General features: G+C 68.6%; 56 protein-coding genes and 1 pseudogene (2 of these 57 only partly in view). 37 read left to right on the forward strand and 20 right to left on the reverse strand.

Features of this window, described 5'->3' with window-relative positions:
• A protein-coding gene (locus tag MKK84_RS15835) for a DUF459 domain-containing protein (RefSeq protein ID WP_243921237.1) crosses the window boundary here: on the forward strand, positions 1–548 show its 3' portion. 877 nt of this gene lie to the left of the window's left edge; the window shows 548 of its 1,425 coding nt (coding positions 878–1,425); its start codon lies off the left edge, out of view; it ends in the stop codon at positions 546–548.
• A gap of 93 nt (positions 549–641) precedes the next feature.
• On the opposite strand, the gene MKK84_RS15840 is transcribed toward MKK84_RS15835, so the two are convergent.
• Together MKK84_RS15840 and gltB are read right to left on the reverse strand one after the other, a co-directional pair.
• Positions 642–2,075 carry a glutamate synthase subunit beta gene (locus MKK84_RS15840; RefSeq protein ID WP_243921238.1) on the reverse strand — a complete coding sequence of 478 codons (1,434 nt, stop codon included), beginning with the start codon at positions 2,073–2,075 and terminating at the stop codon, positions 642–644.
• Between the two features lie 101 nt (positions 2,076–2,176).
• Positions 2,177–6,892, reverse strand: coding sequence for a glutamate synthase large subunit (gene gltB / locus MKK84_RS15845; protein WP_409566505.1), 4,716 nt, complete (start codon positions 6,890–6,892; stop codon positions 2,177–2,179).
• A 586-nt stretch (positions 6,893–7,478) separates the two neighbouring features.
• On the opposite strand from gltB, the gene MKK84_RS15850 reads away from it, so the two are divergent.
• The gene (locus MKK84_RS15850) at positions 7,479–8,300 is read left to right on the forward strand and encodes a hypothetical protein (protein WP_243921240.1); all 822 of its coding nucleotides are present in this window, start codon (positions 7,479–7,481) and stop codon (positions 8,298–8,300) included.
• 4 nt (positions 8,301–8,304) lie between these two features.
• On the opposite strand, the gene fdhD is transcribed toward MKK84_RS15850, so the two are convergent.
• Complete coding sequence (gene fdhD, locus MKK84_RS15855) at positions 8,305–9,162, reverse strand: formate dehydrogenase accessory sulfurtransferase FdhD (RefSeq protein ID WP_409566506.1); 858 nt, start codon at positions 9,160–9,162, stop codon at positions 8,305–8,307.
• A 279-nt stretch (positions 9,163–9,441) separates the two neighbouring features.
• Between fdhD and coxB the strand changes: the two genes are divergently transcribed.
• The 10 genes from coxB (at position 9,442) to MKK84_RS15905 (ending at position 18,830) form a co-directional block, all read left to right on the forward strand.
• Positions 9,442–10,281, forward strand: a complete 840-nt coding sequence (coxB, locus tag MKK84_RS15860) for a cytochrome c oxidase subunit II (RefSeq protein WP_243921242.1) — start codon at positions 9,442–9,444, stop codon at positions 10,279–10,281.
• A 45-nt stretch (positions 10,282–10,326) separates the two neighbouring features.
• Positions 10,327–11,955, forward strand: coding sequence for a cytochrome c oxidase subunit I (ctaD, locus tag MKK84_RS15865; RefSeq protein WP_243921245.1), 1,629 nt, complete (start codon positions 10,327–10,329; stop codon positions 11,953–11,955).
• 214 nt (positions 11,956–12,169) lie between these two features.
• The gene (locus MKK84_RS15870) at positions 12,170–13,120 is read left to right on the forward strand and encodes a heme o synthase (RefSeq protein ID WP_243921247.1); all 951 of its coding nucleotides are present in this window, start codon (positions 12,170–12,172) and stop codon (positions 13,118–13,120) included.
• Positions 13,121–13,125: 5 nt separating this feature from the next.
• On the forward strand, positions 13,126–13,290 hold the full coding sequence (locus MKK84_RS15875) for a hypothetical protein (RefSeq protein WP_243921249.1): 165 nt from the start codon (positions 13,126–13,128) through the stop codon (positions 13,288–13,290).
• A gap of 11 nt (positions 13,291–13,301) precedes the next feature.
• Positions 13,302–13,913 carry a cytochrome c oxidase assembly protein gene (locus MKK84_RS15880; RefSeq protein ID WP_243921251.1) on the forward strand — a complete coding sequence of 204 codons (612 nt, stop codon included), beginning with the start codon at positions 13,302–13,304 and terminating at the stop codon, positions 13,911–13,913.
• 153 nt (positions 13,914–14,066) lie between these two features.
• A complete protein-coding gene (locus tag MKK84_RS15885) occupies positions 14,067–14,927 on the forward strand; it encodes a cytochrome c oxidase subunit 3 (protein ID WP_243921253.1) in 861 nt (286 codons plus the stop codon).
• Between the two features lie 146 nt (positions 14,928–15,073).
• The gene (locus tag MKK84_RS15890; protein ID WP_243921255.1) at positions 15,074–15,448 is read left to right on the forward strand and encodes a DUF983 domain-containing protein; all 375 of its coding nucleotides are present in this window, start codon (positions 15,074–15,076) and stop codon (positions 15,446–15,448) included.
• Positions 15,445–16,206: an SURF1 family protein gene (locus MKK84_RS15895; RefSeq protein WP_243921257.1), complete on the forward strand. Its 762-nt coding sequence runs from the start codon at positions 15,445–15,447 to the stop codon at positions 16,204–16,206. The genes MKK84_RS15890 and MKK84_RS15895 overlap by 4 nt, the downstream gene beginning before the upstream one ends.
• A gap of 211 nt (positions 16,207–16,417) precedes the next feature.
• Positions 16,418–17,533, forward strand: a complete 1,116-nt coding sequence (gene sfnG / locus MKK84_RS15900) for a dimethylsulfone monooxygenase SfnG (RefSeq protein WP_243921259.1) — start codon at positions 16,418–16,420, stop codon at positions 17,531–17,533.
• A 40-nt stretch (positions 17,534–17,573) separates the two neighbouring features.
• Positions 17,574–18,830: an SfnB family sulfur acquisition oxidoreductase gene (locus MKK84_RS15905; RefSeq protein WP_243921261.1), complete on the forward strand. Its 1,257-nt coding sequence runs from the start codon at positions 17,574–17,576 to the stop codon at positions 18,828–18,830.
• A gap of 8 nt (positions 18,831–18,838) precedes the next feature.
• Here MKK84_RS15905 and MKK84_RS15910 read toward each other — a convergent pair whose 3' ends face one another.
• From MKK84_RS15910 to MKK84_RS15920, 3 genes are all read right to left on the reverse strand, one after another.
• Positions 18,839–19,726: a cation diffusion facilitator family transporter gene (locus MKK84_RS15910; protein ID WP_243921263.1), complete on the reverse strand. Its 888-nt coding sequence runs from the start codon at positions 19,724–19,726 to the stop codon at positions 18,839–18,841.
• A 98-nt stretch (positions 19,727–19,824) separates the two neighbouring features.
• Positions 19,825–20,040, reverse strand: coding sequence for a hypothetical protein (locus MKK84_RS15915; protein WP_243921265.1), 216 nt, complete (start codon positions 20,038–20,040; stop codon positions 19,825–19,827).
• An 11-nt stretch (positions 20,041–20,051) separates the two neighbouring features.
• Positions 20,052–20,300 carry a hypothetical protein gene (locus MKK84_RS15920; protein WP_243921267.1) on the reverse strand — a complete coding sequence of 83 codons (249 nt, stop codon included), beginning with the start codon at positions 20,298–20,300 and terminating at the stop codon, positions 20,052–20,054.
• 97 nt (positions 20,301–20,397) lie between these two features.
• Between MKK84_RS15920 and queA the strand changes: the two genes are divergently transcribed.
• Positions 20,398–21,462 carry a tRNA preQ1(34) S-adenosylmethionine ribosyltransferase-isomerase QueA gene (queA, locus tag MKK84_RS15925; protein ID WP_243921268.1) on the forward strand — a complete coding sequence of 355 codons (1,065 nt, stop codon included), beginning with the start codon at positions 20,398–20,400 and terminating at the stop codon, positions 21,460–21,462.
• A complete protein-coding gene (gene tgt, locus MKK84_RS15930) occupies positions 21,459–22,595 on the forward strand; it encodes a tRNA guanosine(34) transglycosylase Tgt (protein WP_243921271.1) in 1,137 nt (378 codons plus the stop codon). Before queA ends, tgt begins: the two co-directional genes overlap by 4 nt.
• Before the next feature lie 7 nt (positions 22,596–22,602).
• Here the strand turns inward: tgt and MKK84_RS15935 are convergent, their stop codons facing one another.
• On the reverse strand, positions 22,603–23,601 hold the full coding sequence (locus MKK84_RS15935; RefSeq protein WP_243921273.1) for a hypothetical protein: 999 nt from the start codon (positions 23,599–23,601) through the stop codon (positions 22,603–22,605).
• Between the two features lie 582 nt (positions 23,602–24,183).
• Positions 24,184–24,456: a hypothetical protein gene (locus tag MKK84_RS15940; protein ID WP_243921275.1), complete on the reverse strand. Its 273-nt coding sequence runs from the start codon at positions 24,454–24,456 to the stop codon at positions 24,184–24,186.
• An 825-nt stretch (positions 24,457–25,281) separates the two neighbouring features.
• On the opposite strand from MKK84_RS15940, the gene MKK84_RS15945 reads away from it, so the two are divergent.
• Entirely contained in the window at positions 25,282–26,028 is a 747-nt protein-coding gene (locus MKK84_RS15945; RefSeq protein WP_243921277.1) for a hypothetical protein, read from the forward strand.
• Positions 26,018–26,284, forward strand: coding sequence for a hypothetical protein (locus MKK84_RS15950; RefSeq protein WP_243921279.1), 267 nt, complete (start codon positions 26,018–26,020; stop codon positions 26,282–26,284). The genes MKK84_RS15945 and MKK84_RS15950 overlap by 11 nt, the downstream gene beginning before the upstream one ends.
• Positions 26,285–26,298: 14 nt before the next feature.
• Here MKK84_RS15950 and MKK84_RS15955 read toward each other — a convergent pair whose 3' ends face one another.
• Genes MKK84_RS15955 through MKK84_RS15980 form a run of 6 tightly spaced genes read right to left on the reverse strand, consistent with a single transcriptional unit; the run spans position 26,299 to position 28,003 of the window.
• Positions 26,299–26,601 carry a hypothetical protein gene (locus tag MKK84_RS15955; protein ID WP_243921281.1) on the reverse strand — a complete coding sequence of 101 codons (303 nt, stop codon included), beginning with the start codon at positions 26,599–26,601 and terminating at the stop codon, positions 26,299–26,301.
• An 11-nt stretch (positions 26,602–26,612) separates the two neighbouring features.
• Entirely contained in the window at positions 26,613–27,032 is a 420-nt protein-coding gene (locus MKK84_RS15960; RefSeq protein WP_243921283.1) for a hypothetical protein, read from the reverse strand.
• Between the two features lie 11 nt (positions 27,033–27,043).
• Positions 27,044–27,310, reverse strand: a complete 267-nt coding sequence (locus MKK84_RS15965) for a hypothetical protein (RefSeq protein ID WP_243921285.1) — start codon at positions 27,308–27,310, stop codon at positions 27,044–27,046.
• 2 nt (positions 27,311–27,312) lie between these two features.
• Positions 27,313–27,465: a hypothetical protein gene (locus MKK84_RS15970; protein WP_243921287.1), complete on the reverse strand. Its 153-nt coding sequence runs from the start codon at positions 27,463–27,465 to the stop codon at positions 27,313–27,315.
• 2 nt (positions 27,466–27,467) lie between these two features.
• Complete coding sequence (locus tag MKK84_RS15975) at positions 27,468–27,707, reverse strand: hypothetical protein (protein ID WP_243921289.1); 240 nt, start codon at positions 27,705–27,707, stop codon at positions 27,468–27,470.
• Positions 27,704–28,003 (reverse strand): hypothetical protein, encoded by a 300-nt coding sequence (locus MKK84_RS15980; protein ID WP_243921291.1) that lies wholly within the window; start codon positions 28,001–28,003, stop codon positions 27,704–27,706. Before MKK84_RS15980 ends, MKK84_RS15975 begins: the two co-directional genes overlap by 4 nt.
• A gap of 343 nt (positions 28,004–28,346) precedes the next feature.
• Between MKK84_RS15980 and MKK84_RS15985 the strand changes: the two genes are divergently transcribed.
• From MKK84_RS15985 to MKK84_RS16010, 6 genes are read left to right on the forward strand one after another with little or no spacing between them, the layout of a single operon-like run.
• Positions 28,347–29,924: an AAA family ATPase gene (locus tag MKK84_RS15985; protein WP_243921292.1), complete on the forward strand. Its 1,578-nt coding sequence runs from the start codon at positions 28,347–28,349 to the stop codon at positions 29,922–29,924.
• A gap of 11 nt (positions 29,925–29,935) precedes the next feature.
• Positions 29,936–30,175, forward strand: a complete 240-nt coding sequence (locus MKK84_RS15990) for a hypothetical protein (protein ID WP_243921294.1) — start codon at positions 29,936–29,938, stop codon at positions 30,173–30,175.
• A complete protein-coding gene (locus tag MKK84_RS15995; protein ID WP_243921296.1) occupies positions 30,172–30,855 on the forward strand; it encodes a hypothetical protein in 684 nt (227 codons plus the stop codon). Before MKK84_RS15990 ends, MKK84_RS15995 begins: the two co-directional genes overlap by 4 nt.
• Complete coding sequence (locus MKK84_RS16000; RefSeq protein ID WP_243921379.1) at positions 30,848–31,183, forward strand: hypothetical protein; 336 nt, start codon at positions 30,848–30,850, stop codon at positions 31,181–31,183. The genes MKK84_RS15995 and MKK84_RS16000 overlap by 8 nt, the downstream gene beginning before the upstream one ends.
• Complete coding sequence (locus tag MKK84_RS16005; RefSeq protein ID WP_243921298.1) at positions 31,180–32,013, forward strand: metallophosphoesterase; 834 nt, start codon at positions 31,180–31,182, stop codon at positions 32,011–32,013. The genes MKK84_RS16000 and MKK84_RS16005 overlap by 4 nt, the downstream gene beginning before the upstream one ends.
• A 2-nt stretch (positions 32,014–32,015) precedes the next feature.
• A complete protein-coding gene (locus MKK84_RS16010) occupies positions 32,016–32,357 on the forward strand; it encodes a hypothetical protein (RefSeq protein WP_243921301.1) in 342 nt (113 codons plus the stop codon).
• A 516-nt stretch (positions 32,358–32,873) separates the two neighbouring features.
• Here the strand turns inward: MKK84_RS16010 and MKK84_RS35935 are convergent.
• The 3 genes from MKK84_RS35935 to MKK84_RS16025 all read right to left on the reverse strand — a co-directional run bounded on the left by MKK84_RS35935 (position 32,874) and on the right by MKK84_RS16025 (position 37,889).
• Positions 32,874–33,317 carry a phage antirepressor KilAC domain-containing protein gene (locus MKK84_RS35935; protein ID WP_409566510.1) on the reverse strand — a complete coding sequence of 148 codons (444 nt, stop codon included), beginning with the start codon at positions 33,315–33,317 and terminating at the stop codon, positions 32,874–32,876.
• 105 nt (positions 33,318–33,422) lie between these two features.
• Positions 33,423–35,528, reverse strand: a complete 2,106-nt coding sequence (locus MKK84_RS16020) for a hypothetical protein (protein WP_243921304.1) — start codon at positions 35,526–35,528, stop codon at positions 33,423–33,425.
• Positions 35,529–35,930: 402 nt separating this feature from the next.
• Positions 35,931–37,889 carry an AI-2E family transporter gene (locus MKK84_RS16025; RefSeq protein ID WP_243921306.1) on the reverse strand — a complete coding sequence of 653 codons (1,959 nt, stop codon included), beginning with the start codon at positions 37,887–37,889 and terminating at the stop codon, positions 35,931–35,933.
• 168 nt (positions 37,890–38,057) lie between these two features.
• On the opposite strand from MKK84_RS16025, the gene MKK84_RS16030 reads away from it, so the two are divergent.
• From MKK84_RS16030 to MKK84_RS16095, 14 genes are all read left to right on the forward strand, one after another.
• Positions 38,058–39,569: a PAS domain S-box protein gene (locus MKK84_RS16030; RefSeq protein WP_243921307.1), complete on the forward strand. Its 1,512-nt coding sequence runs from the start codon at positions 38,058–38,060 to the stop codon at positions 39,567–39,569.
• Positions 39,570–39,700: 131 nt separating this feature from the next.
• Positions 39,701–39,883: a hypothetical protein gene (locus tag MKK84_RS16035; protein WP_243921309.1), complete on the forward strand. Its 183-nt coding sequence runs from the start codon at positions 39,701–39,703 to the stop codon at positions 39,881–39,883.
• A 100-nt stretch (positions 39,884–39,983) separates the two neighbouring features.
• On the forward strand, positions 39,984–40,244 hold the full coding sequence (locus tag MKK84_RS16040; RefSeq protein WP_243921381.1) for a GlsB/YeaQ/YmgE family stress response membrane protein: 261 nt from the start codon (positions 39,984–39,986) through the stop codon (positions 40,242–40,244).
• A gap of 49 nt (positions 40,245–40,293) precedes the next feature.
• The gene (locus MKK84_RS16045; RefSeq protein ID WP_243921311.1) at positions 40,294–41,280 is read left to right on the forward strand and encodes a PhnA-like protein; all 987 of its coding nucleotides are present in this window, start codon (positions 40,294–40,296) and stop codon (positions 41,278–41,280) included.
• Positions 41,277–41,783: a YsnF/AvaK domain-containing protein gene (locus MKK84_RS16050; RefSeq protein ID WP_243921313.1), complete on the forward strand. Its 507-nt coding sequence runs from the start codon at positions 41,277–41,279 to the stop codon at positions 41,781–41,783. The genes MKK84_RS16045 and MKK84_RS16050 overlap by 4 nt, the downstream gene beginning before the upstream one ends.
• Entirely contained in the window at positions 41,780–42,703 is a 924-nt protein-coding gene (locus MKK84_RS16055) for a YsnF/AvaK domain-containing protein (protein WP_243921315.1), read from the forward strand. The genes MKK84_RS16050 and MKK84_RS16055 overlap by 4 nt, the downstream gene beginning before the upstream one ends.
• A 51-nt stretch (positions 42,704–42,754) precedes the next feature.
• Entirely contained in the window at positions 42,755–43,057 is a 303-nt protein-coding gene (locus MKK84_RS16060; RefSeq protein WP_243921317.1) for a hypothetical protein, read from the forward strand.
• A 51-nt stretch (positions 43,058–43,108) separates the two neighbouring features.
• Positions 43,109–43,408 (forward strand): hypothetical protein, encoded by a 300-nt coding sequence (locus MKK84_RS16065; RefSeq protein WP_243921319.1) that lies wholly within the window; start codon positions 43,109–43,111, stop codon positions 43,406–43,408.
• A gap of 40 nt (positions 43,409–43,448) precedes the next feature.
• Positions 43,449–43,937 (forward strand): YidB family protein, encoded by a 489-nt coding sequence (locus MKK84_RS16070; protein WP_243921321.1) that lies wholly within the window; start codon positions 43,449–43,451, stop codon positions 43,935–43,937.
• A 98-nt stretch (positions 43,938–44,035) separates the two neighbouring features.
• Entirely contained in the window at positions 44,036–44,233 is a 198-nt protein-coding gene (locus MKK84_RS16075) for a hypothetical protein (protein WP_243921323.1), read from the forward strand.
• Between the two features lie 73 nt (positions 44,234–44,306).
• Complete coding sequence (locus tag MKK84_RS16080) at positions 44,307–44,669, forward strand: CsbD family protein (RefSeq protein ID WP_243921325.1); 363 nt, start codon at positions 44,307–44,309, stop codon at positions 44,667–44,669.
• A 414-nt stretch (positions 44,670–45,083) separates the two neighbouring features.
• Positions 45,084–46,226, forward strand: coding sequence for a chromosome partitioning protein ParA (locus tag MKK84_RS16085; RefSeq protein WP_243921326.1), 1,143 nt, complete (start codon positions 45,084–45,086; stop codon positions 46,224–46,226).
• Between the two features lie 379 nt (positions 46,227–46,605).
• Entirely contained in the window at positions 46,606–47,604 is a 999-nt protein-coding gene (locus MKK84_RS16090; RefSeq protein WP_243921328.1) for an HWE histidine kinase domain-containing protein, read from the forward strand.
• A 220-nt stretch (positions 47,605–47,824) separates the two neighbouring features.
• A complete protein-coding gene (locus MKK84_RS16095) occupies positions 47,825–50,821 on the forward strand; it encodes a PAS domain S-box protein (protein ID WP_243921330.1) in 2,997 nt (998 codons plus the stop codon).
• Between the two features lie 89 nt (positions 50,822–50,910).
• On the opposite strand, the gene MKK84_RS16100 is transcribed toward MKK84_RS16095, so the two are convergent.
• From MKK84_RS16100 to MKK84_RS16110, 3 genes and pseudogenes are all read right to left on the reverse strand, one after another.
• Entirely contained in the window at positions 50,911–52,488 is a 1,578-nt protein-coding gene (locus tag MKK84_RS16100) for an ATP-binding protein (protein WP_243921383.1), read from the reverse strand.
• A pseudogene (locus tag MKK84_RS35940) lies at positions 52,489–52,947 on the reverse strand (GAF domain-containing protein); the annotation flags it as partial.
• A gap of 178 nt (positions 52,948–53,125) precedes the next feature.
• Complete coding sequence (locus MKK84_RS16110) at positions 53,126–55,507, reverse strand: PAS domain-containing protein (RefSeq protein ID WP_243921332.1); 2,382 nt, start codon at positions 55,505–55,507, stop codon at positions 53,126–53,128.
• Positions 55,508–55,828: 321 nt separating this feature from the next.
• Here MKK84_RS16110 and MKK84_RS16115 point away from each other — a divergent pair, with 321 nt between their 5' ends.
• On the forward strand, positions 55,829–56,178 hold the 5' portion of the coding sequence (locus MKK84_RS16115; RefSeq protein ID WP_243921334.1) for a histidine kinase dimerization/phosphoacceptor domain -containing protein. It continues 769 nt past the right edge of the window; 350 of the gene's 1,119 nt are visible here — the first part of the coding sequence; its start codon is at positions 55,829–55,831; its stop codon lies off the right edge, out of view.

Below are 56,178 nucleotides of genomic sequence, written 5' to 3' on the forward strand. Positions count from 1 at the left end.
CGGGCGCGACCTATGTCGATATCTGGCCGGGCTTCGTCGACGATCGGGACCGTTACGCGGCCTCCGGGCCCGACCCCGAAGGCCAGATCGCCAAGCTCCGCACCGCCGACGGCGTTCATTTCACGAAGGCCGGCGGCCGGAAGCTCGCGCATTTCGCCGATGTCGAGCTCAAGCGCCTGATGGGCACCGCGCCGGCGCCGGCCGATCAACCGTCCGCCACCGTGGCCCCGAGCGGGCTACCCGCGGTCGTCGCCCCGAGCCTCGACGGGACCGGGCAGTCCACCGACACGGCGGCAATTGATCGGCAGATCACCGCGATGCTGCCGAGCCTGCCGGAACCCCCCGGTGTCCCGGCGCTGCCGGTCAAGCCCGCGGCCGGGCCCGTCATTCCGCTGAGCCGGACGGAAGTCTCGCCCGGCGGCTCCCTGCTGACCGGGCGCCCGCGGGATGCGGACAATCTCGGGACGGTCGAGCGAACGCTGCTGCGCGGGAACGCGCCGATGCCGCAGCCCGGGCGGGCCGACGATTTTCGCTGGCCCCCAGGCTGAAGCCGTTACCGGCCTGAGATTCTTCGCTCTCACACCAGTAGCCTCAGCGAACAACGCTCCCCCCTCACGACAAGGGGGAGGAGCGGCGCAGTCCTACCGTGGCAGAACGCTCGAACCCATCAGCATCTCGTCAATGGCGCGGGCCGCCTGTCGACCCTCACGGATCGCCCAGACCACCAGCGACTGACCCCGGCGCATGTCGCCGGCCGCCCAGATCTTCGCGTCGGAGGTGCGATAATCCTCCTCGTTCGCCTCGACGTTGCCGCGCTTGTCGACGCCGATCCCGGACTGCTCCAGCAGCCCCTTCTGGACCGACCCGGCAAAGCCAATCGCCATGAAGACGAGGTCGGCCGGTAGGACGAATTCCGAACCCTCGATCGGCTGGCGCTTGGCATCGACCCGGGCGCAGACGACGCCCGTAAGCCGTCCCTTCTTGTTGCCTTCGAGCCGGAGCGTTGCCGCCTGGAACTCGCGCTCCGCGCCCTCGGCCTGGCTGGAGGAGGTGCGCATCTTGGTCGGCCAGTAGGGCCACACGGTCAGCTTGTCCTCGCGCTCCGGCGGCCGCGGGCGGATGTCGAGCTGCGTCACCGACAGGGCCCCCTGGCGGAACGCCGTGCCGACGCAATCGGAGGCGGTGTCGCCGCCACCGATCACCACCACGTTCTTGCCGCTGGCCAGAATCGGCTGCTCGCCGTTGCCGCGCATCGGTTCGTTGTTCACCCGCCGGTTGGACTGGACGAGGAAGGGCATCGCGTAGTGCACGCCCTCCAGCTCCTGGCCGGGCAGCTGCGGATTGCGCGGATCCTCGGCGCCACCGCAGAACATCACGGCGTCGAACTCGGCCTTCAACTCGTCCACCGGTTTCGTCACGCCGATATTCTGGTTGTAGTGGAAGACGACGCCTTCGGCCTCCATCTGGCGCACGCGCCGGTCGATGTGGCGCTTCTCCATCTTGAAGTCCGGGATGCCGTAGCGGAGCAAACCGCCGGCCTTCGGCTCACGTTCGAAGACGTGGACGTCGTGCCCGACCCGGGCGAGCTGCTGCGCCGCCGCCATGCCGGCCGGGCCCGAGCCCACCACCGCCACCCGCTTGCCGGTGCGGATCTGCGCCGGCTCCGGTTTCACCCAGCCCATGTTCCACGCCCGGTCGGCGATCGCCTGCTCGATCGTCTTGATAGCGACCGGCTGGTTCTCGAGGTTCAGCGTGCAGGCTTCCTCGCAGGGCGCGGGGCAGACGCGGCCAGTGAATTCCGGAAAGTTGTTGGTCGAGTGGAGGTTGCGCGAGGCCTCCTCCCAATCCGACTGGAACACGAGGTCGTTCCAGTCCGGGATCTGGTTGTGGACCGGGCAGCCGGTCGGGCCGTGACAGAACGGGATGCCGCAATCCATGCAGCGCGCCGCCTGTTTGGTCAGGTCATGCTCGTCGAGCGGGAGCGTGAACTCGCGAAAATGCCGGACCCGGTCGGCGGCGAGCTGATACTTCTGCTCCTGCCGGTCGAATTCGAGGAAGCCTGTGATCTTGCCCATTGATCCGCCCCTGGGCCGGCCAGTCTCTGACTGCGCTGCCCGCGTCGTCGCGTCTTTTGTGTGCGGGACCGGGTGGCGAACCACCCGGTCTAAAGCGGCGGCTACTCCGCCGCCACCGGCATCCGTGCCATCTCCATCTCGCGGAGCGCCCGGCGATACTCCACCGGCATCACCTTCACGAACTTGGTGCGATAGCTCGACCAATCGTCCAGGATCGCCTTGGCGCGCGGGCTGCCCGTATATTTGAGATGGTTCTTGATGAGCTGCGTCAGCCGCTCCTCGTCGTGGCCCGACATGTCCGCCAGGATATCGACCCGCCCCTTGGTCTCCAGGTCGCCATCCTGGTGGAAGCGACGCATGAGGTCGTCCTCCTCCTCGACGGGTTCCAGATCGACCATGGACAGGTTGCAGCGCGCCGAGAACGAGCCGTCCTCGTCGAGCACGTAGGCGATGCCACCCGACATGCCGGCCGCGAAGTTGCGCCCGGTCTCGCCGATCGACACGACCACGCCGCCGGTCATGTACTCGCAGCCATGGTCGCCCATGCCCTCGACCACCGTGATCGCGCCGGAGTTACGCACCGCGAAGCGCTCGCCCGCCGAACCACGGATGTAACACTCGCCCGCGACAGCTCCGTACAGCACCGTGTTGCCGACCATGATGGTCCGGTCGGCAGGCGAGCGCAGCGCGTCGCTCGGCCGGATGATCAGCTTGCCGCCCGACAGACCCTTGCCGACATAGTCGTTGCCGTGGCCGGTCAGCTCGATGGTCACACCGGCAGCCACCCAGGCGCCGAAACTCTGGCCAGCGGTGCCGGTGAGCTTCACCACGATGGTGTCGTCCGGCAGGCCCTCGTGGCCGTGCGCCTTGGCGACCATGCCGGATAGCATCGCCCCAGCGGCCCGGTCCGAGTTGCGGATCGTGTCGGTGAGGACCACCGGCTCGCCGGTCTCGATGGCAGCTTGAGCCCCCGCGATCAGGCGCCGGTCGAGGACGGTGTCGACCGGGTGATACTGCTTCTCGACATGGCGGATTGCCGTGCCCTCGGCGACCTTCGGCCGGTGGAACAGCTTGGTGAAGTCCAGCCCGCGCGCCTTCCAGTGGGCAATGGCCTCGACCTTATCGAGCAGGTCGGAGCGGCCGACCGCCTCTTCGAGCTTGGTGAAGCCGAGCGACGCCAGGATCTCCCGCACCTCCTCGGCCACAAAGAAGAAGTAATTGACCACGTGCTCGGGCGTACCCTTGAAGCGCTTGCGCAGCACCGGATCCTGGGTGGCGACGCCGACCGGGCAGGTATTCAGGTGGCACTTGCGCATCATGATGCAGCCGGCCGCGATCAGCGGCGCGGTCGAGAAGCCCATCTGATCGGCGCCGAGGAGCGCCGCGATGATCACATCCCGCCCGGTGCGGATGCCGCCATCCGCCTGGAGGGCGACGCGCCCGCGCAGACCGTTGAGCACCAGCGTCTGCTGGGTCTCAGCCAGCCCGGTCTCCCACGGACCGCCGGCGTGCTTGAGCGAGGTCAGCGGTGCCGCGCCGGTGCCGCCATCGTACCCAGAGATCGTGATGTGGTCGGCCCGCGCCTTGGCGACGCCGGCCGCCACGGTGCCGACGCCGACCTCGGAGACGAGCTTCACCGACACGTCCGCCGACGGGTTCACGTTCTTCAGGTCGAAGATCAGCTGGGCCAGATCCTCGATCGAGTAGATGTCGTGGTGCGGCGGCGGCGAGATCAGGCCGACGCCCGGGGTGGCGTAGCGGACCTTGGCGATCTTGGCGTCGACCTTGTGGCCGGGCAGCTGGCCGCCCTCGCCGGGCTTGGCACCCTGCGCGACCTTGATCTGCATCATGTCGGAATTGACGAGGTATTCCGTCGTGACGCCGAACCGGCCGGAGGCCACCTGCTTGATCGCCGACCGGCGCGAGCGCCCGTCCGGCAACGGCTTGAACCGCTCGACCTCCTCGCCGCCCTCACCGGAATTCGAGCGGCCGCCGAAGGAGTTCAGCGCAATGGCCAGCGTCTCGTGCGCCTCCTTGGAGATGGAGCCGTACGACATGGCGCCGGTGGCGAAGCGCTTCACGATCTCGGAGGCCGGTTCGACCGATTCGAGTGGGACCGGCTCGCGGCCGATCTCGGAGGCCGACTTGAGGCGGAACAGCCCGCGCAGGGTCTTGAGCTGGTTCTCCTGCCGGTTCACCAGCTGCGCGTATTCCCGGTAGCGCTCCGGCACGTTGAGGCGCACCGCGTGCTGCAGCGTCGCCACCGTGTCGGGCGTCCAGGTGTGGGCCTCGCCGCGCAGGCGGTAAGCGTACTCGCCACCGACATCCAGGGCGTTGCGATAGACCGGCGCGTCGCCGAAGGCATCGCGGTGACGGCGGACCGTCTCCTCGGCCACCTCGGCCATGCCAACGCCCTCAATGGTCGTCGCCGTGCCGAAGAAGTCCCGTCCCACGAAGGTCGAGTTCAGGCCGATCGCGTCGAAGATCTGCGCGCCGCAATAGGATTGGTAGGTCGAGATGCCCATCTTGGACATCACCTTCAGCAGGCCCTTATCGATCGCCTTGATGTAGCGATAGATGATCTCGTCGTCGGCGAGATCTGGCGGGAACTCGTCCTTCATATCGAGCAGCGTCTCGAAGGCGAGGTACGGGTTGATCGCCTCGGCGCCGTAGCCCGCCAGGCACGCGAAGTGATGCACCTCGCGCGGCTCGCCCGATTCGACCACGAGGCCGACCGAGGTCCGCAGTCCCTTGCGGATGAGGTAGTTGTGCACGGATGCCGTCGCGAGCAGGGCCGGGATCGGGATCCGGTCCGGCCCCACCGCCCGGTCGGTGAGCACGATGATGTTGTAGCCGCCACGCACCGCCGCCTCGGCCCGGTCGCAGAGCCGATCGAGGGCACCGTCCATGGCCTGCGCGCCCATCTCGGCCGGGTAGGTCACGTCCAGAGTCTTGGTGTCGAACCGGTCCTCGAAATGGCCGATCGAGCGGATCTTCTCCAGGTCGCCGTTTGTGAGGATCGGCTGGCGGACCTCCAAGCGCTTGCGCCGGGACGCGCCCTCCATGTCGAGCAGGTTCGGCCGCGGCCCGATAAACGAGACGAGGCTCATCACGGCCTCCTCGCGGATCGGATCGATCGGCGGGTTGGTGACCTGCGCGAAGTTCTGCTTGAAGTAGGTGTAGAGCAGCTTGGACTTCTCGGAGAGCGCCGAGAGCGGCGTATCCGTGCCCATCGAGCCGACCGCCTCCTGACCTGTGACGGCCATGGGCTGCATCAGCAGCTTGAGATCTTCCTGGGTGTAGCCGAAGGCCTGCTGGCGATCGAGCAGGTTCACGTCGCCACGCGACTCGCGCGGCTGCACCGGGCGTAGATCCTCCAGAACGATCTGGGTGTTCTTCACCCAGTCGGCATAGGGATGCGCCGCGGCGAGCTCGCCCTTGATCTCTTCGTCGGAGACGATGCGGCCCTTCTGGAGGTCGATCAGCAGCATCCGGCCCGGCTGGAGGCGCCACGACTGCACGATCTTCTCGTCCGGGATCGGCAGGGTGCCCATTTCCGAGGCGAGTACCACCAGCCCGTCATCGGTGACGATGTAGCGGGCCGGGCGCAGGCCGTTGCGGTCCAGCGTCGCGCCGATCTGACGCCCGTCGGTGAACGCCACGGCCGCCGGGCCGTCCCACGGCTCCATCAGTGCGGCGTGGTACTCGTAGAAGGCGCGCCGCTCCTCGCTCATCAGCGGATTGCCGGCCCAGGCCTCCGGAATCAGCATCATCATCGCGTGGGCGAGCGGGTAGCCGCCCTGCACGAGGAACTCGAGGGCGTTGTCGAAGCAGGCGGTGTCGGACTGGCCCTCGTACGAGATCGGCCAAAGCTTCGAGATGTCGTTGCCGAACAGATCGGAATCGACACTCGCCTGACGGGCCGCCATCCAGTTGACGTTGCCGCGCAGCGTATTGATCTCGCCGTTATGGGCGACCATCCGGTAGGGGTGCGACAGCCGCCAGGTCGGGAACGTGTTGGTGGCGAAGCGTTGGTGCACGAGCGCGATGGCCGAGACGAAGCGCTCGTCCTTCAAGTCGAGGAAGTAGCCGCCGAGCTGCGTGACCAGCACCATGCCCTTGTAGACGATGGTCCGGGTGGAGACCGAAACGGGGTAGAACTCCTTCACCCGCGGATCGTCGAGGGCGTAGACCCTGTTGGAGATCCCCTTGCGCGCGACGTAGACCCGGCGCTCGAACGCGTCCTGATCGGTCACTGAGGCGGGCCGGCCGATGAAGACCTGCCGGTGATGGGGCTCGGTGGCCTTCACGGCGACGCCGAGATCCTCCGGATCGACCGGCACGTCGCGCCAGCCGAGCAGCGGCAGGCCTTCGGACGCGAGGACCGATTCGACGATCTCCTGAATGATCGCCCGCGGCTCCTCGGCCTTGGGCATGAAGAACTGACCGATCGCGTAGGCGCCGGCCGGCGGCAGCTCGAAGCCGAGGCGCGAGCATTCGTCGGAAAAGAAGCCGTGCGGGATCTGCGTGAGGATGCCGCAACCGTCGCCCATCTTCGGGTCGGCACCGACAGCACCCCGGTGATCGAGGTTCTCGAGGATGTTCAGACCCTGCTGGACGATCGCGTGCGTGCGGCGATCGTGCATGTCGGCGATGAAGCCGACGCCGCAGGCGTCGCGCTCGTGGGCCGGATCGTAGGCGCCCTGAGCTTTCGGCAGCGCGGGATCGCGCACGATGAGCGGCATCGTGCCACCGCGCGGGGCGGCAGCCTGGAGCGTGGAAGCGGCAAACGCGTCGGCGGGCCTGCGCTGTGACATGCTTCGATTCGTCCTTCCCTCGACACCGTCCGCCCATGAGCGCCCGCTCATGAACCTGCGAGCATGTTTCGTGCCCGCGTGCCGTTGGCGCCAGCCACTCCGACCACATGCCGCAGGCCGTCCGGCCGGTCCGCAGGGACACGTCCTTCGGCTTGCGTTCATCGAGGACCCGGACCGCTCGGGGAGCGGTGCGCTGGCGCGCCCGTATCCGTCTGCCGGAATGTCTCGCCCGCACGCGAGACGGCGACGGCCGGTGCACGGCCAATGGGACAGTTGTGCTGTCCTATGTCGCGAAATTGCCAGATTGAAATGCTTTCAGCAAGTGACTGACGCCGAGCCCTCCAACGGGCATTCGGTCGCCTGGCGAAGAGTCGCGTCCAGCTTCCGCAATCTCGCCCGAATCGGGTTGTCTACCCCAGGTGCCGAGCACAAGCGGCATGCGGGGCAACGACCCTGCCGGCATGGTCGAGGTCCGGGTCCTACCGGCCCGGACCATGCCGGAACCGGATACTCTGCCGGGTCTCCAGCACGGGAACGCACCAGAGTGACAATAACGAACAGGACGTCCGCGCGCCTTCGGACCACGATGAGCCGGGCGCTCTGCGCCACACTCCTGTGCGGCGGCGCGCTGCTGGGCCTCTGCGACGGGGCCAGCGCCCAGTTCGCCTTCGAGGAAGAGGTCGTGCCCCCGCGGGTGGTGGCGTGGCGCCTCGCCGACCAGGGTTTCACCGGCCTGAGCCGTCCGCGCTTCAATGGGCGCGTCTATGTGGTCGAGGCCGTGAGCCCGGCGGGCATGCCGATACGGCTGTTCGTGGATCCGGGATCGGGCGGGATCGTCGGGCGCCAGCGCCTCGGTGCACCCGACGCGTATGCGCGGCTGGAGCGGCCCGCCCCCGGTTTCGGCTGGACCGAGGAGGATGCCGGACCCCGGCGAGCGCTACGTGCCGTGCCGGGAGCGGATGCTCCGGCCCTGCGCCTCGATCGACGCACGACGGCGCGGCCCGAAGGCAACCCCGACGGCCTCAATCCCGACAGCGCCGGCCAAAGCCCGACGCGGCGCAAGCTTGCGCGCACCGCACCGGCACGGAATCCCGAGCTGCGTGCCACGAATCGGACCTCGCCCGAGGCGCCGGCCCCCAAGATCGCTCCGGCCGAGGCGTCCAAGGCCGAACCGAAGGTCGAACCGGCACCCGAGACCAAGTCGGCGGCGATCGACCGGGCACCGTCCGCCACTCCTGCACCGCGGCCGGACGACGCGGCCAAGCCCGCCGCCCCCACCGTGGCGGAGGCGGCCAAGCCGGTCGCCAAGGACTGGAAGGATCCGCCGACCGAGAAGAAGCCCGTCCGGGTGATCGGTGGCGCAACCATCGTTCCCGGCCCATCCGAGAAGGAGCCGGCGGCTCAGTAACGTCCTATGCCGTTACGAGCCGTTCCGCCCCGGTGAACACCGTCACCGTGTCGGCGCGCGCGATGGCGCAGAGCGTGATCCCGTGTACCCGGGCCCGTTCGAGCGCCAGGGACGTCGGCGCCGAGATCGCCACGATCACGGCCGCACCGAGACGCGCGGCCTTCTCGACCATCTCGAACGAGCAGCGGCTGGTGATCACCAGAAAACCTTGATCCGCCCGAGTTCCGGCCCGCATCAGGGCGCCGATCAGTTTGTCCAGCGCGTTGTGGCGCCCGACATCCTCCCGCACGGCCAGCAGCTCACCGTCGAGACCCGCCCAGGCGGCTGCATGGACCGCCCGGGTCTCCGCCCCGAGACGCTGTGCAGCGTCGAGGCCCGCAAGCGCCCGGGCGATCGCCGGGAGCCGGATCTGCAGAGATGGAACGGCCCGCATCTCCGCCCGCGGCAACTCCGCCAGATCCTCGATGCCGCAAACGCCGCATCCGGTGCGTCCACTGATCGCGCGCTTGCGGGCGAGATGCTCGCGCAACCGCCCCGGGGCCAGATCGATGTGGAGCCGCACGCCGTCCGACCCGGCCTCGACCCGCGTTCCGCGGATCTCTTCGGCACTCTCCACGATCCCTTCGGTGAGACTGAAGCCGTAGGCGAAATCGTCGAGATCGGACGGTGTCGCCATCATGACCGCGTGCGGCACGCTGCCGTACACCAAGTTGACTGGTGTCTCGACAGCGAGCGCCCGATTGCCGGACAAAGCCCGGTCGCCGGACCGCGTCGCATCGCCTGTGTAAGCAACGACCAGCATCGGGACGTTCACCGAGCAGGGCGGCAGGCTGGTGAGTTGAGTCCCGGTGTCGGTCGACATACAGCGCTCCAATAGCGAGTCTCCTACGTATCGATCACCGTTCGCGACACAATGGTGCGGCGGCAAACCTGCGCGCGACCGAGGTGGGACCCTCGCAAACCGCTGGAAAGCGCGCGATGCGACGCTTGTGCGGTTGCGCCATGGCGGCCCTTGTGGTCTGAAGCCCCGGTCGGATAATGCCGGGTGACACAACCGGCACTCCGTCACGTTGGCACAATCTCACTCTCAGTCGAGTGGGGGCCGGCGGGACCCAGCAGCCAGGGGAGCCACGAGAGGCAGATGCGGACGGTGCGGACGATCAACCGGTCACTCTGGAGCCTCGCCACGTTCGGCGCCCTGCTCTTCCCGACAGCGCATGCTCAGGCCGGCGGCTTCGGCCAGCCGATCCCGTGGGAGATGAGCCGGCAGATCCCGGTCACTGAGAACGCCCGGGACATCCTGAACTTCGAGATCGGCCTCCACTGGTTGTCGATTGCAATCTCGGTCTTCGTCCTGGGCTTGATCCTGTGGTGCGTGTTCCGCTTCGGCGAGAAGCGCAACCCGACACCCTCGCGTACGACCCACAACACCGCCATCGAGGTCGCCTGGACGATCGTTCCGGTGCTGATCCTAGTCGCTGTGGCGATCCCGTCCTTCCGCCTGCTGCGCACGCAGCTCTCCGATCCGAAAGCCGACATGATCGTGAAGGTCATCGGCCACGCATGGTACTGGTCCTACGAGTACCCGCAGACCGAGGCTGGCGGCGGCTTCACCTTCGATGCCAACATCGACGAGGACAAGCAGCCACGCCTGCTGCAGACCGACAACGAGATGGTGGTCCCGGTCGGCAAGATCGTGAAGATCCAGGTCACCGCCGCGGACGTCCTGCATTCCTGGGCGATGCCGTCCTTCGGCTTCAAGATCGACGCCGTGCCCGGCCGCCTGAACCAGATGTGGTTCAAGGCCGACAAGGAAGGCACCTTCCACGGCCAGTGCTCGGAGCTCTGCGGCCAGCGCCACGCCTATATGCCGATCGTCGTCCGCGTGGTCAGCGAGCAGGCCTATGCCGAATGGCTGACGGAGGCGAAGACCAAATACGCCCGCATCGATAACGGCACGAGCCTCGCCGAGGCGCGCTGAGCCCCGGCTGACCGAACCCTTCCGATTCACAAGGCACCCGAATCCATGGCTACAGCCGCAGCCCATGCCGAGGCCCACGAGGTCCACGACCACAAGCCCTCGTTCTTTGCCCGGTGGTTCCTGTCGACGAACCACAAGGACATCGGCACCCTCTATCTGCTCTTCGCCTTCTGCGCCGGCATGATCGGCGCCTTCCTCTCCTTCGGCATCCGGATGGAGATGGAGCAGCCCGGACTGCAGTACTTCTCGAACCCGGCGACCTACAACGTGTTCGTCACGGGTCACGGCCTCATCATGGTGTTCTTCATGGTGATGCCGGCGCTGATCGGCGGCTTCGGCAACTGGTTCGTGCCGCTCATGATCGGTGCGCCCGATATGGCGTTCCCGCGCATGAACAACATCTCGTTCTGGCTGACGGTGGCGGGCTTCTGCTCGCTGCTGTGCTCGCTCTTCGTCGAGGGTGCACCGGGAGCCTCGGGCGCCGGCACCGGCTGGACCGTCTACCCGCCGCTTTCGACCGCCGGCCATCCCGGCCCGGCCGTCGACTTCGCGATCTTCGCCCTGCACCTCTCCGGCGCTGGCTCGATCCTCGGCGCGATCAACTTCATCACCACCATCCTGAACATGCGCGCCCCGGGCATGACGCTGCACAAGATGCCGCTCTTCGCCTGGGCCGAGCTGGTCACCGCCTTCCTGCTGCTGCTCTCGCTACCGGTTCTGGCGGGCGCCATCACGATGCTGCTGACCGATCGGAACTTCGGCACGACCTTCTTCGATCCGGCCGGCGGCGGTGACCCGATCCTGTACCAGCACCTGTTCTGGTTCTTCGGTCACCCCGAAGTCTACATCATGATCCTGCCGGCCTTCGGCATCGTCTCCCACATCATCGCCACCTTCTCGCGCAAGCCCGTCTTCGGCTACCTCGCGATGGCCTACGCCATGGTGGCGATCGGCGTGGTCGGCTTCGTCGTGTGGGCCCACCACATGTACACGGTCGGCCTGTCGCTGCAGACGCAGTCCTACTTCGTGTTCGCCACCATGGTGATCGCGGTGCCGACCGGCGTGAAGATCTTCTCGTGGATCGCCACCATGTGGGGTGGCTCCATCCGCTTCACCGCAGCGATGCACTGGGCGGTGGGCTTCATCTTCCTGTTCACGGTCGGCGGAGTCACCGGCGTCGTGCTCGCCAACTCGGCGGTCGATAAGTACCTGCACGACACCTACTACGTGGTCGCCCACTTCCACTACGTGCTGTCCCTGGGCGCGGTATTCGTCATCTTCGCCGGTGTCTACTACTGGTTCCCGAAGATGACCGGCCGCATCATCCCGGAATGGGCTGGCAAGCTGCACTTCTGGCTGGCCTTCATCGGTGCGAACGTCCTGTTCTTCCCGATGCACTTCCTCGGCCTCGCCGGCATGCCGCGACGCTACGCCGACTATCCGGAGGCCTTCGCGGGCTGGCATAAGGTCTCGACCTACGGCGGCCACATCTTCGGCCTCGGCATGTTCGTGTTCGTCATCGGCGTGGTCATGGCCTTCCGCTCGAAGGAGCGCGCCGCGGACAATCCGTGGGGCGAAGGCGCCACCACGTTGGAGTGGACGCTCACGTCCCCGCCGCCCTTCCACCAGTTCGAGACGCTGCCCCGCATCGTCGACGAGCCGGGCGCACACTGATAGAAACAAGCGAGGGCCGCGTATGCGGCCCTCGCCCTTCCCCGGAGGCCGGTTCACCGACCTCCCGGCAAGGGTGAGCGTTGAGGGCGATCCGCATGGGCCGTGGGACAAATCCCGGGCCCCGCTCACGTAACCCCTTGGAATACGTCGAATTCGAAACTCGACTCGGCCGTGACGCGCGTGGCCGGGCGCCGGCACAGCAGCGGCAGACGCGATGACGAGCCTGACGAACACCATTGGACGGGACGGCCCGGCCCCAGCCCTTTCGACGGCTGGCGGAGATGTCCCGGACTATTTCGCGCTTCTGAAGCCGCGGGTGATGGTCCTCGTGATCTTCACAGCCCTCGTCGGCATGGTCGTGTCGCAGGGTCACGTGCAACCGGCGATCGGTGCGATCTCGCTGCTCGCCATTGCAGTCGGTGCCGGCGCCTCCGGCTGTCTCAACATGTGGTGGGATGCGGACATCGACGCCGTGATGAGCCGCACCGCCACGCGGCCGATTCCGGCCGGTCGCATTACGTCCGAGGAGGCCCTCGGCTTCGGGCTGTTTCTGTCGGTCGCCTCGGTGCTGGTGCTGGGCCTCGCCGCCAACCTTCTGGCTGCGGCCCTGCTCGCCTTCACGATCGTGTTCTACGCGGTGGTCTATTCGATGTGGCTGAAGCGGGCGACCGCGCAGAACATCGTGATCGGCGGCGCCGCGGGCGCCCTGCCCCCGGTCATCGGCCAAGCCGTGGTGTCCGGTTCGGTCGGGATCGAGTCGCTGGTCCTGTTCGCCATCATCTTTATCTGGACGCCGCCGCATTTCTGGGCGCTGGCCCTGATCAAGGCGGACGAGTACGCCAAGGCCGGCATTCCGATGATGCCGAACGTGGCCGGTCCCGCGTCCACCCGCCGCCAGATCGTCGGGTATTCCTTGTTGCTGGCGCCCCTCAGTCTCGCACCCGTCGCCCTGGGCTTCGGCGGCCTGCTCTACGCCGTGATCGGTCTCGTGGGCGGTCTCGGCATGGTCGCCTTCAGCGTCCGCGTGCTGCGCAATCGCGAGGGTGAGGCGGAGCGGCGTGCGGCCCTCGGCATGTTCGGCTTCTCGATCCTCTATCTCTTCGCGTTGTTCTCCGCGTTGCTGGCCGAGCAGAGCTTCGGCCTGTTCCGGCCGGTCCTGGGCTGAGCGCGATGCTAGAGCCGAAGGGCCAGTACCGTCCGCTCACCCCCGAGGAGGAAGCCCGCCGCCGGAAGCGCTCGGTGGCGATCGCCCTGGCGCTCGGAGCCTGGGTCCTGCTGTTCTTCGTGCTGACGATCGTCAAGCTCGGGCCGCAGATCCTCAGCCGGCCGCTCTGAGAGGACTCGTCATGGCCGCACCGCATCAGAACCCGAGCCGCGGCGCCAACCGCACGGCGCTGGCCTGCGCGGGCCTCGCGGTTGGCATGATCGGCCTCGCCTTCGCGTCCGTCCCGCTCTACGACGCCTTCTGCAAGGCCACCGGCTATGACGGGACGCCCCGTCAGGGTCCGGCGCTCGCGGCATCCGCGGCCCGGGCCGACGACAGCATGGTGGTCCATTTCGACACCAACGTCGCGCCGGGTCTGCCCTGGAAGTTTGCTGCCGAGACGAACAGCGTCGAGGCCAAGCTCGGCGAAACCAAAACGGTGTTCTTTCGCGTGCAGAACACCGGGACGAAGCCTTCGACCGGGGTCGCGACCTTCAACGTCCAGCCCGGCCTGATGGGCGGCTACTTCGTGAAGATCGCCTGCTTCTGCTTCAACGCCCAGACACTGCAGCCGGGCGAGACCCTCGACGTGCCGGTGGTCTTCTACGTCGATCCGGCGGTGCGCGACGACTCGAACACTGCGCATCTCAGCGAGATGACGCTGTCCTACACCTACTTCGCCAGCAAGAATGGTGAGCCGGTGACCGCCGCGGCGGCCATCGCGGCCCCATCCGGGACGAAGCGGGAATTCTGATCGCGGACGCGTGACAACACTGGTCCGCACCGACTAAACGTGCAGACAAGCTTGGGTGTGGTTTGTGCCGCGTCCGGCCAAGAGCAAACAGCAAGCAGCGTCAGGCCGGATGCCGAAAACGGCGCAGGGCGGCGGGTGAGGAGCGACGGGATAATGGCCGAGGCGCACGCCAAGAATCACGACTTTCACATCCTGAGCCCGAGTCCGTGGCCGCTGATCGGCGCCTTCTCGGGCTTCCTGATGGCGTTCGGCGCCGTCTTCTGGATGAAGAGCCTGCAGATCGGCACCCTGACGCCGGGCCCCTACATCTTCGGTGCCGGCACGATCGGCGTCCTCTACACCATGTACTCGTGGTGGAAGGACGTGGCCCACGAGGCGAATTCCGGCGACCACACCCGGGTCGTCCAGCTTCACCACCGCTACGGCATGATGATGTTCATCGCCTCCGAGGTGATGTTCTTCGTGGCTTGGTTCTGGGCCTACTTCGAAGCGGCGCTCTACACCGCCGACCCGATCCAGGTGTCGCGCGTGGAGTTCACCGGCGGTGTCTGGCCGCCGAAGGGGATCGAGGCGTTCGACCCCTGGCACCTACCGCTGCTCAACACCCTGATCCTGCTGACTTCGGGCACCACCGTGACCTGGGCCCACCACGCGCTGCTCGAGGGTGATCGCAAGGGCCTGAAGTACGGCCTGTGGTTGACCATCATCCTGGGCGTGCTGTTCACCGCATGTCAGGCCTACGAGTACAGCCACGCCGAGTTCGCCTTCTCGGGCAGCATCTACTCGTCGACCTTCTTCATGGCGACGGGTTTCCACGGCGCCCACGTGATCATCGGCACGATCTTCCTCGCCGTCTGCCTGTTCCGTGCCTATGCGGGCCAGTTCACGACGCGCCAGCATCTCGGTTTCGAGTTCGCCGCCTGGTACTGGCACTTCGTCGACGTGGTGTGGCTGTTCCTCTTCGCCGCGATCTACGTGTGGGGCTCGGGCGTCTTCCACGGCGCCGCTCACTGAGATCCATCCCGCCACCGCATGGCGGACCTGTGAAGGGCGGCTTTGGCCGCCCTTTTTCGTGTCCGGACCCCGCGAATCCCCATATCGTTGCGGACACCTCGGATGCGGCATGGTCGTCGACATACGGGTGAGTCTGGAGTCTGCCCGTGGATCACCGCATTTACGCGCCGTTGCCGCCGGTCCCCACGGGTTTACGCGGCCGGTGTCCGCGCTGCGGCGAGGGTCACCTGTTCAAGGGTTACTTGGCCCTGCGGCCCGCCTGCGAGTCTTGCGGGCTCGATTATTCGCATTTCGACTCGGCCGACGGCCCAGCCTTCTTCGTCATGTCGATCGTCGGCTTGATCGTGGTCGGTCTCGCCCTGTGGCTTGAGATTACCTACGAGCCGCCGATCTGGGTCCACGCGCTGGTCGCCGTCACGATGTCGGTCGGCCTCAGCCTGATCCTCGTCCGGCCGCTCAAGGGCATGCTGATCGCCCTCCAGTACAGCAACAAGGCCGAGCAAGGGCGTTTCGAACCGTGACGGCCGTTGTCGCCAGAGGCGCCTGGCGCGATCTCGTCGCGCCCGGCATCGCCGCCCTGATTGCGCTGGCGATCCTCATCGGCCTCGGGACGTGGCAGATCGAACGCAAGTCCTGGAAAGAGGAGCTGATCAACCGCATCGTCCGGCAGACCCAGGCGGCGCCGGTGGCACCACCGTTGGCCGCGGATTGGGATCCGGCCCGGGACGAATTCCGCCACGTGCGCGTCAGCGGCCGCTTCCTCAACGACAAGGAGACGCTGGTGCACGGGCTCGCCGCCGGCGAGACGCCGGGCCGGGCTCTGCAGGGCTATTATGTGCTGACGCCTTTCGTGCGCGACGACGGCGGCATGGTGCTGATCAATCGCGGCTTCGTCCCGACCGAGCTCAAGGCCCAATCGGATCGGCGGGACGGTCTGATCGACGGGTCCACCACGGTGACCGGCATCCTGCGCGCCAGCGAGCCGCGCGGCCTGTTCGTGCCGGAGCCGGACCCGGCACGAGGTGAATGGTTCAACCGGGACATCGCTGGTATCGCGTCCGCCCGCGGTCTCTCGGACGTCGCGCCCTATCTGATCGAGGCCGATGCGGCCCCCGGCCCGACCACTTGGCCCCGCGGTGGCCAGCTCCGGGTGGATCTGCCCAACAACCACCTGCAATACGCGTTCACGTGGTTCAGCCTCGCGGCCTGCCTGATTGCGGTCTTTTCCGTGTTCGCTTGGCGCCGCCTTCACGAGCCGGACACGCGGCAAGAGGCCTAGCACAAACCCGCTCCGCTGAGCCACTTTCGAAGAAGAGCCTCATCTAGGCAGCGTTCAAAAGGGCAACCCGTTCCTTTGACCTGCGGCCGTTCCGCCGGAATACTTCCGCTCGACTTGATCGATCGGCCGCTCTCTGGATCTTGTATTCAGTTTGCGGCGATCCCTCGAAATGGACACGGCGCAGGGCGCCGCTCGGTCCAGGGAGCGCCGAATGACCAGCCTTCACATTGCGGAAGCGGAGCCTGCGCCGATCCGTTTCGCCTACTGGGTGCCCAACGTCTCGGGCGGCCTCGTGATCAGCAAGATCCCGCAACGAACAAGCTGGGACGCTGACTACAACCGGAAGCTGGCACAGATCGCCGAGGAAGCCGGCTTCGACTATGCGCTGACGCAGATCCGGTTCACCGCCGGCTATGGCGCCGAATACCAGCACGAGTCGGTGGCGTTCAGCCATGCGCTGCTGGCAGCCACCACGAAGCTCAAGGTGATCGCCGCGATCCTACCCGGCCCCTGGAACCCGACGCTCGCCGCGAAGCAGATCGCCACGATCGCACAGCTCACCGACAATCGCGTTGCGGTGAACATCGTGTCGGGCTGGTTCTCGGGCGAGTTCCGGGCGATCGGCGAGCCGTGGCTCGACCATGACGAGCGCTACCGCCGCTCGGAGGAATTCATTCGCAGCCTGCGCGGGATCTGGACCCAGGACAACTTCACCTTCCGCGGGGATTTCTATCGGTACAGCGACTACACGTTGAAGCCGAAGCCGGGTCAGCCGCTGCCGGAGATCTTCCAGGGCGGCTCCTCGCGGGCAGCGCGCGACATGGCGGCCCGGGTGTCCGATTGGTACTTCACCAACGGCAACACGCCCGACAACATCCGCGCCCAGGTCGACGATATTCGCGCCAAGGCGGCGCAGAGCGGCAACAACCCGCGGATCGGCGTCAACGCCTTCGTGATCGCCCGCGAGACCGAGAAAGAGGCCCGCGCCGTTCTTCAGGAGATCATCGACCACGCCGACGCCGATGCCGTAAAGGCCTTCGGCCACGAGGCGAAGAATGCCGGCAAGGCCTCGCCGGAGGGCGAGGGCAACTGGGCAAAATCCAGCTTCGAGGATCTGGTCCAGTACAACGACGGTTTTCGGACCAACCTGATCGGTACACCCGATCAGATCGCCGAGCGGATCCTCGCTCTCAAGGATGCCGGTGCGGATCTCGCGCTTCTGGCCTTCCTGCATTTCCAGGAGGAGGTCGCGTATTTCGGTACGCACGTGATCCCGCGGGTGCGCGCCCTGGAGGCCGCCCGCGCCCAGCGCGCCGAAGCGGCCTGACCGTCCAGCGTTTCCCTTCGCCATCCATCAGGAGCGTGCCATGAACATCGCTGTCGATGCACGGACCCTCGAACCACAGGGCGCGCGGGGCGCATCCGGTCCGGAACGCCCCCCGACCCAGGCCCACGTCATCGGCGGCGACTCGGAGGCGCTCGACATCGCCCGCCGGCTGGCAGCCGATTTCCGCACCGGCGCCTCGGAGCGGGATCGCGCCGCCGTGCGTCCGCTCGCCGAGCTCGACGCCTTCTCGCAGAGCGGCCTGTGGTCGATCAACGTGCCGCGGGCCTATGGCGGGCCTGAGGTGTCCTACCGGACCCTGGCGCAGGTGATCGCCATCATCGCGGCAGCCGATCCCGCGATCGCGCAGATCGCGCAGAACCATCTCGGCATCATCGCGGCGATCCGGACCGTGTCGGACGACGCGCAGAAACGGCTGCTGTTCGGGGAGGTGCTGCGCGGCACGCGGTTCGGCAACGCCTTCTCGGAGCGGGGCACCAAGCGGGCGGCCGAGTTCGACACGCGCGTCATCGATAACGGCGACCATGTCGTGGTGCGCGGCCAGAAGTTCTACGCGACCGGCGCGCTGCTCGCACATCTCGTTCCGATCGTCGCCCTCGATGACGAGGGCCGGGCTTGGTACGCCATCGCCGAGCGCGATGCGCCGGGCCTGACGATCATCGACGATTGGTCGAGCTTCGGCCAGCGCGGCACCGCGAGCGGAACCGTGCTGATCGAGGATGTCCGGGTACCCAAAACGCATCTGGTCCCGGCCTGGAAGGGTTACGAGGCGCCAACCGCGGACGGCGCCGTATTCCAGATCATCCAGGCGGCAATCGATGCCGGGATCGGCCGGGAGGCGCTGGACGACACGATCCGGTTTGTCCGCGAGAAGGCCAGGCCGTGGATCGACAGCGGGCTGGAGCGCGCAAGTGACGATCCCTACACGATCCAGGCGATCGGTGACCTGACGATTCGCCAGCACGCCGCGGAAGCCCTGCTCGATCGGGCGGGGCTCCTCCTCGACGAGGCCGTGGCCAAGCCGGATGCGCAGCGCGTGGCGGCCGCGCAACTGGCGGTGGCCGAGGCGAAGGTGCTGACCACCGAGGTCGCCCTGGCCGCCTCCAACAAGCTGTTCGAGCTGTCGGGTACCCGCTCGACCCTGGCGGCGGAGAACCTCGACCGCCACTGGCGGAACGCGCGGACCCACACGCTCCACGACCCGGTTCGGTGGAAATACGCCATCATCGGCAACCACGCGCTGAACGGCGTCGCCCCGCCGCTCCACGCCTGGAGCTGATTGCCGGATCAGAGCACCGGCACGCCGCGGGCCTTGGCCAGCTCGCCGGGCTCGACATGGATCGTCACCACCGCCCCAGGGATGGTCGTCTCCAGGGCGTTCTCCAGCCGGTCGCAGATCGCGTGCGAGGCCTCGACGCTCATGGCGCCGGGGACCACGAGGTGGAAATCGATGAACGTGGCCTGCCCGGCCGCGCGCGTGCGCACGTCGTGCGCCTCCAGCGCGCCTTCGCCGTGCTCCGAGATCAGCGTCCGGATCTGGTTCACCATCTCGTGCGGGGCCGCGCGATCCATCAGACCGTCGACCGATTCGCGCACCATGCGGAAGCCAGACCAGAGGATGTTCAGCGCCACCAGCCCGGCCACGATCGGATCGAGGATGGGATATCCGGTGACCAGCACGGCTCCGACACCGATCAGGACGCCGCAGGACGTGACGACATCAGCGAAGATGTGGCGCGCGTCGGCGATCAGGGCCGGCGAGCGCCACCGCTGACCCCAGCGCATCAGCGCCATGGCCCAGACCGCGTTGATGATGCCGGCCCCGACATTGATCGCTACGCCGAGGGCCGGGGCGTCGAGGGGCTTGGGCGCGAGCACGCCGTAATACGATTCGCGCAGGATCAGGAGCGCCGCCACGATGATGAGCGCGCCCTCGATCACCGCCGAGAAGAACTCGGCCTTGTGGTGCCCGTAGGGATGATCCTCGTCGGCCGGACGCGCCGCAACCCGCAACGCCACGAAGGCGCCGATCGCGGCCACCACGTTGATGATGCTCTCGAGGGCATCCGAATACAGCGCAAGGCTGCCGGTGAGCCAAGCGGCGTAGAACTTCAGGGCCGTGACGGCGAGGCCGATGCCCGCGCTGAAGAGAGCGGCTTTCTGGGTACGATCCATGGGTCGGCGCCGAGTTGGGGTGGCCGCGCCCATACGGCATGAACCTTGTCCCAGGCCACGGCAAAGGTTCGACGCTTCCGAAAAGGTCTTAGCCTTGGCTAAGTCTCGATCGATCCGGGCGCGTTCCCGCGGGCGGCCTCGCGCTCGCGACTCGTCGCTGCCTTCGCACGGGCAGTCTCCGCTTTCCGCGCCAATCGGCGGCGCTGCCATGCGAAGCGTGCGGCAGCGGCCAGGGAGTCGAGGCGGGCCGCTTCACGCTCCCAATAGCCGAGCAGCTGACCGTCCAGGGTCACGCGCCGGTTCCGGCTGGGCATCGCCACGGCGCCTAACCGCGCTGGGCGGGCGGCTCGCCCGTCTCGGTCACGACCAGCGCGTCCGGTTCCCCGCGGAAACTGCCCAGGCCGGCATCCGGCACGGGCACCGTCGGGCTTCCGAAGGGCTGGCTCGGATAGGCATCCTCGAATTTCGACCGTGCCTCGTCGGGGCTCTGGGCCTTCAGCACGATCTCGGGCTTACCCGGCACCGGCCATCGCGGGTCGGCTTCGTCACGGGGGCGAACGGCGTACCAGGGCATCGATGGTCATCTCGCGTCTCGGTGACGCGGAAAACGGGCGCGATCCCCAGGGGTTCCGCGGTTGAAACCGCCTGCGGTTCGGTGCACGCAGCCCGCGATGCGCGTGGACCTGTTCGATTTCGACCTGCCGGAGACCAGCATCGCCCTGCGCCCGGCCGAGCCGCGGGATGCCGGGCGGCTGCTCGTCGTGCGGCCGAAGACGGCTTTGGCCGACCGGACCGTGCGCGATCTGCCCGGTGCCCTGCGGACCGGCGATGCTTTGGTGTTCAACGACACCCGGGTGATCCCCGCCCGCCTCCACGGCGTACGCACGCGGCCAGGCGCGCCCGGTCAGCGTACGGAGGCAATGCTGCACCTGCGCGAGGGACCCGCGCGCTGGCGTGCCTTCGGCCGTCCGGCCAAGCGGCTCGCCCCCGGCGACATGCTCCGCTTCGGCGATCTGACCGCCACCGTGGCTGAGAAGGGCGAGGCCGGCGAGATCGTGCTCGATTTTGACAGGTCGGGGCCTGAGCTCGACATGGCTATCGCGGCAGAGGGTGTCCTGCCGCTGCCCCCCTACATCGCCGGCAAGCGCGCCGCCGACGCGCGGGACACCACCGACTACCAGACGATCTACGCCCGGAACCCCGGCGCCGTCGCGGCCCCAACGGCGGGCCTGCATTTCTCGGAAGGCCTGCTCGCGGATCTCGACGCGGCCGGTCTTCGGCGCCACCACGTCACGCTGCATGTCGGAGCGGGCACGTTCCTGCCGGTGAAGGCCGAGGATACCGAGGCCCATCGGATGCATGCGGAAATCGGTATCCTCGACGCGGACACCGCCGCGGCGCTCAACGCGACCCGAGCCGCGGGGGGCCGGATCGTCGCGATTGGGACTACCGCCCTACGCCTGCTGGAAAGCGCAGCGCGCCCGGACGGGACCCTCGCACCCTTCTCGGGGCCGACCGACATCTTCATCACGCCGGGTTACCGCTTCCGGGCGGTGGACGCGCTCGTGACGAACTTCCATCTGCCGCGCTCGACACTGTTCATGCTGGTCTCGGCCTTCTCGGGCCTCGACACGATGCGCGCCGCCTACGCGCACGCGATCCAGGCCGGCTACCGGTTCTACTCCTACGGCGACGCCAGCCTGCTCTTCCCGGGCCCGCGCGCGGACCAACCATGACCGATCCCCTCCCCTTCGGCTTCAGCCTGCACGCGCAGGACGGCACCGCCCGCACCGGCGCGATCACGACGCATCGCGGCGCGATCCGGACGCCGGCCTTCATGCCGGTCGGCACGGCCGCCACCGTCAAGGCGATGTATCCCGGACAGGTCCGCGACCTCGGGGCGGACGTCGTGCTCGGCAACACCTACCACCTGATGCTGCGCCCCGGCCCCGAGCGGATGGCGCGCCTCGGCGGGCTGCACCGCTTCATGAACTGGGACCGGCCGATCCTGACCGATTCCGGCGGCTTCCAGGTGATGTCGCTTTCCGCCCTGCGGAAGATCGACGAGCAGGGTGTGACCTTCCGCTCGCATATCGACGGCACGGCGCACCACATGAGCCCGGAGCGCTCCATCGAGATCCAGGGGCTGCTCGGCTCCGACATCCAGATGCAGCTCGACGAATGCGTGCGCCTGCCGGCCGACCATGCGGCGATCGAGAAGGCGATGCACCTGTCCCTGCGCTGGGCCGAGCGCTGCCGAATCGCCTTCGGCGACCAGCCCGAGCGGGCCCTGTTCGGCATCGTGCAAGGGGGCGACATCCCGGCCCTCCGGATCGAGAGCGCCCGCGAACTGAGCGGCCTCGACCTGAAGGGCTACGCGGTCGGCGGCCTCGCGGTCGGCGAGCCGCAGGCGGTGATGTTTTCGATGATCGAGACCGTGGAGCCGCACCTGCCGACCACCAAGCCCCGCTACCTGATGGGTGTCGGCACGCCCGACGACATCCTCGGCGCAGTGGCCCGCGGCATCGACATGTTCGACTGCGTGATGCCGACCCGCGCCGGCCGCCACGGCCTCGCCTATACGCGCCATGGCCGGGTCAACCTGCGCAACGCCCGCCACGCCGAGGACACGGCCCCCCTGGACGAGGCCTCGACCTGCCCGGCGACGCGGGACTATTCGCGCGCCTATCTGCATCATCTGGTCCGGTCGAACGAGATCCTGGGGATGATGCTGCTGACCTGGAACAACCTCGCCTACTATCAGGACCTGATGGCCGGCGCCCGGGACGCGATCCGGGATGGTCGATACGCCGAATATTGCAGCGAGACTCGCGCGGGCTGGGCGCGGTCCGAGCGCGCCGCCGCGTGAGGCCGGATCAGGGGTGGGCCAGCACCCGGTAGGTGCCAGCGGGGTCGTCGGCGCCGGTCGCCACCGCATCCTTCAGATCGGCGACGATCCGCGCCGCCACCGGCAAGCGGTAATGCAGCGCGTCCCAGTAATTCGCGTCCTGGCTGGTGAGCGGCGACGGGAAACGGAAATCCACCACCGTGGCGCCGTGGCCGGCGCCGATCGCGGCGACCTGGCGCTTGCAAGCCGCCTCGCGCCGACCCGCCGCCGTCCCGGGCGCGCCCTGTGCGGCGGCGTGGACCGGCATGAAGACGAGGAGCTTGACCGCATCGGCGGCCACGCGGTCCAGGAGATGATCGAGGCGGCCGAGCGCCGGCATGGGCGCATCGACTGGATCGACAATGGCACTCGGATCGGCAGCACCCGCGCGGATATGGGCGCGCGCGCGCTCCGGATCGTAGCGATCCTCCGGCGGTGTGAAGACGGCGTAACCGTCCTGCCGGATCCGCGGACGGGCCAAATCGGTACGCGCGAGCCCGACCTGCGCCGCCACGGTGACCGCACGCAGGTTCACCTGGCGCAGCACGCCCCACGGCGTGCCCTCCGCATAGAGCCAGTCCGGGAAGGCGTTGGCCGTACGGGCGGGGGGATCGGCCGAACACCACGTCCCATCGAGCCCGAACAGGACCGCACGCACCGCATGGTGCGCGATGAAAAGTTCGGCGAGGCGGATCTGCTCGTCCGGCGTCGCGGCGTTCACGGCAAGATTCGCGAATTGGGCGCCGAAGGCTTCGTCGAGGGCGTTCGGATCGAGCAGGCGGGACGTCGAGGTGCCGAAGACCGCGGCGTCGAACCGGCCGCCGCGGGCGATCTGCGGGTATGAGAGCCGCTGGTTGGTGTCCATGATCGGACCCGGCGGATGCCCGGGCGCTGCGCGCAGGCCGTAGGGATCCATCGCAGCGACGAAAACCAGCGCCGCCGCGCCGACCAGGATCGTGCCGGCAAGGAAGTCCCGCGTGAACGCCATCCAGGCGACAGGCGCTGGACTGGGACAGTCGGGCGCTGAGGGTGTCGAGGCCATGGCAGCGAACATATCCGCTTCGCGCCGCGCTGTCGCAGACCGTTAGCCGAGATCCGAGCAATTCGCCGGCGTGCCTTCAGCGTTCCTCGACTTCAGCTCTTCCCGGCTTCGAAGGTGGCCGACATCGTCGCCGCAGTAATGCACATCATCCCGCGTTGGAGTGCCGACGGCTCCATCCTTCGGGGAACAAGGCTTTTGTCGCGATGTGCTTCGCGGCCTTCGTGACGCTCTCCATCGTAACGCTCGCGGCACGCTCAAACCCGCCGCCGCTGATCGACATGATGCCGGCGTGGACCCACGATGAGTTCCGTGTTGGCGCGCTCCGTGCTGCCGAGGGGCCGACCGATTGATGCTCGGGACCCACTCAGGAGAGGCGATGACCCTGATCGGGATCGGCAACTTCACTGGCCCTACTTCGGCAGAGGGGTGGCGGCCGCCATAGCGAGCCCGCCGCTTGCGAGAGCCCATTTCCCTCCCTCAGCCTCCACTGCTCAGCCGCGCAGCGTATTTTATATAACCTAAGCGATACTAACCGCCCGGCATGCTCTGGATTGGCCATCGGATCCTGGCGCCCATAACTTCAACCTGATCTCGACAGATAAGTTTATATTCTGGTCCATCGCTGAGCCAACCACCCGAAGATAGAGTAACACCAGTCTCGTCCGCGATGAAATCTTGAACTGACTTTCCAGAATTATAATCGTCGAACTCTATGAAAAATCGGTCGCTCAGCCCGTTCGATCGAAAAATTTCCTTCAGGGATTTGATAGCCTCGATTATTGCTTTCGCGCCGTTGGTCATATCTACCTCCCAGCAACAGGTAACACAACCTATGGTGGGCGTCTGTGGCTCGGCCGCTACAGTCAGGCCACGTCTCCCCGACCAACCGCTGGCATCCGCACGGCAGCGTTTTCGCTTCAGTTCTATGCTGGCGGCTTTCCGGTCCACGAGTTCCACGCCTCCGCGCAACTCGACGCAGCGGCTGGAGCTTTGATCACTTCATCTCGGATCGCAGCGTCATCGTTGAGGCAGGCGCACGCCCTGGGCCTGTTGGCCACGCTGCCATCCGGTGCGGGCCTAGGACCGGATCCGATCCGACGCGGGCTGACGTCGCTGTGCCGGGTACGGCCAAGGTATTGGCCAGCCTCCACGGTCACGAAACCAGGGTGATTGGTGGGGAAAGTCAGCACTATATAGAGGTCACCGATCCAGCTTGCGCAGCGCAAAGATGGTAAGGTCGGCCGCTAAAATCAGAGACAATTTCTTGTCGGAATAACTGTCGGGTCAGCTATACCAGTCTCTGCTAAGTATTGGTCGGAGTGGCAGGATTTGAACCTGCGACCCCCACGTCCCGAACGGGGGAACGCACGGTGTCGCCGCGCTCTCGTATGTCCATTTCCCCTGCGGAGCAACATCGTCGGCCGTAGTCCCCGGTGGTCCGCCGTCGTCAGCAATCCGTGGCCCACAGACCCCAACCTGTGGCCGACCTGTGGCCGGGGAACGTGTCCGGAACGCCGTCACGCGTTCCAGGCCACGGCCTTCGCATTTACCACGGACCCTCTCGGCCATGGACTCTCGGCGTCCGAAGGCGAACCTCGTGTGCGACGCAGCAACGAGGACCGACACATGCCCACCCCACCCCATGACATCGGCGGCGCCGTATATGCGGCGCTCACGGCCGACGAGCGGGCCGAGCTCTCCCGGTCCATCCGGATAGCCAGGGCCTCCTACGACAGCGAGCAGTCGGACGACTGGCTGTGCTGCCTCCTCCAGAACCGGGTCGACCTGCCCGGCCTCGGAGAGCGGGACGAGGAGGTCACGGACGACGACCTGCGCGAGACGTGCAGGGCCCTTGTCCCCCTGATGTATCACCCCGACTGTGGGCGTGCGCTGATGGCGTTCGGATCATTCCACCGCGAACGCGTGTCGGGCCTCTACCTCGACGCCGTCGACGCGCTGTTCGGGCCGTCCGACTACGAGGCCATCGGCCGGTGGGTCTACGGGCACCTGACGAGCGAGGATCGCACGTACATGAGGAAGGCCCTGGCGATCGTTAGGACCCAGCGCGACGATCCCATTGACCCCATGCGCCCCACCTGGCACCGGGAGCTGGCGAGATTCGGCCATGGCGAGCCGATCGAACAGGGCGTGCGCATCACGAACGCGCACGTGCTGGCGATGTGTACGCTGCTGGCCCGGCTGCATGACGCCAGCCGCCGTTCCCTCAGCTATCCCCACTACATCATGTGGCACGAGCTCGTCGCCGGCGCGGTCGGCTACAGGCACGCCGAGCGCGTCCAGTGCCTGTTCACCGAGGCGAGGAAGCCTCTGATCCAGACCCGCACGAAGAAACGCCCGATCCATGTGGCCTGACACCTACCTGGAACTCCGCGCCGTCTACGGAGAGGCGGAGCGCCTGTCCGGCGAGATCCGCTGCGCCCTCGGGCTCCGGTCCGAGCGTGCCGTCGCGTTGGCCGCCGAGGAGGCCGAGCTGGCCGGGCGCTACCGCCGCGTCGTTCCGCACGAATCCCGAGGCGTCACCGATCTCACCGCCGACTGCAAGGCGCGGATCGCCCGGCTCCAGGCCAACCCGGACCTTCCGCCGGAGATGCGCCCGGGCGGGAGGTGAGCCGACGGCGGCCGTCAGCCCGGCCGCTTGTTTACGTGAGCCTGGAGGCGGTCGATTCCCGTGCCGATCCAACGGCCGAGATCGAGGAAGGTGAGCGCAACGGCGGCCCCCATCGCCGCCCCCTGCTGCGCCGCGCGCTCGGCCGGGATGTCCGCCCCGGGCGGGCCCGACCGGCGGCCGACGAAGGCCTGCAGCGAGGCGAGGGTTGCGTCGACCTCGGCCTGGGCGGCCAGGCGCCGGGCCGTCCGGCGGCAGGCGTGGATCGGTATGCCCGACCGCCGGAGCTCCCGGCGGATGGTGCGCTCGTTACCGGTCATCGCCCTCTCCCTCAGCTACCAAACTCGACGCGGCACCCGAGCTCGATCCGATCGACGTCGGAGTTGCCGATGGCCGTCTTCGAGCCGATTGGACTGAACGTCATGCCCGCCACGATCCCGTCTGCCGTGACGTTCTCCGGCGGGATCCAGAGGCCATCGTCGATGGCGGCCTGTACGTACTGCCTGAGGCACTCGCCGAACCACGAAGTCGGCTCGACCTTCAGGACGGGAGCGGCCGCGAGCTTCACGTCGGCGAGCGTGACGGACCAGGACCCGTCCTCAGCATCCTCGTATCCGGCCACCGTCGCCTGCTGGGTTCGGCAGGTCATCGCCACGCTCAGCGCAGGGAGGGACACCCGGTTAAGGTGCAGCTTGCCGGTGGACAGGGCGAACGTGCCGTCCCCGTTCGGTATCAGTGTGCCCTTGGCCATAGTGCCCTCCCTCAGCTGTAGGCCGACCAGACGGCGGGCAGCCCGCCGCACCGGATCCGGGCGTCCTGTTCGGTGAAGCGCTCCAGGACGAGCTCGGTGTGCCCACCCCGCGGGGGCGCCGGATCCGCGTCAGGGTTCTCCAGCACGTAACGCGTTACGTGCTCGGGATCGGCCGGGCTTGCCGCGACCCGGGCGCGCCAGGCGGCATGCCCTGGGGCGTCCCCGAACCGCCGGGCGAGCCGATGGAGTAGGGCGGCCGAGGGGGCGGGGCGGGTCATGATCAGGCTTTCCTGCGGGGGGAGAGCGCCTCGCGCAGCCGGGCGACGTCGCTGGTATCCGTGCGCTCGATCGTCGTGACGATCGCCACGATGAGCACCATGAGTATCAGGACGGCTGACATGAGCGAGCAGACGAGGACGGTGAGCTCGCCCATCGTCAGACCTCCTCGCGCGGCAGGAAGCCGTGGCTCTGCAGGACGACCTGGATCCCGCCGGCGAGCTGCCTGTCGTTGAGGCCGTCAGCGCGCCCGCGGGCGAGGACCTCCCCGACCAGCGACGAGGTCGTGGGCCGAGCCGGCTCGGGCGCGCTCGGTGTTGGGTTGCCCCAGCCGATGATGCGGCCGATCTCCATGCCCGCCAGCACGGACAGCAGTAGCCAGATCCCGAGCCAGATCATGCGCAGGCCCCCTTCGTCGCGACGGCGGCCTCGGTCGGGAGGACCTGCCCGCACAGGGCGAGCCCGGCTGCGGCGCGATCTTCCTCGTCGAGGGAGGCGAGCCCGGCCGCTGCGAGGTCGAACATGTCGAGCGTGTGCCGGAGCAGATCGGTGATCCCCACCGCCGCAAATGCGGCGAGGGGTTCCTTGCGCCCCCACCGCGCGCTGGCGACGGTTCGCCGGAACGTGCTCCTCGCCTCGTTCGGCAGCGCGTAGAACGCCCGCCCGTCCCGTGTCGCCTCGATCCCGTTCGCCATCGCCCGCACCCCGCCGCCGCCGTTGTCCACAGCATATCACTGGCAACGATTCGCGACTGGCCGATGCCGCCAAGGACCGGGATGACGCATATAGAAGTCATTCGGCCCACCGAGGGCCGTGATGCATCATATACGAGGCATCCGGTCTACGATCCGGCCAGGGATTGCGTAACCAATCTGGGAACGCCCCAGTAGACGCCGCCCCCCGTCCAGGCTTTTATGGAGACTTGTCCCCGGAGATCTCCCCGTGACCCTCGCTCTCTCGTTGAAACGGACCGCCGCCACCGCCTGAGCCCTGCTCGGCGCCCGCCTGCGCGTCCCCGTTTCTAGAGTGAGCCCCCCGATGTCCGACGACCACCAGCGCCGCGCCCGGCGCCTCGCCAGAATTGCGACCTACGCGGAATCGGAGGACCGCCACCGGAAGGCGATCACGCTCCCGCCGGGAGAAATCCCCACTATCGAGCAGCTGCTGGCCGGTGCCGCACTGGCCGGGGGCAGCGTCGCCGTCGACGCGACGCGGTGGGCCGGGCGGCTGCTCGGATCCCCAGAGGGCGGCCGTCTTGCCGAGGACGTGCGGGCAGCCCTCGATCGACTGCTCTCGGACGTGTCGCCCAACTCGTGCGAGGACGCCGAGATCCACGCGCTCGGGGCGATCCGGCGGTTCGAGCCCGACATCACGATCGAGGACCTCTACGGGGACATTGCCGATCGCTGCGCGGTGTACGGCGCCCTGCTCGGCTGCCAGGACGCCGCCGGCCGGGCCGTCGCGATCGCGCACGATGCCATCGGCTCGTACCTCCACGTCGCCGGCGGGGATCCCGTGCCGCTGCGCGAGGTCGTCGTCTCGCTGCTCGCGTTCGCAGGGCTCTGCCGCCGGGACATGCCGTCGGATGCCGCGGACCCGGCGCTGGTGGCGTCGTGGCCGGTCGTGCGCGGCAATGCCCGTGCCCTGATGGGCACGATCGCCCAGGTCGCGCAGCCGCCGGAGGAACTGCCGGTGGGGACCGGTCGGGCCGTGCCGGCGGGGCGGATCGACGAGCCAGCGGACGTCGCGGCGCTGGCCGGCGCGGTCGCGCCCGGCCTTGTCGTTATCCCGGCGCCGCCGGCAGGCAAGAAGGTCCCCGGGCAGGCCGGCACGCTCGTCGGCCGCCGGCTGCCGCTGCGCCCGCTCCCGGATCTGGAGGCCCTAGGCCGGGAACTGACGGCCCGACGGCCTTGGGCGGCTCCGGCGATCGCAAGGATCGTCGGCCTGCTTCTTGGTCGGTCCCACACGGCGATCCCCAACATCGTGCTGGTCGGCCCGCCCGGTACCGGCAAGAGCGAGCTGGCCAGGGACCTCGCCACCGCGCTCGGCGTGCCGTCCCTCGTCTACGCCTGTGCCGGCGCACATGACGGTTCGATCGGCGGGACGTCGAAGCAGTGGAGCAGCGCGCGGCCGGCCGTTTGGACGCAGATCTGCATTGAGAACGAGACCGCCAGCGGAATGCTCATCCTCGACGAGCTCGACAAGGCGGCCGGGCCCGGCGGCCAAAATGGATCCGTCCGGGAAGCCCTCCTCGGGATCGCGGAGCCGAGCCAACGCCGAGATTTCTGGGACGTCGGGCTGGAGACGCGATGTGATCTGAGCGGGATCTCACTCGTCGCGACCGCGAACTCGACGGAGCCTCTCCGCGGCCCGCTCCTCGACCGGTTCGTGACGATCCCCGTCGGCGCCCCCCGCCGGGAGGACCTGCCGGTGATCGTGCAGTCCGTCCTGCAAGGGCTCCGGGCCGAGCATGCGGATCCGCGGTGGATCCAGGATCTCGACGGGACCGAATACGAAGCCCTCCGCAAGGCATGGCGGGGCGGCTCGCTGCGACCCGTCAAGCGGGCGGTCGAACACATCGTCGGGCTCCGGTCCAGCAACCGTTTCGCGCACTGAGGGGGGGCGCCATGTCCGTGTCAGCCCTCCGCTCCATGCGGGACGACATCGAGGCCGCGGTCCTCGACCAACGCGTCGAGCCGTCCCTCGCCGGCGGCGTCTACAGCTACATCGCCGCCCTCCTTCGGCTTGCCGAGGACGGCGATCGCGACCCCGATCTGGCCGCCGGAGAAGGCCGCGCGGCGGTCGGATTCCTGCGCGCCGTCCCCCGCCTCCCGCCCGCCCGCGCCCGCACATGGAGCCCGTCGTGAGCATTCGCAGCCGCCGCGCACACCGGGAGCTCCACGGGTATCTGGAGGGGCTTTACGGCCCGCAGCCCACCCTCATCATCAGGGAGATCCCGCACGAGGGCGCCGTGCGGATCTCGCTGACCGTGTCGGGCACGACGGCGATCCGGCCCGATCCGGAGGACGGCCAGACCTATTCGTCCGCCTCGATCGACCGGTATGCTCCGGAGTTCGTCTCCCTGGTCGAGCAGATCGCCGCCCGCCTCGTCGCGATCCGGTCGGAGCGGTACACGCCCGGGGGCGGGCTGGAGCCGCAGGATCAGAGCGACGCCGAGTACGACCTCCACGCCGACTACTACCACCTGATCCCCCTCGCGAGCCTGGAGATCGGCGTCCCATGGATTGAGGTCGTACGCGCGGTCGCGGAAGTCCTGCGCCGGGAAGATCTCCTGGACGGCGTGGTCTCATCTCAGATCAAGCAAAAGTTCGCGAGCCTAAGATGGTATTTCGACAGCAAGCCCAGGGATTTTCGGGATCAGATTAACGTCATCATCAGCGCTGCGGAGCATCTTTCTACTGTCGTCTGCGAGACCTGCGGCGCCCCGGGAAGGCATCGGCGCGGCGGCTGGCACGTGATCGCATGCGATCCCTGCGACGAGGCGCGAGGCCGCAAGAGGACGAAGCGGGTCGGTGGCGATGGCTGATGTCTATCGGCACCGCGGCCGCCGGCTCTGGAGCGTGCGCGAGGGCGGCCGGGTCGTCGCGCACGTGCCGGCGATCGCGCTGCGCGACGTGGTCTTCCGGGCCTCGGAGGCGGCCCGGCTACGGTGCCTGCGGACCGGCGCCCGGGACGTCCATGCATGGGCGGCGGGCACCATCGTCAAGGCGCCCCGGCCGGCGGGTGCGATCCGGCTCCGGTACCGGGTCGCCGCGGAAGGTTTCAGGGCAGACGGGGCGGTCGTCATCAGCGCGGCCGCGGCCTGGTTCGAGGTGGATGGGACGGCTTGGGTCGAGGGATGGAGGGTGCGGTGACGAGTGTGTGGGTGCTGTCCGATCTCCACGTCGACGCGTCCGCCTGGACGCCGCCGCCGGGACCGCGCGTCGACCTCGCCATCGTCGCCGGCGACATCGCCGACGGGCTCTGCAGGCGGTCGATTCCTTGGCTCGCCGAACACGTCGTGCCCCGGGCGCGGCAAACGATCGACGTCGCCGGCAACCACGACTATTACGGCACCCGCATCCCCGATGAGATCGAGGCTGCACGGGCTGCCGCGGCCGCGGCCGGGATCACGCTGCTCGACGGCGGTCAGACGACGCACGTCGACCGCGTCCGCATTTGCGGAGCGACACTGTGGACGGACTACGCGCTCGGCGAGCCGAGGTGGCCCCGGGCATGGGCGCTGCGGGACTGCGGCGATCGCGAGCGGGGGATGAGAGACCACAACAGAATCCAAACGCGCGACAGGCTCGGGTCCCCGGCGCCCTTCAGGACGCTGGCCGCGCTGGAACTGCACAACGACCACCGTGCCCGGATCGAGCGCGTCCTCGCCGAGCCGCACGCGGGCCCGACGATCGTCGTCACGCATCATGCCCCGCACCCGCGCAGCCTGTCGTGGGAAGGCCCCGTCGAGCCGACATGCGCGGCGTACGCCAGCGACCTGTCGGCGATCATGGAAGGCCCGACGGCGCCGGCGCTCTGGATCCACGGGCACGTCCACGTGAGCCGGGACTACCGCCACGGCGGCACGCGGGTGCTGGCCAATCCGCGTGGCCACGACATGAGCTACGTCCGCCGGGACGGCACCCCGGTCGACGGCCGTGAGAACCCGCGGTTCGATCCTTCCCTCATCCTGGAGATCTGACGATGCGCACCCTCAATCTCGCGGCGGCCCTGGCCGTCCTCGCCGCGCCGGCCGCCGCGGAGGACACGACGTGGATGCTGCCCCCGGCCGGCCTGTACTGCCCGGTCGGGGCGGACGTCCTCCCCATCAGCATCCGCGAAGGCGGGCGCATGGGCATCGACGCGCTCGACTGCGCGGCCGTGAGGCTGGAGGGCGGCCGGGTGTGGTCGACGGCCTGCTACGCCAACGGGGGATCCACGGTGTCCTACGACACCGACTTTGAGGTCACGCCCTCCGGCGCACTGATGCATGACGGCGTCCGATTCCAGCGCCGCGTCGGGCCTGCCCCCTGCCCGGCGGGCTAGCCCCTCCCGGCCCGGGGCGCGGCCATGACAGCCTAGAGCGGGCTCTGATCTCGGCTGGATCCCGCTTGGGCTTGACCGGCTCGTCGAGGCGGTCGCCGACCAGGCGCACGATGTCCTCGGCGCGCTTCCGGGCGATCCAGCGGAGGTGCGCGACGTCGCCGGGGCTGACCTGCGCCTCGCCGGATTTCCACCGCCGCACGGTCCGCCCGTCCCCATGGCCGAGATCTCGCACGACGTCTGTCGTCCAGCGCGACCCGTAGAGCAGCTCGGCGATCGCGGAGAGCTTCTGGAGTGGCGTCAGGTCGGCTGGCGCGCCATTGCCGCCGGTGCCGGCCAGCGCGACGGCGAGGGGCGCGCCCTCGGCCTCGGCGCGGCCCTTGGCGATGCGGCGATCCCGCTCGGCGGCACGCCTGGTGGCGCCATCGGCGGGCCGGTCATTGGCACTGAAAGCCCTTTGAGTTTCATTTCCGTACGCTGCGATTTTGGGGGCGGGATCCGACCCGCCCCCGCGACGGTTCAGGCCTTCCTCGGGCCGTTGAGGGGCAGCTTGCCCTGCGCCAACAGGTTCTCGATCACCCGCTGCCCCTTGGCGGTGATCATGACCTGCCTCGCCTCGACGACCCTCACGCCGTTGTCGACAATATCGGTGTCGTGCTCGACGTAGCCAAGCTTCAGGCCTCGGTACCCTCCGACCCAGGGGCCCTTCCGCACCTTCATCTCGCGGGAGGTGCGCTGGAAGATCCAATCCCAGCGGTCGAGCATTGCGAACAGGCGCCGCTGAGGGACCCCGATGTCCTTGGCGTAGAGGCTGATCAGCTTCGGTTCCTTCGCCGCCGAGAGGATATCGTACGCGACCGCCCTGGGCTGCAGAACCTCGACGCGCTGGCGGTTCTCGGCGAGCTCAGCCGCCGTCGCCTCGGCGCGGTGCGTGACGACGGTCAGCGCGCGCGCCGTCTGCAGCCACGCGGGGCCGGACGTGACAACGCCCGCCCCGGCGGACCGGAACGGGCGTGTCGGATGTGCAGCATCCGCCTCGCTGAAGGCATGCCGATTCTAGCGCACGCCCTAGGCAGCCACAAGCGCCAGACGATGCCGGGCACTGCCCCAACCGCCGGATGCCTCAAGGTAGAGCTCGACCTCCCGGGCGCGGTCGGCAGTGGCGTCTAGGGGTGCCATCGGAGCCCGCTGGACAGCCGCAGGGCGACCCTGGGACGGACGGCGCCGATCAGTGCGGGGCACCGACCGGGCAGGCTTGGCCGCGGTCCTGGCGAGGTCCTCGAAGGCCGTGGCGGCGAGGGCGGCGTCGGCGGGAGAGACGGCGGCCGGATCAGTCAGCAGGGTGGTCTCGACGTGGTTGACGCCCCGGCCCCAGACGCCCTCGACCTGGAGCCATTCCCACGTTCCGGAGGCGGTCTGGACCGTGGCGTAAACCCTCGTGAACCGGTTGACCCGGACGGCGCCGGGGCGCGGCAGGGCAGGGTCCGAGGCGGAGCGGGCGTCTCGCGAGGCAGAGCCCACAATATAGCGTGACGCAAACCCGACAGGCTCTGCCTCGACGGATCCCAGGTCTGGGGCGTCAGCCAGGTCCTCGGATACCGTCTGCGCGTATCGAGAGGCGACGTCGGCGACGGCGGCGACGGCGGCGACGGCGGCAGCGCGGGCCGCCTGGAGCGTCTCGACGTCGATCGCGCCATCCAGCCCGTACTCGTCCGCGGCGATGCGCATGGCCGCCAGGACCGCGTCCTTGCCAATCTCCTGGTCGGCGCAGATCTCGGCGAGGCTCATGCCGTCGGTGCGCTGTCCAAGGGCGTACAGGCCGATCCAGAGCCGGCGGTCGGCGGAATCGGACGCGCTCTCGATCCCGAGGCGGCGACGGCGGGCCTGCTGACGCTCGGCCGGGGTCAGGGCCTTGCCGCCGCCGGGGAACAGGGAGCGGAGGCCGAAAGCCTCGGCCTGCTCTACCTGGATGTCCAGGAGGTCAACGATCGTCTCGGCCTTGTGGTTGTAGAGGGCGCTCTGCTCGACGCCCTTGTGCTCGTCGGTCTCACCAGCCTCGTGGCGGCGCTGGCGCCTGTCGAGGGACCCGAGGGCGGAGCGCGCCTCCTTCTCGGACAGTCCGGCCAAGGGCGCGAGCTCGGAGGCCCAGTCCTCGCGCGTGCCGCCCCGGACGTGGGCGGTGGCGTTGGCGGTCAGGAACAGCCAGAGCTCGCGCCGTCCCTTGGGCGGGCCACCCATGCCGTCGCGCCACGCGTGCAGGTCGCGCAAGATCCGGACCCACCGACCCGCGGGGCCGGCATGGCGGCGAGGCTTGGCCACGGTCGGGTTGTCGTCGGCGGCGGAATTCGCCTCGGTGCGGGCCAGCCGGCGGTCCTGGAGGGCGCGGCGCGCGGTCGGCAGGATCGCGTCGGCCAGCGCATGGAAGGTGTGGCGCGTGGCGTCCGCAAATGCGGCGGGGTGGATCAGCCGCGCCACGGCGCCGGTCTCGGCGTGGACCGCGCCGACGAGGCGCAGGACGCGGGCGCCGTCCCGGCATTTACGGTCCAGGCCGGCGTCGCGGAACAGGCGCCACACCGGGAGCATGCGGGTCTCGAACGCCTGCATCTCCGCCTCGGCCTGCGGGTCGGCGTGCGCGCGCCGCTTGGCCTTGGGCGTGCCGTTCGTGGCCAAGTCCGGCCCGTGCAGGGCATCGTAGACCGCGCGCACGCGCTCCCATGCGGACGCCTTGGCGCCGTCGCATGCGTACTGAGCCTGGAGGTTGCGGCCCGAGGCGACCCAGATCGAGGGCAGCGGGAGTCCGGCGGCGTCCATCGCCTCGACGAGGACGTCGCGCACGGCCTCGGGCGCCCAGCCGTCGAAGGGCAGCCCAGGCTTGTTGTAGTCGTAGTCGAGGCCGAGGTTGCCCACCGACTTCAGGCATTCGCCGGAGCGTCGGCGACCCCAGAACCGGTTGAGGCTGACGTACTGGGCATCGACCAGCGCGGGGCTCGTCAGAAGCTCGGCCAGATCGACGGTCGCGCCCACGAAGTTTTCGTCGCCGTCGGCATCGATCACCTTGCGGCCGATCCAGCCGCGGCCGACGGACCCCTTGGAGTGCAGCCACGCGAAATGCTCGGCGCTCTGATACGCACGGGTTGCCTGGCACGGGATGGACGGGAGGGGTGAGGCGGGCATCGACAGCGAGGTTCTCTTGTCCGTGGGGCTGCACTCCCACCGACGCGACGAAGCCTAGCCGCTTCGCTGGAAAGCTCCAAACGGGGCAACATGCGGCAGAGTGCGCAGGCCGCCCCGCCGAGGTGAGGGCCCGTCAGCCCCCGGGACGTCCAACCCCGATCGGGGGCGCCGCATGCCGATCGGGCTGTCCTGCACGCGAATCGGTGGACGTGCGCGCAGGTCGCGCCTCCTGATCGAGGCGGATGTCCTGACGGCGTGGCGGTCGACGTCACTCACCGTTCCGCAATGCCGAGGCGGCGACAAGGGTGGCTGCCATCATGATGCCGCCATGCAAGCCGGCGCGGAAGTCGAACGGCGTGCCAAGCGCGTCGGTGACGTGGTGGCGGCTCGGCCCGTCTCAACTCAAGCCGCACAATCGACTTCGCCGGATACTTTCATGGCCGCTGCGAGGCATGCCTCGACGGCTTGCCGAAGCGAGGACACGTAGACGTCGGCTCCGACTTGGCGACCAATGGAGGCGTCGGTCAACACCTTCTCGCCTTCCGGCCATAGACCGACCAGCAGCTGCACGGCGGGCGCCTTCTTCCGGATGCGTTCGAGGAGGTAGCGCAGGTGCGCCGGGTTGCCGGTGATGTCGAGGTAGGAGACGCAGACCATCGCTACGCCCATGAGATCGAGGTCGCGGATGCGCTCTCGCGAGACCTCGCCGTGCGGGACGACCCGGGCGCCGAGGCCGTGCTTGCGGAGCAACTGCGCCAGCATTGCCGAGGAGGCTTCGTCCAGGGGACCGCGGCCGGCCACGCACAGCACCGGGGCATCGCCGCTCCACGCTGCGGGAAGCGCGTCGCGGGATGGGGCCTGCCCAGGCACGGCCTCGTTCTTCGGGTGGGCGCGCTCGGCCAGGGTTGGCGTCGCGTTCGGGTTGACAGCCTTGTCGTCGCCCGCCGGCTCGACGTCCTCGTGATCCTCGAAGTCCTCGACCAGGGACCGGGCCGAAGCGCGGATGTTCTCCAGCTGGGCCGGGGTGACGACGCCACGGGCGTAGTCGTTGGCCGCGAGCTGCAATCCCTTGAGCGCCACCTCGTCGTAGTACGACGACAGGGAGCGCTCCTTCAGCATGGTCTCGCCGAGGTCGCGGGCCTCGTCCGGGTCGCCCGCCAGCATGCGTTGATAGAAGTTCTCGACCGGGGTCAGGGGCGGCCGGTCGCCCAGCATGATGTCCAGGAACTCCAGGCTGTCGACGTGGCGGCCGAGCACGACCAGGCAGACCGTGAACGGGGTCGCCAGGATCAGTCCGATGGGACCCCACAGGAAGCCCCAGAACAGGGTCGAGACGATGACCGCGAAAGGCGAGAGGCCGGTCGAGTGTCCGTAGAGCAGGGGCTCGACCACCTGACCGAACAGGGGCTCGGCCACGAGGAACAGCGCGGCCGCGGCGATGACCATCGACCAACCTGGATCGACGGCGGCGGCCAGCGCCACCGGGAAGATCCCGGAGATGAAGGCGCCGATGTAAGGGACGAACCGCATCAGGGCCGAGAACACGCCCCACAAGAGGGGATTGGGCACCCCTATGAGCCAGAGGCCGACGCCGACGATGACCCCGAAGGTGGCGTTCATTCCGAGCTGGGCCAGGAAGTAAGTACCGAGCCGGCTTGCGGCGTCGTCCATTGCGACCGTGGTGCGATGGAGATCGCTCGACCCGAACAGGCGGATCATTCGGTTGCGCAGGTCCTCGCGCTGCAGGAGCAGGAACACGACCACGACGAGCACGATGCCGACCGTGGTCAGCGGCTCGAAGATCGGGCCCAGCACCTTCTCGGCCAAGGCCAGGGGCGAGACCTCGGGCTCCTGGACGCGCACGAGCTGCGCCTTCGGGGTATCGCCGGCCGGTCCGGTCGCCGCGGACGTGCCAGCGGCGTCTGTCTTCTGCGTGGCGTCGTGGACTTGGTGGCTGAACTTCTGGATGACCCTATTGGCCTCGCCCAGCCAGCCCTGCTGCAGCCCGGCGAACTTCTTCTGCACGGTGGCCTGGTACTGCGGCAGGTTGCCGGCGAGACCTGCGACCTGCGTTCCGATGATCGCGCCGAAGCCTCCGATGACGGCCAGCGCCAGGAGGACGGCGACGATGACGGAGGGGACCCGTCCGAGCCTGATCCGCCGCAGGAGGTTGACGACCGGTCCCAGCACGAAGCTCAGCGGGACGGCCAGGACGAGGGGGATGAACACCTCGCGGCCGAAGTAAAGGGCGGCCACCAGCACGACGCCGACCGCGAGGGTGAGCAGCCCGCGCACGCCGGGTACGAGCGGGGGCGGCACCTGGGCGGGCGGACGGGGAACGGTGGCTTCGTCGGTCGGCATGCGGCGTGATCTCCTCGACGCTGCGCCGACGCACGCGGCACGCTGGCTTCAACGCTCCCGCCGACGTTTCGCCCCATGTCCCATGTCCCGCGCCCAGCCCGGCTTCAGCTGCCGTCGCGACCTTCGTGCGCATGCCAGCGTTGTCCGTCCAGGCAGCGGAGGCTCTCGATGGCGGAGATGGATGGGCGGATGCAGCAGGTGGTGGCCGGCCTGAGCGAGGGCGTGATCCTGGTCGAGCCGGACCAGACTATTTCCTACGCCAACGAGGCCGCGCTCGCGATGCACGGCGTGGCGGCACTCGGCGATCTCGGCGAGACCGTGGCCGAGTACCGACGCAACTTCGTCCTGGACTATCGCGGCCATCCCGAGGTCGGCCCGCTCCAGCACCCGATCGAACGCCTCCTGGCCGGCGAGACGTTTCGCGATACGGTCGTCGCGGTTCATCATTTCCGTTATCCCAATCGCCGGTGGATGCACCGTATTCGCTCCCTGGTCACTGCGGACGGCGATGGGCAACTCACCGGTCTCGCGCTGGTGATGCAGGACGTGAGCGAGCGCTACGAGGCCGAGGACCGCTTCGAGGACATGTTCCGCGCAAACCCGGCACCGGCGTTGGTCTGCCGCCTGGCGGATCTGCGCTACGTCAAGGTCAACCAGGGCTTCCTCGACCTGACAGGCTACGCCCGCAAGGAGGTGCTCGGCCGGACGTTCTGCGAGATCGACCTGCTGACAGGAGCCGAGAGTCGGGCCGTGGCGGTCGAGGACCTGCACGCCGGTCGCACCATCCCGCAGATGGAGGCATGCCTGAACGTGCCCGCGGACAGCGAGAAGTACGTGATCGTCGCCGGTCACCCGATCCGGATGCCGGGTGGTGAGCGATGCATGCTGTTCACCTTCGCCGACCTGGAGGACCGCCGCAAAGCCGAGATGGAGTTGAAGCTCAGCGAGGAGCGCTTCGCCAAGGCCTTCCAGCTCAGTCCGGTCCCGACGGCGCTGCTGAGCCTGGACGGCGTGGTGTCCTCGAACGTCAACGAGGCCTTCGCCACGATGTTCGGGGGGACCAACAGCCTTGAGGAGGGAGCAAAGGTCGAGAGCGACATCGCGCTCCCCAAACTTTGGGAGGACGAGGCTGAGCAGGCCCGTTTCAAGCGCATGCTACGACGAGCGGGACAGGTACGGGGCTTCGAGGCACGTCTGCGGACCCGCGAGGGTGAGGTCCTCGATTGCCTGGTCTCGGCCGAGCCGGTGCGCATCAACGGCGAGGCCTTCGTCCTGTGCGCAATCCAGGACATCACGGCCCGCAAGCGCACGGAGACGGAGCTGATCGCGGCCATCGAGACGGTGATGGCGGATGCCTCCTGGTTCAGCCACGGCGTCATCGAGAAGCTGGCGCTGATGCGCAATCCGCCTCCGCCCGGCAATCCGCCGGCCCTCGTCGAAAAGCTCACAAGGCGTGAGCACGACTTGCTGGAGGGCATCTGCAAGGGCGCTGCGGACCCGGAGATCGCGGTCGAGCTCGGGCTGTCCGTGAGCACGGTGCGCAACCACCTCGCCAGCCTCTACCGCAAGATCGGGGTCAACCGGCGCAGCGCCGTGGTCGTCTGGGCCAGGGAGCGCGGCATTGGGGGAAATCCGTCGAACATCCCCGACAAGGCCAGGAAACTGGGTCGAAAACACTAAGTGAATTGATGCATAATATTAATATGTAAATCTGCGGAACATTGCGTAATTCGACCCGCTTATGGGTGCAATAACCCTGCTCAATCTGAGCATCTCAGCAATGGTCGCGAGATCAATACGGGGTATCGGCGATGGGCAAGGGCCGCAAGGTTCTGTCGGATGACCATGCCCGCGCCCTGATCAAACAGGCCATCGGCATCGTTTCCGGCGACGCCAAGGTCGAAGCCGAAGCTACCGCCGAGATCACGGCCATCGAGGCGGTGCACGTCAGGGCAACGCGAAGACCGAAACGCTCACGGCCCCTGCCTCCTTGAGGCAGTGGCTCAACGACAATGTGCCCGCTCGATCCAGTCCAAGCGGCGCCGTGCATCGACGCGCGCGAGCGGTGTCACGCGACCAACAGGAACCATGACCATGTCCCTCCTCGCCTGGATCGTCCTCGGCCTGATCGCCGGCTTCATCGGTAGCAAGATCGTCAACAACACTGGCCAGGGGCTCGTCGTCGACATTCTGCTCGGCGTGGTCGGTGCCGTCGTCGGCGGCTTCCTGTTCAACCAGTTCGGCCAGCCCGGGGTGTCCGGCGTGAACCTCTACAGCCTGCTCGTCGCCGTCGTCGGCGCCGTGGTCGTGCTGTGGCTCTACCACGCCCTCATGGGCCGCCGCCGGGTCGTCTGACCCGCCGCGCCCTTTCAGCTTTCCGAACCAACAACCCAGGAGAACCACCATGGCCACCGTCAACGAGCCCACGCCCGTATCCCCCGGACGCCCGATACCGGATCGCACCGTCGTCGACCGCGACCTGCCGCAGACCACCATGGTCACGCCGGCCGAGGACATGCGCACGATGATGCTGCACTCCGTCTCCTGGGGCGCGGTCCTCGCTGGAGCCACGGTCGCCCTGATCTCCCAGGTCATCCTGAACATGCTGGGGCTCGGCATCGGCCTCTCGACGGTCGATCCGATGGGTGACGGCACCCCGGCGGCGAGTTCGCTCGGCATCGGTGCCGGCCTCTGGTTCGTCGTCTCCGGCGTGCTCGCGGCCGTCGCCGGTGGCTACTTCGCCGGACGCCTGTCCGGTAAGCCCTCGACCTCGACGGCCGGCTATCACGGTCTCCTCGCCTGGGCGGTCTCGACCCTCGTGGTGCTCTACATGCTGTCGTCGGCCGCCAGCGGCATCGTCAGCGGCGCCATGGGCACCGCCTCCTCGGCCATCGGCGGGGTCGGCAACGCGATGGGCGGTTCCGTCTCGACCCTGGCGCAGGCCGCCGCCCCGTCGCTGACCAAGGTCACCGACCCGTTCTCGAACATCGAGTCCAATGTCCGCAACGGCACCGGATCCGATCCGGCCGCCCTAAAGGATACCGCGGTGACCGCCATGCGTGCCGCCGTCTCGGGCGACGGCGCACAGCAGGCCGCCGCCCAGGAGAAGGCCGCCGTGGCCCTTTCCAAGGCGCAGAACATCCCGGTCGAGCAGGCCCGGACCCAGGTCGCGCAGTACACCCAGCAGTTCAAGGAGACCGTCGCCTCGGCCAAGGAGCAGTCCAAGCAGATCGCCGACGCCACCGCGCGCCGCGTGTCCCAGGGCGCGCTGTTCGGGGCCCTCGCGCTGATCTTCGGGGCGCTCGCCTCCTTCTTCGCCGGCCGCGGTTCGGCCGTCGATCCGACCGTCACCCGCACCGCCCCGAACACCCTGACCCCGCGCCGGGCATGAGCGTCGGCGACACCGCCGCGACCGAGCCCCATGGGCCCGGGGCGCCCTCAGGCACCGCGGCGGAGGTCGCCGTCGGCGAGGAGGCGGTCCTTCCGCTGATCGAGGAGACCGCGCGCATCGAGAAGCGTGCGGTCGAGACCGGACGGGTCCGTGTCAGCACGCGAACCGACACCCTCGACCAGGTCCTGCGCGAGACCCTGCGCAGCGACATGGTCGGGGTGACCCGGGTGCCCGTCAACCGGACCCTCGCCGAGGGCGAGGCACCCCCGGTGGTCAGGACGGAGGCCGGGGTGACCATCATCCCGGTGCTGGAAGAGATCCTCGTCGTCGAGAAGCGCCTTGTCCTGAAGGAGGAGGTGCACATCCGCCGGATCACGGCGGGCGAGGACGTCGAGATGCCGGTGACGCTGCGCAGGCAGCACGCCGTGATCGAACGCGTGTCCCCCGAGGGGCACGTCACGGAACAGGCCGCCACGCACCCGTCACAGGAGCCGACATCATGACCCAGACCATCACCGCCATGTACGACACCCATCCCGAGGCGGTCGCCGCCCAGGGCAAGCTCGTCGCCCTCGGCATTCCCGCCGGCGCGATCAAGCTGATTTCCGGCACCCAGGCCGGCACGACCGGAACCACGACCAAGGCCGACGAAGGCATGTGGGGCTCGATCAAGGACTTCTTCATGCCGGAGGAAGACCGGCACGCCTACGGCGAGGGCCTTCATCGCGGCGGCACGATGCTGAGCGCCGAGGTCGACGACGCGCACGTCCACGCCGCCTCCGATATCCTGGAGGAGCACGGCTCGGTCGATCTCGACGAGCGCGAGGCCACCTGGCGCAAGGAAGGCTGGGACGGTCGTGCGACCGGTTCCACCAGCATGACCGCGCCGGTTGCCGCCGCAGCGCTCGGTGAGGGTGCGATGTCTTCCGACCACGCCGCCACGACCCGTGACAGCGGCCTGCACGCCGCCGGATCGTCCGAGGCCGTCGCCGCCCACGGTACCGCCACCGGGACCGATTACATCCCCGTGGTCGAGGAGCGCCTCAACGTCGGCAAGCGCATGGTCGACGCCGGCCGGGTCCGGGTTCGGTCCTACGCCGTCGAGAAGGACGTCAGCGAGAACGTCACCCTCCACGACGAGACCGTGAGCGTCGACCGTCGCGTCGTCGACCGCGCCGTCACCCCGGGGGACATGGCGCTGTTCGAGGACAAGGTCATCGAGGCGACCGAGATGCGCGAGCAGGCGGTGGTGTCGAAGGACGCCCGCGTCGTTGGTGAGGTCGGCATCCGCAAGGATGCCGCACAGCGGGTGGAGACCGTGACCGACAAGGTCCGCCACACCGAGGTCGAGGTCGAGGACGGTCGCGGGACCGTCAGCCGTACCGGCACCACCACGGAAACCACCCCGCGCAAGCCGCTCTGAGGCGATCACGTCCGGGACCGGTTCGAGCCGGTCCCGGCTCCGTACGATTCCATGTCCACCTTTCGCGAAAGCCCCGTCGCCGTGATCAAGCTTCGCCACCTCGTCGCATTTGCGGTCCTCGCGTCGTCATGCGTCCCGCTCGGCGCGCAGGCACGGGAGGAGACCGGCTCCAGGGCATCGCTGAAGCCGTTCTGCTCGGCCGACTACGTCCGTCTCTGCGACGGCCTCGACCTGAACGGACCCGAGGTCGTCGCCTGCTTCCGCAGGAACGCCCGGGAGGTCTCGCCCGGGTGCCGGGCTGCCATCGCGGAGCATGCCGAGACAACATCCGAACGGTCGGCCGCCTCGCGATAGCAGTTGGCCACCTCTTTCGCCCGCCACCGATCCCATCCCGAAGGAAACACCATGAAGATCCTCACCACCCTGACCGCCGCGATGGCGATGACGCTCCTTGGCGCCGGCGTCGCCTCGGCCAAGCCATGTGCGGTCGGAACCACCACGAACAGCACCGGCCAGAAGGGCTCGGCCGATGTTTCCTCGAAGGTCGATGGCGGCACGACCGCGAAGGTCTCGCCGGGCGCCAAGGCCGAATCCCCCGGCACGGTCGGCGCGATGAACAACGTCGGTTCGAACGCGACACCCGCCGCCAACGAGGCCAAGCCGCCCGAGGGCAAGGTGGTCAAGCCCGGCGACGACGATTGCTGATCGGTGCGAAGCTTACATTGAAACCGAACGGAGACATCCCATGAGTGACGGCTTTCCCTCGATGACGGCGCTGCTCGGCCTGTTGGCCGTGGCGGGCTTCCAGAACCGGGACAAGATCCAGGAGATGCTCGGCGGAGCCGGCCACGGTGGTCCCGCGACCGCAGGACAGGGCGGCGCCGCGGGACAGGGTGGTCTCGGCGGCCTCCTCGGTAATCTCGGAGGCGCCCTCGGGGGTGCCGGTGCCGGTGGCCTGCTCAGCGGCGGCCTCGGACAGCTCGTCGACTGCTTCCGCGAGAACGGCCACGGCGAGGCGGCCGACTCCTGGGTGAACCACGGGCCGAACGCCGAGATGAAGCCCGATCACCTGAGGTCGGCCATCGGCCCCGACGTCCTCGATACGCTGTCGCGGCAGACCGGCCTTTCGCACGACGACCTTCTGTCCAGGCTCTCGCGAGAGCTGCCCTCCGCGGTGGACCGCTACACCCCCGACGGCAGGCTGCCGTCCTCCGTCGCGGGCATGCCGGGCTGAGGAACCACCCGGTCGATCCCGTAGGTATCGAAGTCGCGGAACCGACCGGCCACCACGTTCGCATCGGGGCACGTAAATCCCCGTCACGGGAGGGCCAGATGTCCGGAAGCGCACACGCCAAGGCCGCCGAACGCCATGCGGCAGCGGCCAAGTCACACCGGAAGGCCGCTCGGCACCTCGACGACGGCAACGAGGAGAAGGCCGCCAAGCACGCCGCGAAGGCCGATGACCGGGCGAAGGAGGCAAACCAGAGCTCGATCAAGGCGCGACCCAAGAAGGCCCCCTCGAAGAAGTAATCAAACTCATGGTGTCGGCTCGAAGCGCGCTTGCCGCGGGCCGGCTCAACCTCGAACCGAACGGAGATAGATCATGGACGAGAACCGCATCACCGGCGCCGCCAAGGAACTCGGCGGCAAGGTCCAAGGTGCCGTCGGCGACGTCACCGGCGACCGCGGGACCCAGGCCAAGGGTACGGCCAACGAGGTCAAGGGCGCCGCCGAGAACCTCGTCGGCCAGGCCAAGGACGCCGTGCGCGACGTTGCCGGACAGGCAGGCGACCTCGCCGACAAGGCGATCAACAGGGGCCGGGATGCATTTCCCGAGGCCGAGCGTGCCTACCGCCAGGGTGGCGATGCCGTCGCGCAGTATGCCAAGGAGTCCCCGCTGACGATGGCGGCCATGGCCGGAGCCATCGGATACCTGCTCGCCATGGTGATCCACGGCCGTCGCTGAATGGTCGCCGTCCGGGGCCAGGCTTACGATGGGCGTGGTCCCCGACCGGGGACGAGACGATGGGGACCCTTCGATGCCCCCCTGCGAACGCTGATCCACGATGGGTCGAACGACGACCTCTGGTACCTATGCCGCGGTGACGACCCAACCGACGTGTACGTCTTCCACGAGCCGAACGGGCCATCCGGCGGCAGGCCGTCCCGGATCGAGCTCGCGGCCTTCCTCGCGGCGGCGAACGGATCCCCCGAGCACCGCGCCCTCCTCGGAATGATCGGTTCCCTTGTGGGGACTGATCGTGCCGATCTCGCATTGGGCACTCCCACCCCCGAGCCGGGGGCCGCCGGTGCCGAACCGACCCCTGGCGAGGCTGCCTCGTCGATCTGATCCGTTCCCTCCAGCGCCCGCGAGACCGTCATGGCCATCGACTATCGTTCCGAACTCCGCAGGCCCCTCCCGTTCAGCCTCGCCGTCGTGGCGGCGGTCCTCCTGGTCTGGCTCGTCGTCGCCTCCATCGCCGGTGGGCGGCAGAGGACGGCGCGGGACCACCGCATTCAGGAGCTGGAGACGCGGCAGGTTACGCTGCAATCGGACCTCGATCAGCAAAGGGCGGCCGCGGGCACCCTCGACGGGCTCAAGGCGAGGATCGCATCGGCCCAGCAGCAGGAGCAGGACATCACCCAGGCCGGCGAACAGGCCAAGGCGAGAGCCGCGGGCTTGGCGACGGAACAGCAGGCGGCCGAGCGCAAGGCCGGCGAGGCCAAGTCCACCGCCGAGGCCGAGGCCGCCAAGCTCACCGGGCTGCAGGCTCAGGTCAGCCAGGCGGAGCAGAGGCTCGCGCCGATGAAGGAGGCCACCACGGCCGCCGAGCAGGCCGCGACCGCACGGACCAAGGAGCTGGCCGACGTCGGGCGCCGGCTGGAGGAGACGCGACAGCAGGAGGCGAAGCTTCGGGCCGACATCGCCGCCATGTCCCAGGAGGCGACCGCCAAGACCGCCGACCTCGCCAAGGCCGAGGAGAGCCAGCAGAAGGCACGCGACGGCTCGGCCGCCGCGCAGAAGGATCTCGCCGAGGCTCGCACCGCCACCGAGCAGGTGACGGGACACAAGGCAGAACTGGAGCAGGCCATCGCCGGCCTGACCGCCAACCGCGAAAAGCTGACGAGCGACGTCTCCCAGGCTAGCCAACAGGTACAGCAGGCCAAGGACGGGTTGGCGGCCACCCGGAAGGACCTGGCGACGGCGCAGTCCGAGAGGGACCGGGTCATCTCCGAGCGTGGCCAGGCCGAGCAGGCGCTCCAGAAGCTGACCGCCGACCGCGAGGGTGCGACCTCGGCGTTGGAGGCGCTGCAGAAGCGGCAGGCCGACGCCCAGGCTCAGTTGGCGACCCTCACCGAGACGCTGGCTAACCGAAACAAGGAGATGGCCGCCCTTGAGGACCGCCTCGGGACGACGCGGCAGGAGCTCGCAGCAGCCCAGGCCAAGCTCGCCGAGGCACGTCAGCAGCTCTCGGACCAACCGCCGGCCATGACGGTGCATCCCAACCCGGCCCAGAAATAGGCGCCGACCGCCTTGCCGAGGACGGAATGAGGTGGCCCAGGTGCGGCCGCACCTGGGGGCTTTCCCTGATGGCATCAGGATTTCGGGATGCGGCTCGGGGTGTCAGAACGGTCAGTCCTGCGCGGCGCGCAACGCACAGGATGCGGCAGGCTTCGGGCGGGAGAGCATGGCCATCCCGAGCGTCGGTTCGGCGTGGGGTCGCCTGATTGGCCGAGCGACCTGACGCCGCGTCGATATGGGGCGTGACACCTGGCCCCCTGTCAGCAACCGAGTCGTCAGTCGCAGGTTCTATCCAGGTCGGCGGGATCGACGATTGCATTCGTCCCGGATGGAGGGCCACCGCGTTCCCGTGGCCCCGGGAAATAGGGGTGCGGCGTCGTTGCGTGACGAGATTGGGCCGGGCGACATCGACCTGAGGCTGTTGAAGGCCGCCGTGGAGGCGACCGGCGAGGCCATCCTGATCACCTCCGCGGAGCTGGATGAGCCTGGGCCGCGCATCGAGTACGCAAACGGTGCCTTCCTGCGCCTCACCGGTTACCGATTGGACGAGGTCATCGGCCGGAGCCCTCGTTTCCTGCAGGGGCCGAAGACCGAACGCGCCGAACTCGAACGTGCCCGGACATCGCTTGCGGCGGGCGAGGCATTCCACGGCGAGGCGCTGAACTACCGCAAGGACGGCTCGACCTACATGGTCGAATGGCTGATCACACCGGTCCGGGAGGCCGATGGCAGCATTACCCATTGGGTCTCGGCCCAACGAGACGTCACCGACCGCCGCGCCTTCGAGGACCGGCAGGCCATGATGGTCCGTGAACTCCACCATCGCGTGAAGAACACACTCGCAACCGTCCAAGCCGTCCTCAACGCGACCATGCGCTCGGCCGTCTCGCTGCCCGAATTCGGACGGGCCTTCACCGGCCGCATCGTCTCGCTCGCCCGGACCCATGCGCTCATCACCGAGGACCAGGCGCAGGTCGCCTCTTTCGAGGGCCTGCTCAGGGCTGAGCTCGATCCATACAACGAGGATCACCGCGTCACGCTTCGGGGACCGGACCTGAGGCTTCCCTCCGAAGTCGCCGTACCGGTCGGCATGGCCTTGCATGAGCTGACCTCCAACGCGCTCCGGCACGGGGCCTTGGCGCATCCCGGCGGCCGGCTCACGGTGACCTGGACGGTGGAGGATCGGACGGACACCGGATGGCTGGCCTGGGTCTGGAACGAGCACGACGGGCCACCGCCAGCCCTGCCGACCCGGGAGGGTTTCGGCATGCGCTTGATCAACAGGATCCTCGCCGCGCAGACGGGTGCCGAGGTGGATGTGGCGGCGGATGCCGACGGCCTTCGGATCAGCATCGGGATACCGCTCGTGCGCCGCTAATGGTCTATCGTACGGTCGTTGAGCTCTTCGGCGTCGGTCGGAGGAAGGGCGGGCATCTTGGTCATGAGCCCCCCGATGCGGGGTTGTCGGCGGAACGCGCCATGGTCGGGTCCGCCCTTATGGATGGACGCGTGAACGTGATTTCCTGCCACGTCGGAATCCTCGGCAATCGGTGCGATTCAAGCCGCTTGAACCTCTTCTTTCCATGGATCGCCCAACGATGAGCCAGGGGGAGCTCGAACGCCTGCGTGCCCTCCACCGCTACAGGTTGCTGGACACGCCGCGAGAGCAGGGCTTCGACGAGATCGCCGAGGCGGCGGCCGAGCTCTGCGAAACGCCCATCGCGGTCGTGAACCTCGTCGGGGACGGGCGGCAGTTCTTCAAGGCCGAGGTCGGCCTGGGCGTGCGCGAGATGCCGCTGGAGAGCTCCTTTTGCCGGCAGGCACTCCTGCAGAGCGATTTCCTCTGCGTCCCTGACGCAAGCCGCGACCCGCGCTTCGAGGGCAACCCGCTCGTCGCCGGGGACCCCGGGCTGCGCTTCTATGCAGGCGCCCTGCTGAAGACATCCGACGGACATCCCATTGGCACGGTCTGCGTGCTCGACACCAAGCCTCACGAACTCTCCGAGCGGCAGCGCAAGGGGCTGCTCCGCCTCGCCCGCCAGGCCATGGACCAGATGGAGTTGCGCCGGTCCCTGCGGGAGCAGGCCGCGCAGCGCCTGCTGCACGAGCGCATCCTCGACAGCGCCACCGACTACGCCATCGTCGCGACCGACGCCGAGGGGAACGTCACCCGTTGGAATGCCGGTGCCGAGCGCATCCTTGGCTGGAGCGAGGCCGAGATGCTGGGCCGACCGGTCGCGGTGTTCTTCACGCCGGAGGACCGTGACATCGACCGGCCAAGGATCGAGATGGCGATTGCCCTCAGGGACGGCAGCGCCCCCGACGAGCGCCGGCACATCCGAAAGGATGGCAGCCGCTTCTGGGCCAGCGGCAGGATGATGCCACTGACGTCCGACCAGGGGGCGGTCGTCGGCTTCGTCAAGATCCTGCGCGACCAGACCGGGCAGCGGGACGCGGTCGCCGCCCTGGAGGCGAGCGAACTGCGCTATCGCTCCCTCGTCGAGGTGAGCCCGCAGGTGGTTTGGTTCGGGGACGCCGACGGCAACGTTACCTACTGCAACGCCTACTGGTACGATTACACCGGCTTGCCCGCCGGCGAGGTCGGCGAGGCCAGTTGGATGGCGGTCATCCATCCCGATCACCGCGAGGCGACGCGGCATGCATGGCTCGCGGCCGCGAGCTCGGAAGGGTCCTACGAGGTCGAGTTCCCACTGCGCCGGGCCGACGGCGAGTACCGCTGGTTCCTGTCCCGGGCCCGGCCCGTGCGGGACGCGGACGGGACGCTGCGCAGCTGGATCGGCACCTCGCTCGACATCCACGAGCGCAAGGTGGCCGAGGAGCGCTTCCAGGCCCTGACCGAGCTCTCGCCGGCCATGGTCTGGTTCGGCAACCCCGACGGCAGCCTGAGCTACCTCAACGACCGCTGGTACGCCTACACCGGCCAGACCCCGGAGCAGGCGCTGCCGCTGGGCTGGGGCGATGTCATCCATCCCGACGACCTGCCTGGGCTCCTTCAGGTCTGGGAGACGGCTCGCGCGCGGGAGGCGGTCTACGACACGGAAGCCCGACTGCGGGGTGCGGACGGCGCCTATCGCTGGTTCCTGATCCGGGCCGAGCCCCGGCGAGACGGCGCGGGGACGGTCGTTGGCTGGCTCGGCAGCAACAGCGACATCCATGACCGCCGGCAGGCGGAGGAAGGCCTGCGCCGGGCACGCGAGCAGTTGCGCCTCGCCGTCGAGGCCACCGGCACGGGCATCTTCGACTACGACCTCGTCTCGGACGTCCTAGAATGGGATGCCCGGACGCGGACCCTGTTCGGCCTCCCGCCGGACGCCCCGGTCAGCTACGACGTGTTCCTGGCAGGGCTTCACCCGGAGGATCGCGCCTGGGTGGACGAGGCGGTGCGCGTCGCGCTCGACCCGACCGGAAGCGGCGCCTACGACATCGCCTACCGCACCATAGGCCTCGGCGACGGCGTCGAGCGTTGGGTGGCCGCCATGGGACAGGCCATCGTCGAGGGGGGACGGACCGTCCGCTTCATCGGCACGACCCGCGACGTCACCGAGAGCCGGCGGGCCGAGGCGGCATTGCGCGAGGCCGAGGAGCGCTACCGGTTGGCCGCCCGCGCGACCAACGACGCGATCTGGGACTGGGACTTCGCCACAAACCACGTGCTTTGGAACGATGCGCTCCACCACGCCCATGGCCATTCCCCCGACGCCGTCGAGCCGACCGGCGACTGGTGGATCGCCCACATCCATCCCGAGGACCGGACCCGCATCGACGCCTCGATCCACGCGGTCATCGACGGCACCGGTACCGCGTGGAGCGACGAGTACCGGTTCCTGCGTGCGGACGGGACCTACGCCGACATCCTCGACCGGGGCTACGTCATCCGCGACGGGAACGGCCATGCCTCGCGCATGATCGGCGCCATGTTCGACATATCCGAGCGCAAGCGGGCGGAGGAGCACCAGCGCCTGCTCACGGGCGAGCTCCAGCACCGGGTCAAGAACACCCTCGCCCTCGTCCAGGCCATCGCCAGCCAGACGCTGCGCGGCGCGTCGAGCGTGGACGAGATGCGGGAATCGTTCTCCTCGCGCCTGGTCTCGCTGGGACGGGCGCACGACATCCTGACCGCCTCCAGTTGGACGGAGGCGCCGATAGCCGACGTGGTCGACGGGGCCCTGGCGGTGCATCGCGCCGGGACCGGCAGTCGCATCCGCGCGAGCGGGCCGGATGTGAACCTTGCCGCCAAGCCAGCCCTCGCACTGGCGCTGGCGCTGCACGAGCTCGCCACCAACGCGGCCAAGTACGGGGCGCTGTCGAACGAGGTCGGCACGGTCGACCTGCGCTGGCACGTGGTGCACGAGGGCGACGCGCCGCGCTTCCGCATGAACTGGTCCGAGCAGGGCGGCCCGCCGATCCTGGCGCAGCCCTCGCGAAGGGGCTTCGGGTCCCGTCTCATCGAGCGCAGCTTCGCGGCGGAGGTCGGCGGCGAGGTCCGGCTCACGTATGCCCCGACCGGCCTCGTGTGCAGCCTTGAGGCGTCGCTCGCGTCCATGCAGGAGGCGGGCGACGCGGCGGCGGCCTGAGCGCTTGCCCGCCGATCCGCTTCCCCCGTCCGCGAGGGTCGACAGTCCTGTTTCCGGGGTCATGGGGCGAGCCGGACCGCCCCGGGGCATCAGCTGTCGAGGACGGTGCGGACCATCTCGGCGAGCTGGTCCATCCCGAAGGGCTTGGGCAACAGGTGCGTACCGGCGTCGAGGACGCCGTTATGGACAACGGCGTTGCGGGTGTAGCCGGTGGTGTAGAGCACTCTCATCCCCGGGAGCATCGCCACCATCCGGTCCGCCAGTTCACGGCCGGTCAACTCCGGCATGACGATGTCGGTGAACAGCAGCGAGAAGGTGCGCCCGCCCTCGACCAGCCGGAGCGCCTCGGCCCCGCCGCCCGCCTCGGACACGACGTATCCGAGCTCGCGGAGGGATTCGACCGAGCAGGCCCGCATGCGCTCGTCGTCCTCCACCACCAGGACGGTCTCCGCACCGCTGCCGTTTGGCGTTCCTGACGGCTCGGCTTCGTCCGGCGCGCCCTCGGGTCCGTGGAAGCGGGGCAGGTAGACCTTCAGGGTCGTGCCGCGCCCGGGTTCGGAATAGATCTTCACGTGCCCGTTCGACTGGCGCACGAAACCGAAGACCTGGCTCAGTCCAAGCCCCGTCCCCTTGCCCACGCCCTTGGTGGTGAAGAACGGGTCGAACGCCCTGGCGACGACCTCCGGTGACATCCCGGTGCCGGTATCCGACACGGCGACAAGCACGTACTGACCGGGCTCGACCGCGTTCTCGCGTCCGTAGGCCCCGTCGATGTGGGCGTTGGCGGTCTCGACCGTGAGCCGGCCGCCGTCCGGCATCGCGTCCCGGGCGTTGACGCACAGGTTGAGGATCGCGTTCTCCAACTGGCTGGGGTCGGCGTGCGCCTTCCAAAGCCCGGCCGAGAGCACCGTCTCCATCCGGACCGTCTCGCCCAGGGTGCGAGCCAGCAGGTCCGACATGTCGGTCACCATGCGGTTGGCGTCGACCGGCACCGGATCGAGGGGCTGCAGGCGGGAGAAGGCGAGCAGGCGATGGGTCAGGGCGGCCGCCCTGTCGGCCCCGTCGAGGGCGGCGTCGACGTATCGGGACACGTCGGTCTCGCCCTTGGCGAGCCTGCGCTGCAGGAGGTTCAGGCTGCCGACGATGACCGCGAGCATGTTGTTGAAGTCATGCGCGATGCCTCCGGTGAGCTGCCCGACCGCCTCCATCTTCTGGGACTGCCGCAACTGTGCCTCGGCCGAACGACGCTCGGTGACGTCGACCGCCTCGGGCACCATGCCGACCACCGTGCCGTCGGTGCTGCGGACCGGACGCATCGCGAAGTCGAAGGTTCTTGTCCCCCCGGGGAGGTTGAGGTCGAACTCCTCGCGGACGTCCTGTCCCGCAGCGACCTGGGCTACCCAACCCTGCACGCGCTCGCGCATGCCGGGCGTCCCCAGGAACCACGGCGTGTCGCAGTAGGGCAGCCCCGAGACATCGGCCTCGGTGCAGCCGATGGCCTTCAGCGAGACCGCGTTGGCATCGATGAGCCGTCCGTCTCGGGTGAGCAACCCCTGGAACTGGTAGATGGTCTCGAACACCGTGCGCAGCCGGCTCTCCTGCGCCCGCAGGGTCTCGGTTCGGGTCGCGAGGTCGGCCACCGCACGGCGCAACTCCAGTTGGGCCATGACCTGCCGCGCCAGGACCTCGATGGTCGCTGCCTGGTGCGGCTGCAAACCCTCCGGGCGAGCCTCGTAGCCGAGGACGCACAAGGTGCCGATGGACTGGCCGCCGGACGTGACCAAGGGCGCGCCGGCGTAGAAGCGAAGGGCCGGGTCGCCGCTGACGGAGGGGTTCACGCACGTCCGCCCGTCGAGGCGAAGGTCGGGGATGACCGTCAGCCCAGGTGAGGCGGCCGCGTGGACGCAGACCGACCGCGCCAAGTCGGTCTCGGTCGGCTCGAAACCGACGCGTGCCTTGAACCACTGCCGGTCCTCGTCGATCAGCGTGATCAACGCCATCTGCGTCCCGCACACCTCCGAGGCGAGATGGGCGATGTCGTCGAAGGCGGGCTCCGGAGGCGTGTCGAGGATGTCGAATCCCGCGAGCGCCTTGGCCCGCAAGGCTTTATCCAGTTCCGTCGGCATGACCTCACCCTGTTGGGTCGGCGTCGGGCGGTCAAGCTGCACGCGGCGCCAAGCTTAAGGTCGTCCCTGGACGACATGTTCGACGCATCGCCTCGACGTGATGTCGCGGCCGCAGCTGCAAGCCCCGGCACCGACGCCTTCGCGGCTTGAGCAGGGGCGGTTGGGGAGGCGGCCCGCGCTAGCCGGCGGTCGGTCGACCGCGCCGTCGCATCGCGACCGCACCCAGGATGCGTGAGAGCTCCTCGACCGAGTAGGGTTTCCGGAGGAGCTCGAACCCTGCGGTCCCCTTCTCGGCCAGGACGTGGCTGTAGCCGCTGGTCAGGATCACCGGCAGGTCGGGGTGGCGTCGCCGGATGTCCTTGCCGAGCTCGATCCCGTTCATGCCCGGCATCATCACGTCGGTGAACACCACGTCGAACCGCGCCTGGTCCCGCTCCATCTCGGCGAGCGCCCCGTCGGCGTCGGTCGCCCACACGGTGCGGTAGCCGAGCTCGCCCAGCGTCTGGGTGGCGAAGGCCCCGACGTCGAGGTTGTCCTCGACCACCAGCACGCAGGTCCCGTGCCCGTCGACGAGGGGCGTCGCTTCGACGACCGCCCCCTCGGACGTCACGCTTCCAGACGCCCGGGGCAGGTAGAGGGTGAAGGTCGTCCCGCGTCCGAGCTCGCTCTCCACGAGCACCTCGCCGCCGGATTGCTTGGCGAAGCCGAAGACCTGGCTTAGGCCGAGCCCGGTGCCCTGTCCGACCGCCTTCGTCGTGAAGAAGGGCTCGAAGATCCGGCCGATGTCGCCGGGGGCGATGCCCGACCCGGTGTCGGACACCGACACGGCGACGAAGTCCCCCGTCTCCGACGCATGGGAGCGGATCGCCGGCATACCCGATTCCTCACGGGCCGTGATGGTCAGTCGGCCTTCCCCGTCCATGGCGTCGCGCGCGTTGACCACCATGTTCACCAACGCCGTGTCGAACTGGCTCGGATCGGCGTCCACGAGGCAGACGCCCTCTGGGGCGACGACCTCGACCACGATGCGCGATCCGGTCAGCGTGCCCACCATGTCGCCGATGGCCGCCAGGCTCCGGCCGGCGTCGAACACCTCGGGCTTGAGCGACTGCCGCCGCGAGAAGGCGAGCAACTGCCCCGTTAGCTTGGCGGCCCGGTCCGTCGTGTCAGAGATTGCCCCGACGTAGCGGAGCCGGCGTTCCTCCGACAGGTCCGGACGCTTGAGCAGGTCGCTCGACGACTTGATCACGGTCAGCAGGTTGTTGAAGTCATGTGCCACGCCCCCGGTGAGCTGGCCGATGGCCTCCATCTTCTGCGACTGGCGCAGGGCCTCCTCCGCACCGGCGAGCAGGGCGGCCTGCTCCTTCTCGGCCGTGACGTCCCGGACGACGCTGTAGATCAGGCCGTCGCGGGCCACGGCGTTCCACGACAGCCAGCGGTAGTCGTCATCCTTGCGCCGGTACCGGTTCTCGAAGCCGGTGACGGCCTCGCCCCGCATCAGGCCGCCCATCGCGAGGTTGGTGCCCTCCCGGTCGTCGGGATGAACGAACTCGATGAAAGCGACCGCCGTCAGTTCCTCGTCGGACCAGCCGAGCGTCTCCGTCCAGGCCGGGTTGAGGTTGACGAAGCGTCCGTCGAGGCCGGCGACGCAGAGCATGTCGCGCGAGAACCGCCAGACCTGGTCGAGGTCGCGGGTCCGGGCCTCGACGCTCCGTTCCAGGCTGCGGTTGGCGTCCAACAGCAGCCGCTCGACCTGCTTGCGGTCGGTGACGTCGAGGACGAACACGTAGAAGCCGTCGGCCGTTCCGTCCGCCGCCCGCCTGGGGATGTAGCGGATGTCGGCGACCCGGTGCCGGCCGTCCGGGAACGTCCAATCCAGCTCGATCCGCGTTGGCTCGCCCGCCAGCACCGCCTCGAAGGCCGGACGCCGAGCCTCGAAGGCGGCGGCGTCGATGACGTCGCGCACGTTGCGCCCGATAACGCCCTCCGGGGCGACGGAGAACCACTCCTCGAAGGCGCGGTTCGCGAACCGGTAGACGAGGTCGCGGTCGATCCGGGCGACGAGCACGGGCAGTGCGTCCGTGACGAGGCGGAGCTCTTCCTCGCTCGCCCGCAGGTTCCGCTCACCGAGCATACGCTGCGTGCTCTCGTTGGTGACGCAGAACATGCCGCGGACCGCGCCGGTCTCGTCGCATAGCGGCGCGTACGAGAACGACCACCACGTCGACTCCTCCACTCCAAAGCGCGTCATCGTCAGGGGCATGTCGGCGAACCGGCTGGCCTCGCCGGCCAGCGCCTTCTCGACGAGCGGACGGATGTCCTCCCAGACGTCTGGCCAGATCTCCGGCATGGCCATGCCGAGCGCCCACGGGTGGCGCAGGCCGAGCATCGGCCGGTAGCCGTCGTTGTACAGGAACGTGAGTTCGGGTCCCCAGACGAGGAACATGTTCTCGGGGGAGTTCAGGATCAGGTTCACCCCGACCTTCAGCGCGGTCGGCCAGCCGGCCGACGGCCCGAGCGGTGTCAGTCCCCAAACGTGGGCGCGCATCAGGGCGGCCATCTCGCCCTTTCCGGGAGGGAACGCGTTCGCGCCCGGCGCCTCAAGTCCGTGACGGGCCGTTTTCAATATGCGTTCCGGGGTCTGGCGGCGGGGGCGGTAGGATACAACGTGAACAGCCCCATGTGGACCTGGGCCGATGCGTCGCACCCGGCCTCCGGTGCCGTACGGAGCCCAGGGACAATTCGACCCTCGGGGGGCGCCGGCTTTGCCGTTCACGGTCGGTTCGGATAGGTTGCACGCTCGTGGCAAGGTGGGCTGCAGGCCTTCGATCCTCGCTTCCCCAAGCATCGCTACGGCGCGATCCGGAAAAACCCTGAGAGCATGGAAGCAGACGAAGCCTGGCGCCTGACCGACCGCTTGCAGGCCGAGCATGGCAAGGGCGACCCGTTCGCCGCCGCCATTCGCGCGACCCGCATGGCGATGGTCATCACCGACCCCCGCCTTCCGGACAATCCCATCGTCTTCGTCAACGACGCGTTCCTGCGCATGACGGGGTACGACCGCGCCGAGGTCATGGGGGTCAACTGCCGGTTCCTGCAGGGACCCGGGACCGACGGCGGCGATGTCCTGCGCATCCGCGAGGCCGTCGAGGGACAGCGCGACATCGCCGTGGACCTGCTGAACTATCGCAAGGACGGCACGACCTTCTGGAACGCGCTCTACATGAGCCC

Origin of the sequence: Methylobacterium sp. E-065 (assembly GCF_022829605.1) — a bacterium.
Taxonomy (GTDB): domain Bacteria; phylum Pseudomonadota; class Alphaproteobacteria; order Rhizobiales; family Beijerinckiaceae; genus Methylobacterium.

Coding starts and splice junctions, on each gene's coding strand:
- MKK84_RS15840 (WP_243921238.1), bottom strand. CDS start 2,075: ATGGGCAAGATCACAGGCTTCCTCGAATTCGACCGGCAGGAGCAGAAG.
- gltB (WP_409566505.1), bottom strand. CDS start 6,892: ATGTCACAGCGCAGGCCCGCCGACGCGTTTGCCGCTTCCACGCTCCAG.
- MKK84_RS15850 (WP_243921240.1), top strand. CDS start 7,479: ATGAGCCGGGCGCTCTGCGCCACACTCCTGTGCGGCGGCGCGCTGCTG.
- fdhD (WP_409566506.1), bottom strand. CDS start 9,162: ATGTCGACCGACACCGGGACTCAACTCACCAGCCTGCCGCCCTGCTCG.
- coxB (WP_243921242.1), top strand. CDS start 9,442: ATGCGGACGGTGCGGACGATCAACCGGTCACTCTGGAGCCTCGCCACG.
- ctaD (WP_243921245.1), top strand. CDS start 10,327: ATGGCTACAGCCGCAGCCCATGCCGAGGCCCACGAGGTCCACGACCAC.
- MKK84_RS15870 (WP_243921247.1), top strand. CDS start 12,170: ATGACGAGCCTGACGAACACCATTGGACGGGACGGCCCGGCCCCAGCC.
- MKK84_RS15875 (WP_243921249.1), top strand. CDS start 13,126: ATGCTAGAGCCGAAGGGCCAGTACCGTCCGCTCACCCCCGAGGAGGAA.
- MKK84_RS15880 (WP_243921251.1), top strand. CDS start 13,302: ATGGCCGCACCGCATCAGAACCCGAGCCGCGGCGCCAACCGCACGGCG.
- MKK84_RS15885 (WP_243921253.1), top strand. CDS start 14,067: ATGGCCGAGGCGCACGCCAAGAATCACGACTTTCACATCCTGAGCCCG.
- sfnG (WP_243921259.1), top strand. CDS start 16,418: ATGACCAGCCTTCACATTGCGGAAGCGGAGCCTGCGCCGATCCGTTTC.
- MKK84_RS15905 (WP_243921261.1), top strand. CDS start 17,574: ATGAACATCGCTGTCGATGCACGGACCCTCGAACCACAGGGCGCGCGG.
- MKK84_RS15910 (WP_243921263.1), bottom strand. CDS start 19,726: ATGGATCGTACCCAGAAAGCCGCTCTCTTCAGCGCGGGCATCGGCCTC.
- MKK84_RS15915 (WP_243921265.1), bottom strand. CDS start 20,040: ATGCCCAGCCGGAACCGGCGCGTGACCCTGGACGGTCAGCTGCTCGGC.
- MKK84_RS15920 (WP_243921267.1), bottom strand. CDS start 20,300: ATGCCCTGGTACGCCGTTCGCCCCCGTGACGAAGCCGACCCGCGATGG.
- queA (WP_243921268.1), top strand. CDS start 20,398: ATGCGCGTGGACCTGTTCGATTTCGACCTGCCGGAGACCAGCATCGCC.
- tgt (WP_243921271.1), top strand. CDS start 21,459: ATGACCGATCCCCTCCCCTTCGGCTTCAGCCTGCACGCGCAGGACGGC.
- MKK84_RS15935 (WP_243921273.1), bottom strand. CDS start 23,601: ATGGCGTTCACGCGGGACTTCCTTGCCGGCACGATCCTGGTCGGCGCG.
- MKK84_RS15940 (WP_243921275.1), bottom strand. CDS start 24,456: ATGACCAACGGCGCGAAAGCAATAATCGAGGCTATCAAATCCCTGAAG.
- MKK84_RS15945 (WP_243921277.1), top strand. CDS start 25,282: ATGCCCACCCCACCCCATGACATCGGCGGCGCCGTATATGCGGCGCTC.
- MKK84_RS15950 (WP_243921279.1), top strand. CDS start 26,018: ATGTGGCCTGACACCTACCTGGAACTCCGCGCCGTCTACGGAGAGGCG.
- MKK84_RS15955 (WP_243921281.1), bottom strand. CDS start 26,601: ATGACCGGTAACGAGCGCACCATCCGCCGGGAGCTCCGGCGGTCGGGC.
- MKK84_RS15960 (WP_243921283.1), bottom strand. CDS start 27,032: ATGGCCAAGGGCACACTGATACCGAACGGGGACGGCACGTTCGCCCTG.
- MKK84_RS15965 (WP_243921285.1), bottom strand. CDS start 27,310: ATGACCCGCCCCGCCCCCTCGGCCGCCCTACTCCATCGGCTCGCCCGG.
- MKK84_RS15970 (WP_243921287.1), bottom strand. CDS start 27,465: ATGGGCGAGCTCACCGTCCTCGTCTGCTCGCTCATGTCAGCCGTCCTG.
- MKK84_RS15975 (WP_243921289.1), bottom strand. CDS start 27,707: ATGATCTGGCTCGGGATCTGGCTACTGCTGTCCGTGCTGGCGGGCATG.
- MKK84_RS15980 (WP_243921291.1), bottom strand. CDS start 28,003: ATGGCGAACGGGATCGAGGCGACACGGGACGGGCGGGCGTTCTACGCG.
- MKK84_RS15985 (WP_243921292.1), top strand. CDS start 28,347: ATGTCCGACGACCACCAGCGCCGCGCCCGGCGCCTCGCCAGAATTGCG.
- MKK84_RS15990 (WP_243921294.1), top strand. CDS start 29,936: ATGTCCGTGTCAGCCCTCCGCTCCATGCGGGACGACATCGAGGCCGCG.
- MKK84_RS16000 (WP_243921379.1), top strand. CDS start 30,848: ATGGCTGATGTCTATCGGCACCGCGGCCGCCGGCTCTGGAGCGTGCGC.
- MKK84_RS16010 (WP_243921301.1), top strand. CDS start 32,016: ATGCGCACCCTCAATCTCGCGGCGGCCCTGGCCGTCCTCGCCGCGCCG.
- MKK84_RS16020 (WP_243921304.1), bottom strand. CDS start 35,528: ATGCCCGCCTCACCCCTCCCGTCCATCCCGTGCCAGGCAACCCGTGCG.
- MKK84_RS16025 (WP_243921306.1), bottom strand. CDS start 37,889: ATGCCGACCGACGAAGCCACCGTTCCCCGTCCGCCCGCCCAGGTGCCG.
- MKK84_RS16030 (WP_243921307.1), top strand. CDS start 38,058: ATGGCGGAGATGGATGGGCGGATGCAGCAGGTGGTGGCCGGCCTGAGC.
- MKK84_RS16035 (WP_243921309.1), top strand. CDS start 39,701: ATGGGCAAGGGCCGCAAGGTTCTGTCGGATGACCATGCCCGCGCCCTG.
- MKK84_RS16040 (WP_243921381.1), top strand. CDS start 39,984: ATGTCCCTCCTCGCCTGGATCGTCCTCGGCCTGATCGCCGGCTTCATC.
- MKK84_RS16045 (WP_243921311.1), top strand. CDS start 40,294: ATGGCCACCGTCAACGAGCCCACGCCCGTATCCCCCGGACGCCCGATA.
- MKK84_RS16050 (WP_243921313.1), top strand. CDS start 41,277: ATGAGCGTCGGCGACACCGCCGCGACCGAGCCCCATGGGCCCGGGGCG.
- MKK84_RS16055 (WP_243921315.1), top strand. CDS start 41,780: ATGACCCAGACCATCACCGCCATGTACGACACCCATCCCGAGGCGGTC.
- MKK84_RS16060 (WP_243921317.1), top strand. CDS start 42,755: ATGTCCACCTTTCGCGAAAGCCCCGTCGCCGTGATCAAGCTTCGCCAC.
- MKK84_RS16065 (WP_243921319.1), top strand. CDS start 43,109: ATGAAGATCCTCACCACCCTGACCGCCGCGATGGCGATGACGCTCCTT.
- MKK84_RS16070 (WP_243921321.1), top strand. CDS start 43,449: ATGAGTGACGGCTTTCCCTCGATGACGGCGCTGCTCGGCCTGTTGGCC.
- MKK84_RS16075 (WP_243921323.1), top strand. CDS start 44,036: ATGTCCGGAAGCGCACACGCCAAGGCCGCCGAACGCCATGCGGCAGCG.
- MKK84_RS16080 (WP_243921325.1), top strand. CDS start 44,307: ATGGACGAGAACCGCATCACCGGCGCCGCCAAGGAACTCGGCGGCAAG.
- MKK84_RS16085 (WP_243921326.1), top strand. CDS start 45,084: ATGGCCATCGACTATCGTTCCGAACTCCGCAGGCCCCTCCCGTTCAGC.
- MKK84_RS16095 (WP_243921330.1), top strand. CDS start 47,825: ATGAGCCAGGGGGAGCTCGAACGCCTGCGTGCCCTCCACCGCTACAGG.
- MKK84_RS16100 (WP_243921383.1), bottom strand. CDS start 52,488: ATGGCCCAACTGGAGTTGCGCCGTGCGGTGGCCGACCTCGCGACCCGA.
- MKK84_RS16110 (WP_243921332.1), bottom strand. CDS start 55,507: ATGGCCGCCCTGATGCGCGCCCACGTTTGGGGACTGACACCGCTCGGG.